Annotated in this window: 48 protein-coding genes and 1 other RNA gene; 21 read left to right on the top strand and 28 right to left on the bottom strand. The window is 44.3% G+C overall.

Annotated features, from left to right (window positions below):
* Positions 1–998 precede the first annotated feature (998 nt).
* Positions 999–1,357, bottom strand: a transfer-messenger RNA (tmRNA) gene (gene ssrA / locus VXQ92_RS09675).
* A 130-nt stretch (positions 1,358–1,487) separates the two neighbouring features.
* On the opposite strand from ssrA, the gene glpK reads away from it, so the two are divergent.
* The gene (glpK, locus tag VXQ92_RS09670) at positions 1,488–2,972 is read left to right on the top strand and encodes a glycerol kinase GlpK (protein ID WP_416681252.1); all 1,485 of its coding nucleotides are present in this window, start codon (positions 1,488–1,490) and stop codon (positions 2,970–2,972) included.
* 79 nt (positions 2,973–3,051) lie between these two features.
* Here the strand turns inward: glpK and VXQ92_RS09665 are convergent, their stop codons facing one another.
* Positions 3,052–3,549 carry a thioesterase family protein gene (locus tag VXQ92_RS09665; protein ID WP_004646146.1) on the bottom strand — a complete coding sequence of 166 codons (498 nt, stop codon included), beginning with the start codon at positions 3,547–3,549 and terminating at the stop codon, positions 3,052–3,054.
* 105 nt (positions 3,550–3,654) lie between these two features.
* On the opposite strand from VXQ92_RS09665, the gene hemB reads away from it, so the two are divergent.
* Both hemB and thiO read left to right on the top strand, forming a co-directional pair.
* Positions 3,655–4,668 (top strand): porphobilinogen synthase, encoded by a 1,014-nt coding sequence (gene hemB, locus VXQ92_RS09660; RefSeq protein ID WP_064095775.1) that lies wholly within the window; start codon positions 3,655–3,657, stop codon positions 4,666–4,668.
* A gap of 15 nt (positions 4,669–4,683) precedes the next feature.
* A complete protein-coding gene (gene thiO / locus VXQ92_RS09655; RefSeq protein WP_416681249.1) occupies positions 4,684–5,808 on the top strand; it encodes a glycine oxidase ThiO in 1,125 nt (374 codons plus the stop codon).
* Here the strand turns inward: thiO and VXQ92_RS09650 are convergent.
* Positions 5,797–6,702 carry a TIGR01777 family oxidoreductase gene (locus VXQ92_RS09650; protein ID WP_416681246.1) on the bottom strand — a complete coding sequence of 302 codons (906 nt, stop codon included), beginning with the start codon at positions 6,700–6,702 and terminating at the stop codon, positions 5,797–5,799. The two genes, thiO and VXQ92_RS09650, sit on opposite strands and share 12 nt — an antisense overlap.
* Before the next feature lie 156 nt (positions 6,703–6,858).
* Positions 6,859–7,317, bottom strand: a complete 459-nt coding sequence (locus VXQ92_RS09645) for an ABZJ_00895 family protein (RefSeq protein WP_064095778.1) — start codon at positions 7,315–7,317, stop codon at positions 6,859–6,861.
* A 471-nt stretch (positions 7,318–7,788) separates the two neighbouring features.
* On the opposite strand from VXQ92_RS09645, the gene VXQ92_RS09640 reads away from it, so the two are divergent.
* Genes VXQ92_RS09640 through VXQ92_RS09630 form a run of 3 tightly spaced genes read left to right on the top strand, consistent with a single transcriptional unit; the run spans position 7,789 to position 13,768 of the window.
* On the top strand, positions 7,789–9,042 hold the full coding sequence (locus tag VXQ92_RS09640) for an exonuclease SbcCD subunit D (RefSeq protein WP_416681244.1): 1,254 nt from the start codon (positions 7,789–7,791) through the stop codon (positions 9,040–9,042).
* An 8-nt stretch (positions 9,043–9,050) separates the two neighbouring features.
* The gene (locus tag VXQ92_RS09635) at positions 9,051–12,656 is read left to right on the top strand and encodes an AAA family ATPase (protein WP_416681241.1); all 3,606 of its coding nucleotides are present in this window, start codon (positions 9,051–9,053) and stop codon (positions 12,654–12,656) included.
* Between the two features lie 2 nt (positions 12,657–12,658).
* Complete coding sequence (locus VXQ92_RS09630; protein WP_064101629.1) at positions 12,659–13,768, top strand: acyltransferase family protein; 1,110 nt, start codon at positions 12,659–12,661, stop codon at positions 13,766–13,768.
* 31 nt (positions 13,769–13,799) lie between these two features.
* Here VXQ92_RS09630 and VXQ92_RS09625 read toward each other — a convergent pair whose 3' ends face one another.
* Positions 13,800–14,489, bottom strand: coding sequence for a YggS family pyridoxal phosphate-dependent enzyme (locus VXQ92_RS09625; protein WP_416681237.1), 690 nt, complete (start codon positions 14,487–14,489; stop codon positions 13,800–13,802).
* A gap of 123 nt (positions 14,490–14,612) precedes the next feature.
* Between VXQ92_RS09625 and VXQ92_RS09620 the strand changes: the two genes are divergently transcribed.
* Both VXQ92_RS09620 and VXQ92_RS09615 read left to right on the top strand, forming a co-directional pair.
* A complete protein-coding gene (locus VXQ92_RS09620) occupies positions 14,613–15,650 on the top strand; it encodes a type IV pilus twitching motility protein PilT (RefSeq protein ID WP_064095783.1) in 1,038 nt (345 codons plus the stop codon).
* A gap of 27 nt (positions 15,651–15,677) precedes the next feature.
* Positions 15,678–16,799 (top strand): PilT/PilU family type 4a pilus ATPase, encoded by a 1,122-nt coding sequence (locus VXQ92_RS09615; protein ID WP_064095784.1) that lies wholly within the window; start codon positions 15,678–15,680, stop codon positions 16,797–16,799.
* A gap of 68 nt (positions 16,800–16,867) precedes the next feature.
* Here the strand turns inward: VXQ92_RS09615 and fur are convergent, their stop codons facing one another.
* Positions 16,868–17,305 carry a ferric iron uptake transcriptional regulator gene (gene fur / locus VXQ92_RS09610; protein ID WP_005096051.1) on the bottom strand — a complete coding sequence of 146 codons (438 nt, stop codon included), beginning with the start codon at positions 17,303–17,305 and terminating at the stop codon, positions 16,868–16,870.
* A gap of 112 nt (positions 17,306–17,417) precedes the next feature.
* On the opposite strand from fur, the gene VXQ92_RS09605 reads away from it, so the two are divergent.
* Positions 17,418–17,816, top strand: a complete 399-nt coding sequence (locus VXQ92_RS09605) for an outer membrane protein assembly factor BamE (protein WP_064095785.1) — start codon at positions 17,418–17,420, stop codon at positions 17,814–17,816.
* A 100-nt stretch (positions 17,817–17,916) separates the two neighbouring features.
* Here the strand turns inward: VXQ92_RS09605 and VXQ92_RS09600 are convergent, their stop codons facing one another.
* From VXQ92_RS09600 to VXQ92_RS09560, 9 genes are all read right to left on the bottom strand, one after another.
* Positions 17,917–18,249, bottom strand: coding sequence for an RnfH family protein (locus VXQ92_RS09600; protein WP_416681234.1), 333 nt, complete (start codon positions 18,247–18,249; stop codon positions 17,917–17,919).
* Positions 18,249–19,328 (bottom strand): hypothetical protein, encoded by a 1,080-nt coding sequence (locus VXQ92_RS09595; protein WP_416681232.1) that lies wholly within the window; start codon positions 19,326–19,328, stop codon positions 18,249–18,251. Before VXQ92_RS09595 ends, VXQ92_RS09600 begins: the two co-directional genes overlap by 1 nt.
* Positions 19,329–19,471: 143 nt before the next feature.
* Positions 19,472–19,927 (bottom strand): bacteriohemerythrin, encoded by a 456-nt coding sequence (locus VXQ92_RS09590; protein WP_064095788.1) that lies wholly within the window; start codon positions 19,925–19,927, stop codon positions 19,472–19,474.
* A gap of 272 nt (positions 19,928–20,199) precedes the next feature.
* Entirely contained in the window at positions 20,200–21,048 is an 849-nt protein-coding gene (locus tag VXQ92_RS09585; protein WP_064095789.1) for a class II glutamine amidotransferase, read from the bottom strand.
* Between the two features lie 132 nt (positions 21,049–21,180).
* Positions 21,181–22,089 (bottom strand): acetylglutamate kinase, encoded by a 909-nt coding sequence (gene argB, locus VXQ92_RS09580; protein ID WP_064095790.1) that lies wholly within the window; start codon positions 22,087–22,089, stop codon positions 21,181–21,183.
* Between the two features lie 10 nt (positions 22,090–22,099).
* A complete protein-coding gene (locus tag VXQ92_RS09575; RefSeq protein ID WP_416681231.1) occupies positions 22,100–23,518 on the bottom strand; it encodes a phosphomannomutase/phosphoglucomutase in 1,419 nt (472 codons plus the stop codon).
* A gap of 383 nt (positions 23,519–23,901) precedes the next feature.
* On the bottom strand, positions 23,902–24,354 hold the full coding sequence (gene dut, locus VXQ92_RS09570; protein ID WP_416681229.1) for a dUTP diphosphatase: 453 nt from the start codon (positions 24,352–24,354) through the stop codon (positions 23,902–23,904).
* Between the two features lie 47 nt (positions 24,355–24,401).
* A complete protein-coding gene (locus VXQ92_RS09565) occupies positions 24,402–26,441 on the bottom strand; it encodes a UvrD-helicase domain-containing protein (RefSeq protein ID WP_416681228.1) in 2,040 nt (679 codons plus the stop codon).
* Positions 26,442–26,588: 147 nt separating this feature from the next.
* Positions 26,589–27,242 carry an OmpA family protein gene (locus VXQ92_RS09560; RefSeq protein WP_064095793.1) on the bottom strand — a complete coding sequence of 218 codons (654 nt, stop codon included), beginning with the start codon at positions 27,240–27,242 and terminating at the stop codon, positions 26,589–26,591.
* Between the two features lie 252 nt (positions 27,243–27,494).
* Here VXQ92_RS09560 and VXQ92_RS09555 point away from each other — a divergent pair, with 252 nt between their 5' ends.
* From VXQ92_RS09555 to VXQ92_RS09530, 6 genes are all read left to right on the top strand, one after another.
* On the top strand, positions 27,495–28,436 hold the full coding sequence (locus tag VXQ92_RS09555) for an acyltransferase (RefSeq protein WP_064101636.1): 942 nt from the start codon (positions 27,495–27,497) through the stop codon (positions 28,434–28,436).
* Between the two features lie 2 nt (positions 28,437–28,438).
* Positions 28,439–29,503 (top strand): preprotein translocase subunit SecA, encoded by a 1,065-nt coding sequence (locus VXQ92_RS09550; protein ID WP_416681226.1) that lies wholly within the window; start codon positions 28,439–28,441, stop codon positions 29,501–29,503.
* Positions 29,504–29,662: 159 nt separating this feature from the next.
* Complete coding sequence (gene minC / locus VXQ92_RS09545; RefSeq protein WP_064095796.1) at positions 29,663–30,376, top strand: septum site-determining protein MinC; 714 nt, start codon at positions 29,663–29,665, stop codon at positions 30,374–30,376.
* A 66-nt stretch (positions 30,377–30,442) separates the two neighbouring features.
* Positions 30,443–31,255: a septum site-determining protein MinD gene (gene minD, locus VXQ92_RS09540; protein ID WP_064095797.1), complete on the top strand. Its 813-nt coding sequence runs from the start codon at positions 30,443–30,445 to the stop codon at positions 31,253–31,255.
* 2 nt (positions 31,256–31,257) lie between these two features.
* A complete protein-coding gene (minE, locus tag VXQ92_RS09535; RefSeq protein WP_005096032.1) occupies positions 31,258–31,530 on the top strand; it encodes a cell division topological specificity factor MinE in 273 nt (90 codons plus the stop codon).
* 310 nt (positions 31,531–31,840) lie between these two features.
* A complete protein-coding gene (locus VXQ92_RS09530) occupies positions 31,841–32,128 on the top strand; it encodes a PA4642 family protein (protein ID WP_064095798.1) in 288 nt (95 codons plus the stop codon).
* A 59-nt stretch (positions 32,129–32,187) separates the two neighbouring features.
* Here the strand turns inward: VXQ92_RS09530 and VXQ92_RS09525 are convergent, their stop codons facing one another.
* Complete coding sequence (locus VXQ92_RS09525; protein ID WP_416681224.1) at positions 32,188–35,250, bottom strand: DNA translocase FtsK; 3,063 nt, start codon at positions 35,248–35,250, stop codon at positions 32,188–32,190.
* Between the two features lie 249 nt (positions 35,251–35,499).
* Here VXQ92_RS09525 and trxB point away from each other — a divergent pair, with 249 nt between their 5' ends.
* The 3 genes from trxB to VXQ92_RS09510 all read left to right on the top strand — a co-directional run bounded on the left by trxB (position 35,500) and on the right by VXQ92_RS09510 (position 38,113).
* Positions 35,500–36,462, top strand: coding sequence for a thioredoxin-disulfide reductase (gene trxB / locus VXQ92_RS09520; protein ID WP_416681222.1), 963 nt, complete (start codon positions 35,500–35,502; stop codon positions 36,460–36,462).
* Between the two features lie 82 nt (positions 36,463–36,544).
* Positions 36,545–37,276, top strand: a complete 732-nt coding sequence (gene aat / locus VXQ92_RS09515; protein WP_064095801.1) for a leucyl/phenylalanyl-tRNA--protein transferase — start codon at positions 36,545–36,547, stop codon at positions 37,274–37,276.
* A 21-nt stretch (positions 37,277–37,297) separates the two neighbouring features.
* Positions 37,298–38,113: an arginyltransferase gene (locus tag VXQ92_RS09510; RefSeq protein ID WP_064101641.1), complete on the top strand. Its 816-nt coding sequence runs from the start codon at positions 37,298–37,300 to the stop codon at positions 38,111–38,113.
* Between the two features lie 13 nt (positions 38,114–38,126).
* On the opposite strand, the gene rimI is transcribed toward VXQ92_RS09510, so the two are convergent.
* The 7 genes from rimI to VXQ92_RS09475 all read right to left on the bottom strand — a co-directional run bounded on the left by rimI (position 38,127) and on the right by VXQ92_RS09475 (position 46,012).
* The gene (rimI, locus tag VXQ92_RS09505) at positions 38,127–38,585 is read right to left on the bottom strand and encodes a ribosomal protein S18-alanine N-acetyltransferase (RefSeq protein WP_064101642.1); all 459 of its coding nucleotides are present in this window, start codon (positions 38,583–38,585) and stop codon (positions 38,127–38,129) included.
* 105 nt (positions 38,586–38,690) lie between these two features.
* Positions 38,691–39,572 carry a metal-dependent hydrolase gene (locus VXQ92_RS09500; protein WP_416681221.1) on the bottom strand — a complete coding sequence of 294 codons (882 nt, stop codon included), beginning with the start codon at positions 39,570–39,572 and terminating at the stop codon, positions 38,691–38,693.
* Positions 39,573–39,793: 221 nt separating this feature from the next.
* Positions 39,794–40,984, bottom strand: coding sequence for an elongation factor Tu (gene tuf, locus VXQ92_RS09495; protein ID WP_416681220.1), 1,191 nt, complete (start codon positions 40,982–40,984; stop codon positions 39,794–39,796).
* A 92-nt stretch (positions 40,985–41,076) separates the two neighbouring features.
* Positions 41,077–43,215 (bottom strand): elongation factor G, encoded by a 2,139-nt coding sequence (gene fusA, locus VXQ92_RS09490; RefSeq protein ID WP_416681218.1) that lies wholly within the window; start codon positions 43,213–43,215, stop codon positions 41,077–41,079.
* Positions 43,216–43,346: 131 nt separating this feature from the next.
* A complete protein-coding gene (rpsG, locus tag VXQ92_RS09485) occupies positions 43,347–43,817 on the bottom strand; it encodes a 30S ribosomal protein S7 (RefSeq protein WP_064096978.1) in 471 nt (156 codons plus the stop codon).
* Between the two features lie 179 nt (positions 43,818–43,996).
* A complete protein-coding gene (gene rpsL, locus VXQ92_RS09480; RefSeq protein ID WP_004783283.1) occupies positions 43,997–44,371 on the bottom strand; it encodes a 30S ribosomal protein S12 in 375 nt (124 codons plus the stop codon).
* 156 nt (positions 44,372–44,527) lie between these two features.
* Positions 44,528–46,012, bottom strand: a complete 1,485-nt coding sequence (locus VXQ92_RS09475; protein WP_416681217.1) for an EcsC family protein — start codon at positions 46,010–46,012, stop codon at positions 44,528–44,530.
* Positions 46,013–46,285: 273 nt separating this feature from the next.
* Between VXQ92_RS09475 and VXQ92_RS09470 the strand changes: the two genes are divergently transcribed.
* Positions 46,286–47,515 carry a beta-ketoacyl synthase N-terminal-like domain-containing protein gene (locus VXQ92_RS09470; RefSeq protein ID WP_004730606.1) on the top strand — a complete coding sequence of 410 codons (1,230 nt, stop codon included), beginning with the start codon at positions 46,286–46,288 and terminating at the stop codon, positions 47,513–47,515.
* A gap of 23 nt (positions 47,516–47,538) precedes the next feature.
* On the top strand, positions 47,539–47,991 hold the full coding sequence (locus VXQ92_RS09465) for a CopD family protein (protein ID WP_416681216.1): 453 nt from the start codon (positions 47,539–47,541) through the stop codon (positions 47,989–47,991).
* A 263-nt stretch (positions 47,992–48,254) separates the two neighbouring features.
* Here VXQ92_RS09465 and cfa read toward each other — a convergent pair whose 3' ends face one another.
* From cfa to VXQ92_RS09440, 5 genes are all read right to left on the bottom strand, one after another.
* Positions 48,255–49,394, bottom strand: coding sequence for a cyclopropane fatty acyl phospholipid synthase (cfa, locus tag VXQ92_RS09460; RefSeq protein ID WP_416681215.1), 1,140 nt, complete (start codon positions 49,392–49,394; stop codon positions 48,255–48,257).
* A gap of 408 nt (positions 49,395–49,802) precedes the next feature.
* Complete coding sequence (locus VXQ92_RS09455; protein WP_064096983.1) at positions 49,803–51,242, bottom strand: amino acid permease; 1,440 nt, start codon at positions 51,240–51,242, stop codon at positions 49,803–49,805.
* Between the two features lie 154 nt (positions 51,243–51,396).
* Positions 51,397–51,762, bottom strand: coding sequence for a RidA family protein (locus VXQ92_RS09450; RefSeq protein WP_416681213.1), 366 nt, complete (start codon positions 51,760–51,762; stop codon positions 51,397–51,399).
* Positions 51,763–51,810: 48 nt separating this feature from the next.
* Positions 51,811–52,923, bottom strand: a complete 1,113-nt coding sequence (alr, locus tag VXQ92_RS09445; protein WP_416681212.1) for an alanine racemase — start codon at positions 52,921–52,923, stop codon at positions 51,811–51,813.
* A gap of 35 nt (positions 52,924–52,958) precedes the next feature.
* On the bottom strand, positions 52,959–54,218 hold the full coding sequence (locus tag VXQ92_RS09440; protein ID WP_144724267.1) for a D-amino acid dehydrogenase: 1,260 nt from the start codon (positions 54,216–54,218) through the stop codon (positions 52,959–52,961).
* 140 nt (positions 54,219–54,358) lie between these two features.
* Between VXQ92_RS09440 and VXQ92_RS09435 the strand changes: the two genes are divergently transcribed.
* Positions 54,359–54,826: an Lrp/AsnC ligand binding domain-containing protein gene (locus tag VXQ92_RS09435; protein ID WP_004279232.1), complete on the top strand. Its 468-nt coding sequence runs from the start codon at positions 54,359–54,361 to the stop codon at positions 54,824–54,826.
* The last annotated feature ends 31 nt before the right edge of the window (positions 54,827–54,857 follow it).

Raw genomic sequence — 54,857 nt, 5'->3', positions numbered from 1 at the left:
TTTATGTTTTAATCATTATTCAAATTTTTTAAAGATAAAAAAACCTTTTAAGGATTTTTCTTGTTATAAATTATTTCGTTGCACACAAAAAATAACACATTAAAATTATAGCATAATATAGTTTTTCTGATGACAGCTGCTATAGCTGATTACTTAATGGATTATCATAATAAAAAATATTATAAAATAGCCTCTTACCCATAGGTATATCTGTACTCATGATTTTAAAATCATGCTAGATTTCTGCACAAGTGGAAACAATACCCGATAAAAAAACTTCTGCAGCCGCTTCTTTAACCTGTTGGGCAGATCTGGTTACTCGCTAAGGCTTATTAAAATCGTGGAACATTCGATACAAAGTATCGTCCTCAGTCACGATCTATCCTATCCCGATAGATCGTTATATCTACTTTATACTTAAATGTAGATCTACCATCCGATTTCGTTGATACACAGACATATAGATCAGCTTAAGCCTGGATATATAAACTTCAATAAATTTTTGGCAGAGAAACTTATAGAATAAATACAGAACCTTATCTTTATAAAGCAGGATCTCCAAATAACTACCCATAAAAAAGAGTCCATATAAGACTCTTTTTTAATTCAGAAACAGATTTTAAATATTGATATGAATTTCTACAGATCGTGTTGAATAAACTCCAATTCAAACGAATATTCAAAATTAAGACTTATGCATAACTCCAGAATTAAGAAATGGCTTATAGGGCATATCGAAGTCATTGCATCTGCTCAATAGTGCAGAAGTTATAAAGGTCAAAAAGAAAGTAGAGTCTAAGCAGCATCAGTTGAATCAACTGTATAACATACTAATTTTTAATATATTAAGAAAATTTTTACCTATTTTTACCTATACAAAGCAAAAATGGGGTCACACAGCGTAGGACAGAGTCGGACAATACAGCCAATAAAAAAGCCTTTAAACATTGAGTTTAAAGGCTTTTTTAGATTCCGATGGATTACTTCGGAAAGAATTTTGGTGGAGGTGGCGGGAGTTGAACCCGCGTCCGCCAGCATTACGCTCGAGAATACTACATGCTTAGATATCGTCTATTGTTTTAACTCTTTGTGACCCGACGAACAGGATACAAATCGCGATCCTCTTAATTTAGTACAAAGCCCCGAGGCTTGGCTTTATACGGACTTGTGTGCGTGCGCTTCAGTCGGACTCTCTAACCACAAGTATTCGGAGAGGCGGACAAGCTGCCCTTAGGCAGCTAGAGCGTATGATTCGTCGTTTGCGACTAAAAAATGCAAATTTGATTTACGAGAGAAAATGCGCTCTCGGCATGCATCTATGAGTTTCATCACCAGCGTCGAAGCCAGAAACACCCCCAAAGTACAAGGCAATCATAGCATAAATGTCAAGAATTACGATGCCTTTTCTGAACATTTACACAACTTGATGCGCTTAATTACATTATTGCGCTAATATTTTACTTTTCAAGCCGAATAACAGAAAAATTATGAGCTATTTACTGGCCCTGGATCAGGGAACCACTTCAAGTCGGGCCATTATTTTTAATGAACACGGGCAAGTCCAAGCCACAGCGCAGCATGAAACGCAGATCCACACCCCTCACTCTGGTTGGATAGAACAGGATGCCCAGGAAATCTGGAGTTCACAGATTGCTGTGGTACAGCAAGCTCTCGCTACCGCAGGTATTCTGGCGAAGGATATTAAAGCCATTGGCCTGACCAACCAAAGAGAAACCACGGTGGTCTGGGATCGTAGAAATGGCAAACCGCTTGCCCCGGCAATCGTCTGGCAGGATCGTCGTACTTCTGACTGGTGTAACCGGCTGATTGATCAAGGCTTAATGTCCAAAATTCAGCAAAAAACAGGCTTACGGATTGACCCTTATTTTAGTGCGGGAAAATTGGTCTGGTTTTTAGAGTATGTCGAGGGAGTACGGGCACTCGCTGAACAAGGCCATGTGGCATTTGGTACGATCGATAGCTGGCTGATCTGGAATCTGACCCAAGGCGCAGAGCACGTCATTGAAGCCAGTAACGCTTCTCGTACCATGTTAATGAATCTGCAGCAACAGTCGTGGGATGAAGAGCTGCTCGAGCTGTTTAATATCCCGGCTTCGGTCTTACCGAAAATTATCTCTTCTGATTGTTATGTCGCTGACACTGCTTCTGGCTTACTTGGGGCCAATATTCCCATTACCGGAATTTTGGGGGATCAGCAGTCTGCACTCTTTGGCCAGTCCTGTTTTGAGGTGGGCAGTGCTAAAAACACCTATGGTACTGGCTGCTTTATGCTGTTCAATACCGGGCATAACATTCAGCTTAGCCAGAACAAGCTGCTTTCTACTCTCGCCTGGCAAGCCCAGGGCCAAACTACCTATGCGCTCGAAGGCAGCGTATTTATGGCTGGTGCTGTAGTGCAATGGTTACGCGATGGCCTCGGAATTATTCAAAAAAGTAGTGATGTGGAAAAACTGGCACACCAGGTCGAGCATAGTGACGGCGTGGTTCTGGTTCCAGCCTTTACTGGACTAGGCGCGCCGCATTGGGATAGTGAAGCACGTGCCTTACTCTGTGGCATGTCACGCGGTACAACCAAAGCGCATATCGCTCGTGCAGCATTAGAATCAATCGCCTTTCAGGTATCGGATGTGCTCAGTGCGATGCAATCTGATATTGCACATCCACTTAAAGAACTGCGGGTTGATGGTGGTGCCAGCAGCAATGACATGCTGATGCAATTTCAGGCCGATATTCTGAATGTACCGGTACTGCGTCCGAAAATGCTGGAAGCTACTGCTTGGGGTGCGGCCGCCATGGCCGGATTAAAAGCTGGCGTATTTTCAAACCTGGATGAAATTTCCCAGTCCTGGCAGCTGGACCGTGCTTTTGAACCCAAAATGCAAAATGACGAAAGAGAAATGCATTTAGCCAAATGGAAAAATGCCTTGAAACGGGCTAAATCTGATCTCTAAATCCTCTAGGTTCATATTTGATCATCATAAAAAAGCACTGTTAAACAGTGCTTTTTAACTCCCTCAGTTCACGATTTCATTAATAGGCATAAGACGCAATCGCTGTTGCAATCGCCTTATCTTCATCATTGACCATGGTCATGCGCATGGTGCAGCCCTTACGCCCCAAACGTAAGGTTTCTGCACGCGCGATAAAATATTTGCCACGTCCAGGCGCCAGATAATCCACCCGCATATCGACCGTCGCCAGACGCGATACTTTTTTAATGGTATCTGCAATCGTTTCCGGTTCAGCTTTTTTATACAGTTCGCCCATGGCCACAATACCACCGACGCTATCCAGTACAGTTGCAGCCAGACCGCCATGCAGAATCTGGAAAGCCACATTACCAATCATGAAATCCTGCATTTCTACATAGGCTTCAATCTGGCCCTCAACCACCCGCATGGTCATGCCGTTATGCTTAAAAAAAGGAGAGCTATTAAAAGCATGTACCAGCTGGTTCAGGACTACATCAATATCCACTTTCGAGCCCAGATGTATATTACCCGTCCAGTTTCTCTCTGTCTTACTCATCACTCTGCCCGAATCCACCACAATAAAAAACCGCTAATTTATGCCCAAAAATTTGAGTTAGGGCTACAATAGAGGCCTAGTTTAATACTGATTACTGAGATTTTTATGACTTATACGTTCAATCGTCCCGCGTTTCCTGCAACTCGCATGCGTCGTATTCGTAAAAATGAACATTTACGTTCGATGGTTCGTGAAACCCATCTCGCGGCAGATCATCTCATTTATCCAGTATTTGTCCTGCCAGGACAAAACCAGACCCAAAATATTCCAAGCATGCCGAATATCCAGCGTCTGTCAGCGGACTTGCTGTTAAAAAAATCAGAACGTCTGCTGGAACTCGGTGTCAATAAACTGGCGCTATTTCCGGTCACCCCACAAGAAGATAAAAGCCTGACTGCAGAAGCCGCATGGCGTGAAGATGGTCTGGTGCAAAACACCTTACGTTTATTGAAAAAAGAACTGCCAGAAATGGTGCTGATTACTGACGGCGCATTAGACCCGTATACCACGCATGGTCAGGATGGCATTATTGATGAGAACGGTTATGTCTTAAATGATGAAACGGTTGAGTGCCTGATTAAACAGGGCTTGAGCCATGCCGAAGCCGGTGCAGATGTGTTTGCTCCAAGTGACATGATGGATGGCCGGATCGGTGCGATTCGTCAGGCCTTTGAGCAAAATGGTCATATCTATACTTCGATCATGGCCTATTCAGCCAAATATGCATCAAGTTTCTATGGCCCGTTCCGTGATGCAGTCGGTTCTGCCAGCAACTTAAAAGGCGGCAATAAATACAATTACCAGATGGATGTCGGTAACCGTGCTGAAGCCCTGCATGAAATTGCGCTGGATATTCAGGAAGGTGCGGACATGGTGATTGTCAAACCAGGCATGCCTTATCTGGATATTGTCCGCGAAGTCAAAGACACTTTTGGCGTACCGACCTTTGTTTATCAGGTCAGTGGCGAATACGCGATGCTGGCTGCGGCAATTCAAAATGGCTGGTTATCTGATAGCGTCATTTTAGAATCATTGATGAGCTGTCGTCGTGCCGGTGCAGATGGTATCTGGACCTATTTTGCTGAAGAAGCTGCGCTTAAACTGAAAGACATGAAGTAAAAGGATTTCGGCGCAATGCATATTGCCATTATTGGCGCTGGCATCACCGGTCTGATGTCGGCGCTGGAACTGCTTGAACAGGGATGTTCTGTTACCCTTTTTGATCAGCAGGCCGCCGGACAGGCTGCATCCTGGGCTGGAGGAGGCATCCTCTCCCCGATGTATCCCTGGCGTTATCCCGCTGCTGTAAATGCTTTGGCCCGACATGCCAAACCCATGTATCAGGACTGGAATCAAAAACTGCAACCTTTCACTGGCATCGATTTCCAGATTCATGAAACAGGTATGCTGATTTTTGATGAATCCGATTTTGAAATCGGTTTAAGTTATGCCGCAACACATCAAGAGCCGCAGCAACAGGCAAAATTACTTGATCAAGCTAAACTGCAACAGATCAATCCCAGAATTAATCAGAGCAAATTCAAACAGGCGATTTATTTCCCTGAACTGGCCAATATCCGTAATCCACGGTTATTACAGTCGATCATTCGCTATTTGAAGCAGCATACTCGTGTCACCTGGCAAGAAGACTGTAAAATCACTCGGCTCAATATTCAGCAAGGCCGTGTAAAAAGTATCTCAGATGAACATGGCCGGCTTTTTCAGGCAGATCAGTATGTGTTCACAACCGGAGCATGGTCACAATACTGGTCACAGCAACTTGGTTTGGAAATTCCGGTACAACCGGTGCAAGGTCAGATGCTGCTGTTTAAAACACCAGAAAACTGGCTGCCGACCATGTGCATGAATAAGGTGATGTACCTGATTCCACGACCAGACGGACATGTGTTATGTGGGTCCAGTATGCGTCAGGTCGGTTTTGACACCTCGCCTTCTAGCGAGATCCGGCAAGATATTTTGCAGGCGTGCATCGAGATGGTACCGGAACTGGCAGATTTTCCGCTGGTCAAACAATGGGCCGGATTAAGACCCAGCTCACCCGATGGTATTCCCTATATTGGAAAAATTCCCAAGCTACACAATGTTTGGGCTAATTTTGGACATTTCCGGAATGGTTTATGTATGGGGCCAGCATCAGGAAAACTACTCACTCAACTCATACTTGAACAAAGCCCGATCGTTGATCCAGATCCTTATGATCCAGTCCGTTTATTCGAGCCCAGTCGCTTAGTGCTTTAGGATATTATCCAGTGCTTCTTTTAGGGTTGGATAATGAAACTGGAATCCAGCCTCCTGCAAGGCTTTGGGCTGTACATACTGACCGTTCAATACCAGTTGTGACTGTTCTCCCAGCATCATTTTCAGACTGCATGCCGGCAGTGGCAGTAAGGATTTACGCTGCAGAATCTGGGCCGCGGTTCGCGCAAACTGGGCCTGACTGCTCTTTTCTGGCGCGACCACATTAAAGATCTGCTCGATTGTATCCTCAAGCATCAAGAATTCAATCGCTCGCAGTACATCCTCTAGATGCACCCAGGTCACTGGCTGATGTCCATGACCAATCCGCCCGAACAGATTCAATTTAATCGGCAATAGCATCTGCGGAAGAATCCCGCCACCTTTGCCAAACACCACCGCAAAGCGAACAATCTTGGTGTTCTGGTTAGTATAGGATAAGGCCAGCTGCTCCCACTTCGCACAGAGTTCAGACATAAAAATATCTTGTGGCGGACTTTGCTCCGTGCAGACCTGTTCCCAACGCTCTGTCGGATCAATGCCATAATAACCAACGGCCGATGTTGAAATAATTCGTTTCGGTTTAAGCTGATTTTTTTCTAAATAATCAAAAACCTGTTTGGTAGTGTCTAAACGGCTATCCAGCAATTTCTTTTTACGCGCTGCCGTCCAGCGGCTTTGACCGATGCTTTCGCCAGCCAGATTGACCACATAATCAAGCTGATGCTGTTTTAATTCATCCAACTGGTTAATCCAGTGAAAGTCCGGATGCGGTTCAAGTTTATTTTTCTGACGGGTCAGACCAGTCACCCGATAATCACGATCCAATAAAAACCGTACGAGATGACTGCCAATAAAACCACTCGCTCCCGTCACCAGCACTACAGGTTTATACATCAGTCATTCTTCGCCTTATTATTTTCTTGGTTTAAATTATACGCCACTCATCTTCAGCTTTTTTAAAGCAGGAATATTTTTGTAGTGGAGAATTTGTATCTTTCATCATTCAATCAATTTATGAAGATCGGCTGTCACACAATGATTCATCAATACTCACTGAGGCGAATGGCCAAACATTTTCTCTGCCATACGCTGGGCCTGCTTGCCATAAAACCAGTACGTCAGCAGATACAGCGGAATCGCAATCATCAAAAACATGATCAGCACTATGCTCATAAACTGTGGTTGCTGTAGATACAGCAGAAAGTCCTGCCAGGCATTCGGATTGGAACGGGTGGCGATCACAATACCGAGCAAGAGAAACAATAAATTATAGCCCCAATAAATCAGGCTAAAACCGAGCGTGAATTTTTTACGTTCTGCCTGGGTCGGCGCACGTTTTTGCTGTTTTAGAAATTTAAAAAGCACCCAAATCATGGCCACCAGATAGGGAACAATCGTCAAGATTGCGCCCATACCCATCGGTAATAGGGCTGCCACCACACCACAAATACAGGTAAAAATAAAACAGATAAAGAAAAACCAGGTAAAATAACGACTTAGTGGCAACATGTGCATGACTCGGTGATCTTCAACAGGTGAGTATAAAAAAAATTAAATTTTTTTTCATTTTATTGTCAACCATCCACTAGAGGGTGACGTTATATAGAGTACAAGGGGCAAAAATTTGGACTGGCATCCACGAATTTTTGCTGACCTTTAGAGCTAAAGCAATAAGTCTTAGTGTACAGGAAAATTTTGAATAGCAGCCAAAATCTTCCTGTAACACAAATTTGACCGACGATTTCATCATCACTCGAATCGTCGGTTTTTATTTTTTAAAATCCCTATTTTTAACATCTGAGGGCTTGCAGAGCCTTTAATATCTGATGATCCGGATACAACCGTCCATTAATATCCATACTGATCAAAATAAATTCAGCTTAAGCATCACCAACAATTCGCTGAAATATCGTTTTACAAGTAGATTTTTACCTGTGCTTTTTCCTATAGTAGCAAGGCAGATATCTTGGGGTTCATTACATGGCAGTTCATTTTCTTCACACTTCCGATTGGCATCTGGGACAATTTTTCCATAACCATGACCGTGAATTTGAACATGCACAGTTTTTGACTTGGCTACTTGAGCAAATCAAAGTAAAGCAACCGCATGCCCTGCTGATTGCCGGCGATATTTTTGATGTGATCAATCCTGCGTCCAGTGCGCAAAGACAGCTGTACCAGTTTCTGGCCGATGCGCATGACCTGGCGCCACATATGCAGACCCTGATGATTGCAGGCAATCATGATTCCGGTTACCGGATTGAGCAGGTTGAACCCTTGCTGGCCAAATTCAATGCCAAAGCAGTGGGAATAGTAGGCCGCACGGCAGAAAATACCTTGAACCTAGATCGTCTGCTTATTCCTATTTATGATCAGGATAAAAATATCATCGCCTGGTGTCTGACCCTGCCCTATTTACGCAGTGCCGAAATTACCGGATTGAATGAATATACCAGCAATAACCAAAACGCGATCAGTTATCTGCATCAACAACTGATTGCCGAAGCCAGAGCCCGCAAACAGCCACATCAGGCACTGATTTTAATGTCACATGCGCACATGCAAGGTGGTGAGACCTCGGACTCTGAACGTCCGATTATTGTCGGCAATGAAGAAGCCCTGTCGACGGCACTGTTTGATGACGTGATTGATTATGTCGCGCTGGGGCATTTGCATAAACCACAAAAGGTCGGTCAGCCGCATATTCGCTATAGTGGCTCCCCGATTCCGCTATCATTTAGTGAAATCCATTACCAGCATCAGGTGGTTGAAGTCCGGATTGATCCCGAACAAAACCCGGAAAACCGCTTTCAGTACGATGCCTTAAGCATTCCGCGTACTGTCGAGCTGTTCCGCATTCGTGAAAAGCTGGAAAATTTAATCACTACAATTCAGGCCTTGCCTGCCGGAGAAATCGGGCAGCTTTCTGCACGGCATTTTCTGGAAGTGGAATACACCACTGATGCGCCGCCTCCGGTAGACCTGCGTCAGCAAATAGAACAGGCCCTACCTGCTAACCGTTACCGACTGCTGCGCATCAGCCGGATTTACCAGCAACAGGTCGACCTTAGTTCAAGCCAGTCTAAAATTGATCTGGCACCCCCTACCCCGGAATCGCTATTTTTCAATATCTGGAAAAAAATGGGCTATGAGCAGGATCACTCGGTACAACAGGATTTTCAGGAATTACTGAATGAAGCCCAACACGAACTTGCACAAAAACAACAAGCCTAGGATCGGCCATGAAAATTTTACGTCTAAGTCTTAATAATCTGGCCTCCCTCACCGGCACCCATCATATTGATTTTGAATCGAGTCCTTTGGCTCATGCCGGCCTGATTGCCATCACCGGAAAAACTGGTGCCGGGAAATCCACCCTGCTCGATGCCATGTGCCTGGCGCTATATAATGAAATTCCCCGCCTAAAAGGTGCCACAGGCAGCCTGAAAGATACTGGCGGTCAGGATGTGTCCATCAAGGATTCCAAGAATATTCTGCGCCGTGGCTGCGTGCATGGTTTTGCCGAACTGGAATTTATTGCACTCGACAGCAAACGCTATATGGCACGCTGGGAAATTAAACGGGCACGCCAGAAAGTCGATGGCAATCTAAAAGTAGACCGCTACGTCAAATGTCTGGATGATGACACGACACTGACGCAAAAAATATCGGAAGTCACCCCCCTCATTGAAAAACTGGTAGGCTTAAGTTTTGAGCAGTTTACCCGCGCAGTTTTATTGCCACAGTCAGAAGTCGGTGCCTTTCTTAAAGCCAAAGACAATGAGCGTGCAGATTTGCTGGAATATCTGACTAATTCACAGATTTTCAGTCTGGTCAGTCAGAAAGCCGCAGAGAAATTCAGCGAAGTCAAAAACAAGCGCAACGATCTGGAAAAGCTGATCGGGCATATTGAAATTTTGTCTGAAGAAGACATCAGCGCTTTACAACAGCAGCAGAACTCTTTGTCTTTGCAACTTCAGAATTTGCAGCAATCTGAAAAACTGCTGGAAAATGAGAAACAATGGCATCTGGACCGACATAAACTTTATGCAGAAGTCCATGCCAAAAAAGAAGTCTACGAAGTACAGCAGGATGCAGTAAATAAGTCTGCAGGACAGCAACAGCTACTGGAGCAGCTGGATGAATTCCAGTCGATCCGGGATCAGTTTGTGAGTCGTACCCGTCTAGCCCCTCAAAAAGAGCAGATTCAGCACCAGCACACCCAATTTACACTGGAATTTGAAACGCTCAAACAGAGCTTTGTAGCAGAAGAAGCCAAATTTACAGCCTTACAACAAAAGCAGCAACAGTTTCAGCAACACTTGGCAGGCCTGAAACCGCATCTGGAAGCAGGTTTAAGACTGGATCATGCAATTGATACGGTATCAGAGCAGTACAAAAAACTGCATGCAGAACAAAGCCAGTTTCAAATCCTTCGTCTACAGCCTTTAGAAGAACAACTTCGACAGCAACAGCAGACTTTGAATCAGCTACAAGCTCGGCAAGAAAAGGTTGCACAACAATTGGCTGAATCTGGCTTTTTAAATGTGTTCGATCTGGAACCGCAAAGTACCTTGCAACGTATACAAGACTTTATGCGTCAGTATCAGCAACTGCAGCAACAGAATCCGGACAGCCTGAAGCAGCCTTTGCCTGAACTGGAAAAAACCGTTACAGCACTTTCAGAAAATCTGAACCAGTGGATACAACAGCATCATAGTCTGGAACGGCTGGAAGAGCAGCTCAAAACCATTCAGGAAGTGCGTCAGCAACGCCAAACTGAACAGCGTCAGCTCGACCTGCTGCAACAGCAGGTGCAACAAATCGTTCAACAATCACAAGAATTTGAACAACTGCAATCTGCTGTAAATAGCCAACAGCAACAACTAAAAATCCAGCAAGAGGCCGAACAGGCACTGTATCAGCAGATTCAGACTGAACAACAGGCATATGAACACCTGGAACAAATACTTGCCCAGCAACGTTTATTGCATGCGCAAAGTGTGCAGGATCTTCGTGCCCAGTTAAAACCGGATGAGCCATGCATGGTCTGTGGGAGTATGGCCCATCCTTTTGTCGATGCCGCCCATGAACGTCTGGAACAGAGCCTGAGCCAGTTACAGGAGCAACAGTTACGGCAGGCAAAACAGCAGCTCGATCAGCAACTGCAATCTCAGCAGCAGCAACGCATTGAAATATCCAAAGCACAAACAGTAATTGAGCAACAGCAACAGCGTTGCCAGGTCCTACAAAACCAGATTCAACAATCCTCTGCTGACTGTAAATCTCAACTACTCAAACTGGAAGTGGTTACCGAGCAGCACAATGATCTTCCTACATTCATCCAGTTACTGGCAAATCACACTCAAAGTCTGGTCCAGCAGCTAGAACTGTCACAACAGCAGGAACAACAGCTCCAGCAACCATTACAACAATGGCGTCAACAACAACAGCAATTGCACCAATTACAACTGGCTCTACAGCAACGTCAGCAACTCGACCAGCTGATACATCCAGTTTTAAGCGTACTGCCCGAGCAGTACCAGTCGCAGCCACCTATGCTCTGCTTACCTCAGTTGCAACGACAATTAGAGCAGCGCATGCAGCAGTTGGCAGTACAAAAGCAGCTGGAATCTGACCTGCATCAACAGCAGCAGATATTGGAAAAGAGCCAGTATCAACTACAATTGGAACAGCAAAATTTTGCTCAATTAAGCCAGTCTGTAGAGCAGTTAATTCAGCAAGGCAAAGACCTGCGTCAACAACTGGCTGAACTGACCAAAGAGCATGCAGGACAAGTCTACCGTATCGCTGCAGAATGGCGCGATGCACTAGATCTACAAGCCAAGACCTTAGAGCAGGCTTTAGAACAACAGCGTCAATGCACGGCGCAGGCCGAAAAACAGTGGCATCAAACCCACTTAAAACTGCAAGAATTTATCAGCCAACTTCAGCAGATCGATCGGCAATTGGCTCAATATCAGCAAGATATTCAGGCATGGCAAGCAACACATCCGCAAGTGACGGCAGCTCAAATTGAACAATGGCTCAGTATTGATCTGAGCACCCATCAACGCATTCGTCAGAATCTGGCCAACCAGAAACAGGCACTCGAAAATGCCAGGACAGCCTGGCAATTACTGGAAGAACAATATCAGGCCCATTTAAAACTACAGCCAGAACATGAATTTGAGGAAATTGAACAAAAGCTTGGCATGCTGCATCAGGAAAAAATAATGCAGCAGGAAGTGCTCAATGAAACTGATGCCAAACTGCGTATGAATGCCAATAATCAAAACACCTATGCCAAATATCAGCAGCAAATTGAGCAGATCAAAGCAGAAGAATACCGTTGGGGACGTATTTACGATCTGATCGGACATAAGGAAGGCACCAAATTCCAGAAAATTGCCCAGGAACATCATCTGGATATTCTGGTGGAATATGCAAATCAGCAGTTACAACCGTTGGCACCCCGCTATCAGTTACACCGTATTCCGGATAGCCTGAGTCTGGCGATTATTGATCTGGACATGAATAGTGAAGTCCGCCCTGTGCTGTCCCTATCGGGGGGTGAAACCTTCCTGGTTTCATTGGCTTTGGCTTTGGCGATTGCCAATATGGCCTCCGGCTCCATGAAACTGGAATCACTGTTTATTGATGAAGGTTTCGGGACGCTAGATCCAGCCTCCTTACATATGGTCATGAATGCGCTGGATCATTTGCAAAGCCAGGGCCGTAAAGTCGTTTTGATTTCACATATACAGGAAATGCATGAACGGATTCCGGTACAAATTCAGGTCAAGCCTGTCGGTGCAGGCGCCAGTACCATTCAGATTATAGGTTAACGATGAGTCACCCTGCCCCGAACACGCTCTCGCCCTATTTCAGCCTACAGCTTGAGAGCCTACGGGGGATCAGTGCCATTGTGGTGCTGTTCAGTCACTGCTTTCAGGCATTTATTGCGCCTTTCGATACCAGCATTTATTCATGGATACGCCTGCTTGGGCAGGCTGCAGTCATGATTTTCTTTGCCTTAAGTGGCTATCTGATTGGCTATTCGATTCAGCACAACATTCATCAGTATGGTCAGTTCAATCTGCACCGTTTTGCTCGACAGCGTTGCAGCAGAATTTTACCACCCTTTCTGTTTGCCATGGGGTTGACCCTGGTTCTATATCTACTCGCTCCACTATTGTTTGCCAGCCACACGCATGCTTTTCAACACAGTTTTAGCATGATGATCCGGACTGACTATAGTGTAGACATGATGGAATTTGTTGGTTCGCTGCTATTTTTAAATGGCTTTGTGACGCCAACGGTTTCAGCCAATGCTGCGCTCTGGAGCCTGAGCTATGAAGTGTGGTTTTATGTGCTGGCCGGATTCCTACCTTTTTTAAAAAATTCGGAAATAGCCAAAATCGGATTTTTTATGGTTCTGGCTATACTATCATTACTGAACATCCAGTTTTTTATTTATTTTCTGGTCTGGCTTAGTGCCTTTGCCTGTTCATTTCGATATATCCAGATACGTTTTTTAAACCGCTTACAATCGGTCAAATTAGCCCTATTCGGCTTAGCATTTCTAATCGCCTGTTTTGATGCTTACCAGTTTCAGGTGATTGATGAGGCCCAGCAATACCGTGCTGTGAATTTTGTCCCTTTTAATTTCTGTCTGGGTCTGGCATTTAGTTGCTGGCTGGTACAACTCCAACATCACCGCAGTCACTATCATCCGGTTTGGGTTCAGTCTGCAGACTTTTCCTATACCTTGTATGTCACCCATTTCCCCTTACTATTATTTATTTTGGGATGTATTCCGGCAACTTTGGCCTATGGTCTGGGCGGAGCAATTTTAGCCTTGCTTGCGAGCATGTGCAGCTTAATAGTTTTTGCCTGGCTGATGGCTAAATGGCTCGAACCAGCCAGAAAAAAAGCGTTATCCAATACCCTGCGATAACGCTTTGCTGCAAAAAACTGACATTAGTAGTTTATACATCTTTTTTAGGCCGTGCACCAAATAAGGCTGTGCCAACACGAACCATGGTAGAACCCGCAGTAATCGCTTCGGTCATATCCCCAGACATGCCCATACTTAAAGTATCCCAGTCTTCAGGATGAGCATGTTGTGTTTTTACTACATCAAATAAAGCTTTGGCATCAGCAAAAGCTTGAGGATTATTCGGTGCTGGAATCACCATCAAACCACGTAAACGTACATTCGGCAGTTGGCTGATTTGTGCCACCAGATCTGCAATTTCTGCCGGCTGACAACCATCTTTCGTATCCTGACCATCAATATTTACCTGAATACAGATATTCAGTGCGGACTGATTATCTCCACGCTGATTTGATAAACGCTCGGCAATAATAAGGCGATCGACTCCATGTACCCAGGCAAAATTTTCTGCCAGATGCTTGGTCTTGTTACGCTGCACATGTCCAATAAAATGCCACTCAATCTCTAGGTTTTTCAGTTCGGTGATTTTTTCCAGTGCTTCCTGCAAATAATTTTCACCAAAGGCCCGCTGGCCTGTCTGATACATCTCTGCCAGCACACTACTCGGCTGGGTTTTGGACACGGCCAATAGTTGTACCGAATCCGGCTCACGCCTGGCCTGAGTGCATGCGGCCTGGATCTGAGCTAAAACCTGATTTCGTGACTGTTGCAGCATATTCATTGATGGGGTTCTCATTTCGTCCGGATTTTTTTCCCTTGCTCGTGAACTAAGTGTTGGTTAAGCTGTGGGAAAGCCTTATTATTCTAGCAAAATAAATAACATTTTAATGAACTCGGGGACCTTATGGATATTACAGAACTGTTAGCCTTTTCTGCTAAAAATGGTGCGTCGGATTTACACTTATCAGCAGGTTTACCGCCAATGATCCGTGTAGACGGGGAAGTCCGTCGCATCAACCTGCCTGCACTGGAACATAAAGAAGTACACAAACTGGTGTACGACATTATGAACGACAAGCAACGCCGCGATTATGAAGAAAATCTGGAAACTGACTTTTCCTTTGAAGTTCCCGGCGTGGCCCGTTTCCGTGTCAACGCATTTAACCAGAACCGTGGTGCAGGTGCAGTCTTCCGTACCATTCCATCTAAAGTCTTGACCATTGAAGACCTTGGCATGGGCCAAATCTTTAAAGATCTTTGCGAATACCCACGTGGTCTGGTCCTCGTCACAGGGCCCACCGGTTCAGGTAAATCGACCACGCTTGCTGCAATGCTAGACTATATCAATGACAACCGCTATGACCATATTTTAACAGTCGAAGATCCAATCGAATTTGTACACCAATCCAAAAAATGCCTGATCAACCAGCGTGAAGTACATCGTGATACTCATGGATTTAATGAAGCATTACGTTCTGCATTACGTGAAGACCCGGATATTATTCTGGTCGGTGAGATGCGTGACCTTGAAACGATTCGTCTGGCATTAACTGCAGCAGAAACCGGTCACCTGGTGTTCGGGACCCTGCATACCACCTCAGCGGCAAAAACTATTGACCGTGTGATCGATGTATTCCCGGCCGAAGAAAAAGACATGGTTCGTGCCATGTTGTCTGAATCGCTGCAAGCGGTAATTTCACAAACCCTGCTCAAGAAAAATGGTGGCGGTCGTGTAGCTGCACATGAAATCATGATTGGTATTCCGGCGATCCGTAACCTGATCCGTGAAAACAAAGTGGCTCAAATGTATTCTGCGATCCAGACCGGTGCCAATTATGGTATGACTACCATGGATCAAAGCCTGAAAACACTCGTGTCTAAAGGTATTATCAGCCCGCAAGTCGCCCGTACTGCAGCAAAACAGCCTGAATCATTCTTATAAAAAAATTCATTTTATTGGGGTTTTATCATGGACTTTAACGGCTTACTCAACTACATGGTAGAGAAAAAGGCCTCGGATCTGTTCATCACAGCCGATGTCGAACCCTCTATCAAAATTAACGGTCAAATTCTACCCATTGGTTCGGTGAAATTGCCGGGGCCGGCTGTGGGGCAACTGCTGAACTCGATCATGAGCGAAAAGCAGCGTAAGGAATTTGCCGAAACACGTGAATGTAACTTCGCGATCAGCAATCCGGACAAGTCCGCACGTTTCCGTGTCAGTGCTTTCCAGCAGCGTGATGAACCGGGGATGGTGCTGCGCCGGATTGAAACTGTTATTCCCACGATGGATGAACTCAAGTTACCGCCAATTCTGAAAGAACTGGCAATGACCAAACGTGGCATCATTATTTTTGTCGGGGCAACCGGTACCGGTAAATCAACCTCGCTGGCATCTTTGGTCGGTTATCGCAATGAAAATTCCAAAGGTCATATCATTACCATTGAAGATCCGATCGAGTTTGTGCATCAGCATAAAGGCTGTATTATTACTCAGCGCGAAGTCGGTATTGATACGGATTCATTTGAAATTGCTCTGAAAAATACCTTGCGTCAGGCACCAGACGTGATTCTGATTGGTGAGATTCGTTCCCGCGAGACCATGGACTATGCCATTGCCTTTGCTGAAACCGGCCATCTGGTATTTGCCACGCTACACGCCAACAATGCCAACCAGGCGATTGACCGGATTATTCACTTCTTTGAAGCAGACCGGCATAACCAGCTGTTTATGGATCTGTCTTTGAATATGAAAGCCATTGTGGCGCAGCAACTGATCCCAACCATCGATGGCAATGGCCGCCGTGCTGCGATTGAGATTCTGATTAACTCACCACTGATTGCCGACCTGATCCGTAAAGGTGATGTGCATGAGATCAAGGACCTGATGAAGCGTTCCCGTGAACTGGGCATGCAGACTTTCGATCAGGCGCTGTATGATCTGTATAAAGCCAAACAGATCAGCTATAAAGATGCGCTGAAACATGCGGACTCACCCAACGACCTGCGTCTGCAAATCAAGCTCTCAGAAGAAGGTGGCAGCCACTTATTACGTGCGCATTCCAATATTACTTTTGATGGTCAGAGCTAATGATCGTAAAGGCATAAAAAAACAGGCTTCTCATGAAGCCTGTTTTTTTGTTTGAACCAGCGCTCAAATTATTTTTTACGGAAAACTTCCTGACAGGCAGGCGCATCGCAGTAGCCATACAGATTCAGTGAGTGACCAGTTAATTCAAATCCAAATTTCTCAGCAACGTCATGCTGCTCTTTTTCAATCGTATCATTAATAAATTCAACAACTTTGCTGCAATTTAAACATACCAGGTGATCGTGGTGATCTTCCTGCATAATTTCAAAAACTGAATGATTATTTTCAAAATTATGGCGTTCGATGATACCCGCGGCTTCAAACTGCGTTAACACACGATACACAGTTGCTAAACCTACATCTTCACCCTGATCGAGTAAAGTCTTGTAAATATCTTCCGCACTTAAATGATGTTGTCTTGAATTTTCTAGTAATTCTAATATTTTAATTCGTGGAAGGGTAACTTTCAGTCCAGCTTTTCGTAAATCTTGGTTTGAAATAGTCATGTAAAAAGGTCTCTCAACAAAATCAAAGTTGGAATATGCAACAAAGTTTAGATGCAGTATGATCTATCCTTGGATCAAATGCATCATAATTAATTTGGGATAGTTTAGCAAAATGCAAAAAATCATGCTGACGTTATTCGTCACTTCATTGCTCGTCGGCTGTTCGACATTAGGTGTTTATAAAGTAGATATTCCACAAGGAACTCCCTTAACCAAGGCACAAGCCGCTAAAATTCAGGTGGGAATGAGTCATCAACAGGTGCGTTTCTTACTGGGCAGTCCAACAGTAAGTGATCCCCTGAATCCTTTACGTTGGGACTACATCTATAACTATACCCCAGGGACCTATGCGAAAAAAGCCAAGATCCCGGCGGCCCAAGGCCAGCATTTGAAAATCTACTTTAACCAGTCTGGGATCGTGGAACGCATTGAAGGTCTGGAAACGATTCCGGAATCTCAACCCGGTTTACCAGGATCAAAAGAAGCAATTTTAAATGCTCCGCCACTATAACCGGTTCCTTATAAAAAAGCCCCTGAATCATCAGGGGCTTTTTTGATTAAGTTGATTGATTGAGCAGATCATGGAGTACACTGTTCTTTACAACAGCTTTTCACTCGGAAGACGGTTTCAGCTTTCTTAAAAGATTACCTCTGGCATAACGTCCTACCGGATTTCTCTCGGCACGTTTACGCCGGATATCTTTGGGATTAATGGTCAGTGGCCGGTATATTTCTACCCGATCCCCTGCTACCAGTGGTTGCTGATGAGCCTGCAAACGCACGCCAAAGATGCCTAAAGATAACGGTTCAGGCAAGTCGACCTGCTCACGGATTCCACTTTGCTCAATCGCATCCAGTGCCGTCATGCCGGGCTGAAATGGCACAGCCAGATGAAACTGCTGTTGCGGCGTCGCATACGCCACCCAGATCATCGCCTCACTCATTAGACGAATTGTCCTAGAACAGCGGCTATTGCCAGAATAATCCCAACTGGCAACACTACACGTACTGCAATACGCCAAATGTTATAAAACGCTTCAGAGCTGAAATTCATCGATTTGCGCAAATGACTGATCTTCATAATCCAGCCGGCAAACAGTGCATAAATCAGACAAATCACCAGCCCCCAGACGAGTAAGACCACATTGAAAATTGGGCTTAGATTTGGAATAACCCAGATCAGCGTGACTACAGCGACAATTGCCCATTGCACTACAGGATGAAGCTGACGTTGCTGTAGCTGTTCACGTGCCATTTGCAACATTAATGCAGCAGCCGCCACTATGGCGGTGACCAAAGTAAATGCAGGAATTTGCGCTTGTACTGCGAAGAAGGCAAATGCAATAACAGCAACTAACTGCGCAACCCAGATCGGCAATACCGTTTTGCTGGCGATATCCTGTTGTCGCACAGTGTTCAGGCTAGATTGCCAGTACAAGCCCATGCCCAGACCACTTGCAACCAGTGCCAATACCGTTGCATTTCCCCATTCAGAAAACTCAACTGGCGTAACTTGCCATGCAGGTAGCGCAGTTCCCATTACATTTGCCAAGATCAAAGATGCCAGCACTCCAATCGTGGTGATTACTAACAGAATTTGACGCGGTAGCAGTGACAGGGCTAGCGACACGATTGCCAATCCACTTAACAAAAGATTTGGTGCAAGATCAAGGGCCGCTACTGCCAGAACATTACTGGCATTATTCAGCATTGCACCTGCCAAAAACGGAATAAAAATCACACTTAACCAGCCGACAATACGCCATTTCTGTGACGCATCAGCTTCACGGGTCAGCGACGACAGCGCCTGTAATGGCGTCGTTTTGGAGCGCTTGGCCAAAGCAATTTCCAAGTAGCAGACTGGAAGCGCCAGAATCAGCATGGTGGCTAACCAGAGCATCCAGAAATCCAGCTGACGTTCAATCTGTATACCGGTTATCGGTGCGAGTGTCGCGATGATAATAAACGATAGACAGAAAGCCATCAGCGGCGATAACCATTTTGACATAGCATTGTCCTGCATGATGCATTCCTATAAAAATCTAGCGCTATTTTGCCTTGTGAAGCAGTGAAAATCAAAAACAAAAAGCAAACCACCATGAGGATGATTTGCTGCGCCAAATTTATAATTAAATTTTAATTCTTTTTATTTGCTGAAATTTTTTATTATGAGAAAAACCGGGCGAACCAGTTTTTACCTTTTTTCTGTTCTTTTTCTTTAATGATACCCATCATATTTTCTTTGACTGCACCCACATAATCGGCATCATCATGCTGAATATGGTTAATGAGCCATTTCGATAATACTTCATGCAGTTCATTTTCAATTGACTGCCCTAGTTCAAAACGGTCACGATAAGATTCAATTTTCTTAATAAACAGATCATGCACACGTTTATGCGGCACCCGGTATTTATACCCGGCTTCTTCCTGAAGAGATTCTTCAAAGGTAAAATGTGACTGGGTATAATCAATAATATTGTCAAGAATCTGTTTAATACGGGCACGTTCGGTATTTGCATCGATTCCATCAATTTCGTTGATATAATCGAGAATTCGTTTGTGCTGATCGTCAATCACATCGATACCAGTATTATAATCTGGGACCCATTTCATTTTCATACGACCACCTAGAAATATTAAGGACTTATAACGTGAAAATGAGCATATAGCTTATTGATTCAAATAAAAATGAAGCAAATTAGTCGGCTTTCAGCCCAAAGCCGGTATTTTCATTTTAAGTTTCTGTTATATATAGTTAAAAATAATTTATCTTGAGTAAAAAGCTAAGATATTAATTAACCAAAAATGAGTGTTAAACCATTATTTATTCTTAAATTTTTCTCTATTTTTTAATATAAAAACGGAGTTTAAACTCCGTCTTGATGCAATTTTTAATATTGGTCAGCGCGCGTGATGCGTTTTAGGGAAGGATCCAGCCGTTCACGTTCCAAACGTTCGACATGCGTCACTTGAGAACGCACTTTCGCCCCATGTTGAAACAGGATCATTTCACCGGGCTGAAAGGCTGTCCATTCTTCATTCTGGGTCAAAGGTTCAGTAGTAATGACTGCCACACGGTCTTCACGTGTGGTGACCTGACTAAAGTCTACTTCGACATCAATATCGATGAGCTGCGCCGGTCTAAACGGGTATTCACGTACCAGCCAGTGGAGTTTGGTAATCGCATAGCTAAATAGCGCCTGACCATTCGACAGGCAGAAATTAAAGGTACCATGTTCCGCGATTCCAGGTGAAATTTCGGCCAGCAGATCAAAAACCTGATCCAGTTTTGGTTCATGATAGCCAAAACGTTTCACTAACTGGTCCAGCAGATAGCAAAAAGCCCGCTCGCTATCCGTATTCCCTACTGGAGTGAAACGTCCACTTAGTGCGGGGAAATAATCATGCAAATCACCATTATGAGCAAAAATCCATTGCCGGCCCCAGAGTTCGCGGCTAAAAGGATGGGAATTTTCCAGATTGATTTTACCTTGCGTGGCTTTGCGGATATGCGCAATCACATTGCGGGATTTAATCGGATAATTACGTACCAGTTCAGCAATCGGAGATTCAACCGCCGACTGGTTATCAACAAACAGACGGCAGGCTTTATCTTCAAAGAAAGCTATCCCGAAACCATCGGCATGATCAGAGGTAATGCCTGCCCGCTGGGAAAACCCGCGAAAAGAAAAAGTAATATCTGTTGGCGTAGCACAATTCATTCCGAGCAGTTGGCACATGGTCTGATTTCAGCTCTTTATTTCACTTAGAAGCTTATTGTGCATGACTGTCCCTGCCATTTCAAATAGCTGGCTATAAGAAATCCAAATAAAAAAGAGCCTGCATAGAGACTCTTTTTCACAAAAAATCGATTATGAACGATGCGGATTTACACGGTTGGTAATAAGGGTACCAACACCATGATCAGTGAAAATTTCCAGCAAACTTGCATGCGGTACACGGCCATCGACGATATGTGCGCTCACCACCCCACCTTTTACGGCATCTAGGGCACAACCCACTTTCGGAATCATGCCGCCATAAATCACGCCGGTTTCAATCAGACGATCAACTTCCTGAGTGGTCAAGCCCGTCAGCAGATTTTTATTTTCATCCAGAACACCCGTGATATTGGTCAGCAGAATCAGTTTTTCTGCACCCAAAGCTTCAGCGACTTTACCAGCGACCAGATCGGCATTGATGTTATAAGTATTGCCTGCTTCGTCCACACCCAGCGGAGCAATGACAGGAATAAAATCACTACTGGTAAACATTTCCAGAACATCGGTCTTTACACCAACAACTTCACCGACCAGACCCAGATCAATTTGCTGAACCGAACCATCTTCAGCCACTTTTTCCATCAGCAGTTTTTGTGCACGGATCAGGTTACCATCTTTACCGGTAAGACCAATGGCGCGGCCACCATGCTGGTTGATCAGGTTCACGATAGATTTGTTGACGCTACCGCCAAGTACCATCTCGACCACTTCCATGGTCGCCGGATCTGTCACACGCATTCCGTCGATACGGTCAGATTCACGGCCCAGCTGTTTCAGCATGGAATCGACTTGCGGACCACCACCATGCACCACGATCGGATTAATACCGACTGTTTTCAATAATACGATATCACGTGCAAATGAACTTTCCAGCTCAGGATCGGTCATCGCATTACCGCCGTATTTTACCACCAGGGTTTTACCCGCAAAGCGTTGAATATACGGCAAAGCTTCTGTCAAAATCTGTGCTTTGTCGATGCCTGTTTGTTGATTTGGCATTCGCCTCTCCTTATTGAGCATCTAAAATGTCTTGAGCGATCTCTGGATAACGGTCACGCAACATGGCTACAAACAGATGACGAATCTCATTCAGAGCTTGGGCATTATTGGCATCAAAGCGCACCGTGAAATACTCACCTGTATTGGATGCTCGAATGATGCCAAAACCATCCTCAAAATCAAGACGTATGCCATCAATTTTACTGATTTGCGCATTAATTCTTTCAGATTGCTGCTCAACGAAGTTTAAAAGTTCAACAGGAGGCACGTGATGTGTGGAAATATAAAGATCTTCAGTACCATGACGTTTTGGATAAGCTGCCAAGGCCTGTGCCAGAGTTTGTCCCGTTTGGTCTAGATACTCCATGACTCTGAGCGCTGCATAGAGTCCATCATCATAGCCCCAGCCACGACCATCATTAAATACATAATGCCCGGCATATTCACCACCAAAAATCGCCTGCTGCTGAGATTGCGCCAGATAAGTCCGCAAGAAGGAACTACCTGTACGGATCATCACCGCTTCGCCACCCAGACGTTGCACCGTATCTCGAACCAGAGTCGAACATTTCACATCATAAACAAATTGGCGTGGCACCGAATCATTCAGGCAGATTTCGGCAAACAGGCATAACAACTGATCAGCTGTAATAATCTGACCCTGCTCATCGATCAGAACCAGGCGATCGCCATCACCATCCAAGGCAATACCGAGGTCAGCCTGCTGGTGCATGACAGTTTGGCGTAAGGTTTCAAGATGTTTGTCTTGTGAAGGATCCGGCGCATGATCCGGAAAATGTCCATTGGCTTCACAACGTAAAGCAATTACTTCACAGCCCATTTTTCTGAGTACCAGATTGGCACAACGCCCAGCTGAGCCATGCAAGCCATCCAGCACTACTTTAAACGGTCGCTTTAATTGAATATCTTGTAATATTACCTGCTGATACTGGAGACAAAACTCTGGAATAATCAGATGTGGCTGTTCCGGCAATGTCAGCAACTGCTGACTACAGTGAGGTTCTGCCAGCTGCGCCACCTGCTGAATCAGATCAGGACAGGGCGGCTCACCACAGATGATCCATTTAATTCCATTATCTTCTTTAGGATTATGACTGGCAGTGACCATAATGCCATTGCCATCGAACTGACGTGCAGTGAAATACAGCATTGGGCTGGAGCAACAGCCGATAATAGTAGCCTCAAGTGAATAATCTTTAAAAATACGCGCGATAATGTCTGCAAAAGCTGGACTGCTGAGCCGTGCATCATAACCAATGGCGACACGCACCTGTCCCGCAGCCCGATATTGCTGTGCCAAACCGTGGGCAATTGCATCAATAATTCCCGCACCCAACACACTGGCTTTACCGCGTATGTCATAAGCACGAAAAATATGTAAAGGGAGAGGATGTTTTAGGGATCCCATAAACTATTCTTTTCACAATTGGTTAGTATCAGGAGATATAAAATGATGGTTTCATCATAATGACTTTAAACATTTGTTTTTGTTTTAAGACTAGCCATTTTTAAACGATTTCAATGTAACAATCAATTATAAAAATATAATCAACAACTTTAGAAGTATAGGATTCTTGTAATCAAATAGCGATTATTTACTTATATTTATTTTAAATATCGCCTTATTCAAACGCTAATTTATATAAATTTAAATAAATCTATCTGACCATAAAATAGACTTGAATGTTTAAATGCATATTAATCAGTCCATTCATTAATATTTTCTCAACAACATAAAAATGACTTACATCATATTTAAAGAATGTAAGTCATTTAAGTCACTATTAAAACTTAGTTTTTACCAGTATGACCAAAACCGCCAGCACCACGTTCGGTTGCTTCAAATTCATTCACCAGGTCAAATTCAGCTTGTACTACCGGCACCAGCACGTACTGTGCCAAACGCTCACCCGGCTCTAAGCTAAAGGCAGTCTGGCTACGGTTCCAAACCGACACCATCAACTCACCCTGATAATCAGAATCAATTAAACCCACCAGGTTACCCAGCACGATCCCGTGTTTATGGCCCAAACCCGAACGAGGCAAAATCAAGCCAGCAAATGCAGGATCTTCAATATAGATGGCTAGACCAGTTTTTACCAAAATCGTTTGGCCTGGTTCAATGATCGTAGTTTCTGCAACACACGCACGTAAATCCAGCCCTGCTGAACCCGTCGTAGCATAAGTGGGTAATGGCCATTCCTGACCGAGACGCGAGTCAAGGACTTTCACCTGAACTTTCATTTATTCATTCCTGTTGTTTCATTTAAAATAAGTGACAGCGCTGCACCTTATCGTTTGATGAGGTTGCGCAAATTATCCAGATAATGCTGTGCCTGTAATTTTGGATCGATGTTGCCAGCCAGCTTTTTCTTGCGACCTAACCATTCCAGCTCATCTTCCGGCAATTCATCCAGGAAACGGCTTGGGGTCATCTGCTTCATCTGCCCGCCTGCCTTGCGCTGTTCTGCCAGAGTAATGGTCAGTCCCTGACGTGCACGGGTAATCCCCACATACATCAGACGGCGTTCCTCTTCGACCGTTTCAGCAGCAATCGAGTTTTTATGTGGCAGAATTTCTTCTTCCAGCCCGATTAAATAGACATAAGGAAATTCTAGACCTTTGGACGCATGCAAGGTCAGCAGGTTGACCTTATCGGTGTCCTCTTCTTCCTGTTGCTGCTCGAGCATATCCAGCAGCACCATTTTACGAATCACACTTTCAATATTTTTTTCATCAACATCTTCAGCGCGGTTAATCAGGCTCTGAATGCTACTGTAGAGCACCTCGATATTGTCGAGCTTGGTTTTTTCCTGTGCCGGCGTAGCTGCAGTTTCCTTGATGTAATCGATATAACCGGCTTCAATCATCATCTGGCGGATGATCGGTATCGGTTCATCATCATCCAGTAAATTGCGGGTAAAGCCCTCAATAAAATCGGCAAATTCGGCCAATTGAGTCGTGGCCTTTTTCGGAATCGCCATGGTCAGACGCTGATCCGCTGCTGCAGCCAGCAAGGACAGGTTGTTTTCCTGAGCAAATAATCCAAGTTTTTCCAGCGTTACCGGACCAATCGCCCGTTTTGGGGTATTGATAATTCGCAGGAATGCGCTGTCGTCTTCAGGGTTAATGATGAGGCGCAAATAACTCATCATGTCCTTGATTTCGGCACGTGCGAAGAAGGACTGTCCGCCAGATAATTTATACGGAATCTGCATCTGACGTAGATGGGTTTCCAAAATACGCGCCTGGAAATTACCGCGGTACAACACCGCATAATCTTTCCAGCTTTTACCGTTCATCAATTTATGCGTGATCAGGTCTTTGACCACGCGTTCTGCTTCGTCATCATCATTGCGGCAGGTAATCACACGGATCACTTCGCCATGGCCTTTGTCCGACCAGAGCTTTTTATCAAAAATATGCGGATTATTGCCAATGACCGTGTTGGCTGCTTTGAGAATACGACTGGTTGAACGATAGTTCTGTTCCAGCTTGATGACTTTCAGATTCGGGAAATCCTGCTGCAACAAAGCCATATTTTCCGGTTTAGCCCCACGCCAGGCATAAATCGACTGGTCATCATCACCTACGGCAGTGAACTGTCCCATCACGCCAACCAGTAATTTCACCAGAATATACTGTGCTGTGTTGGTATCCTGATATTCATCCACCAGCAGATAACGTACGCGGTTTTGCCATTTGTCACGGACTTCGGCATTTTCCTGTAGCAGGCGCGTTGGCATCACAATCAGGTCATCAAAATCTACTGCATTATAAGCACGCAAATTGCGCTCATAGAGCTGATATAGATGCGCAAACTGGACATCTTCGGCCGTTTCACAGGTGGTGTGCGCCTGCTCGGGTGGAATGAGATCATTTTTCCAGTCCGAGATCATTTTCATGGCTTTGGCAATCAGTTCTTTGCTTTCCGCACCGGACAAATTATCACGCTGCATCAAATCCATCAGAATGCGCTTGCAGTCATCTGCATCCAGAATCGAGAAATTATTTTTAAGTGGGGTATGTTTCAACTCCAGGCGCAGCATATTCAGGCCAAAGGTATGAAAGGTCGAAACTGAAACGCCTTTACTTTCTTCACGCGTCAACAATTTGCTGACCCGTTCTTTCATCTCACGCGCTGCCTTGTTGGTAAAGGTCATCGCAGTAATACGATGTGCGGGAATCCCACAATGCTTGACTAAATACGCGATTTTTCGCGTGATCACTGAAGTCTTGCCTGAACCCGCTCCTGCAAGTACTAACAAGGGTCCTTGAGTGTATTTCATGGCTTCAAGTTGCTTGTCATTTAACTGACTGGCGAGTGACATACGGCTTCCTCTTCTAGATTCGGCTCCGATTATAGTCATCTCTGTAGCACTTTGCCTAATGCAAATTACGTTTTTAATGGTCAAGGTTCTGGCACAAAAAAACCACCCGAAGGTGGTTTTTTAATTCGCCGTTCAATCCATAAAGAATTATTGGATTGCGTAAATGCTTAGCTCAACACGACGGTTTTGCTCACGGCCTTGTGGAGTCGCATTAGATGCGATTGGATCCGCTGAACCAAGTCCTTGCGCATTAATGCGTGTAGGTGAAATGCCCTGAGCAATCAGGTAGTTTGCAACAGCTTGTGCGCGTGCCTGAGACAACGGGATATTGATTGAGTCATTACCAGTGCTGTCTGTATAGCCAGTCACCAGGATACCGCTCTTGGTGTCTTCAGTCAGCGTTTGTGCAACCTTGTTTAAAGTTGAGTAGAAATTCGGTTTGATATTCGATTTATTGGTATCAAACGTAATATTACCTGGCATGATCAGGCCAACAGAGCCGTCTGGATTACGGTTAACTTCTACACCAGTACCCGCCATTTGCTGACGTAATTTTTTCTCTTTGTTATCTAGATAAACACCCGTTGCACCACCCAAGACTGCACCAATAGCAGCAGCACGGTTGTTTTGACGGCTAGTATTCGCATTGCCTTTAGAAATACCGTATCCTGCTGCTGCACCAATCAAGGTACCTAAAGCAGTTTTGTCATACTCAACACCACCCAGGTTATTCCCTGTTGATTGACAACCTGTAAGCGCTACTGCCCCTGCTACAGCTGCTGAAATTACTAGTGCACGCATTGCATGCCTCCTTTTGTATGCTTTGTTGTATAAGCGAGATAATGGATGAAATAGAATGGGATCACCATTGAATTTTTGTTAATAATAAATCGTTTAGTAATATTTTGTAATGTTTATATGTAACTATTTCAAGGTACTTCATCACAATATCTTCATAGTTTCCTATTCAGACTTTTTTATTTGCTCAACTGTCTCTATATTACTCAAAATATGAAAAAATTTAAGCGATTAATCTCGGGGGACTGATCTGATATGTCATCGAATAGCAACAAGCAACCGACGTTAAAAAAACTGGCACGTGGCCTGACGGTCACTTCAGTCATGACCGGCAGTACTTTTTTTCATGGTCCCCCGGTGCTGGCTTTGGGCTTAACTAAACTTTTTAAAAAATCCGCAAAAGTAGATGAAACCAATATCAAAATTACTAATAGCTGGTTAGGGGTCAACAACTGGCTGATTGAACATGTGCTGAAAAATACGCAATGGCAAATTAGCGTAGATGAATCACTGGATTTGAATATGCAGGGCCGCTATTTGATGACCTGTAATCATCAAAGCTGGGTGGATACGACCGTTAATCAATACTTTGGCGTATCCCGTATGCCCCTGACGCGTTTCTTTACCAAATGGGAACTTATTTTTATTCCTTTTGTTGGTCAGGCCTTTAAAATTTTGGGCTTCCCGATGATGAAACGACATAGCAAGGAACAGATTGCCAAAAATCCTGCGCTGAAATCCCGGGATATGGAAGAGGCACGTAAATCTTGTGAACAGCTGATCAGTCAGCCGTTTACCTTGTTAAATTATCTGGAAGGCACCCGCTTTACCCAGGAAAAGCATGATCAGCAGCAGTCTCCTTATACCTATTTACTGAAACCTAAGGCCGGTGGTCTGGCATTGGCACTCAGTATTCTTGGCGATAAAATTGATGCGCTGGTCGATATGACCATTGTTTATCCTGACGGCATTCCAGGTTATGGTGAATTCTGGTTAGGTGAAGTGCCACGTATTGCGGTAAATTTAAGAAAAATTGATATTCCTGACTGGGTGCTCGGTGGCAATTATGAAGATGATGCTGAATACCGTGCACGTTTCCAGAAATGGATAGATCAGATCTGGACTGAAAAAGATCAGCTCATCGCACAAATGCAGCAGAACTTTGCCCAAGCCCCGATCGGATCTGTAACTGAGTAATTATGAACAACGACAACCCGGACATTACCTCCAGCTCATTTAAATTTGTTCGTAAAGGAACTTGGGGCTGGAAAATTGCACTGATTTACGACATTTTCATGATGGTTTTAATTATCATCAACCTGTTCTGTCTCAGTGCCAATGCCATTTTAATGAGCGATTTTGGTCACTGGTTGTTTGACTTCATTCGTTTACCTGAAATATTACAGTTTTATAAAACTGAATTACGTCCTTGGGTCATCATTACCGAGGGCTGGTTTACCACTTTCTTGATCTGTGAATTACTGGCACGCTGGGTCATTGCGATTGTCCTGCGTCATCATCGACGCTGGTGGTTCTTCCCTTTTGTGCACTGGTATGAAATTTTAGCCATTCTCCCGCAGTTGCGTTTTCTGCGTCTGCTGCGTGCAGTGGCGATTGGCTACAACCTGCATAGCCATGGTTATAAAGTGATTCCCGCTCGCTGGTACCGCCAAGGCAATTTTTATTACAACATGCTGATGGAAGAGCTTTCCAGCCGGGTGGTCCTGACCGTACTGGACGGTATCAAGCGTGAACTGACCACAAGCACATCACATAAACAGTTGATTGATGATTTGGTGGAACATCACCGTAAATTACTGGCCATTGCCTTGGCAGATATCTTGCAGGAATCTTTAGGCAAGGAACTACAGGCTCAACGTTCCATGATCGCTAAAAATGTTGGACAAGTGGTTAATCAGGCGATTGAAGATACTCCAGAACTTACTCAGCTGCTGCGTCTGATTCCAATTGTGGGCAGCCGGATTGAACAGCAAATTCAAAGTATTGGTCAACGCCTAGGCGAAAATATTACTCAGGGCCTGATTGAGCCGTTTACCCATACAGGTACAAAAGAAAATCCGACTTTTACCCTAATTTCAGATAAAATCAGCCAAATACAGATTGAACATAATCCACATATTGATAAATTGGTTGAATCGGCTGTTTTTAAAACACTTGAAGCAATCCGAAAACAGGTAAAAGTCAAACAGTGGCAACAGATTCTAGAAGAACATGAGCAAAATCAGAGCTCAATAGATAAGTAAATTTTAAAGTACAGAATCGGATCAAACCGTCCGGTTCTGTTCGCATAAAAAAATAACTGAGATCGCTAGAGAATTACTGCAATTTGTTCTAGGATTTGCACTATTTACAACATTGCTTCGACACAAAACCAGCACGTCAGAAGTATTTAAGGAAGAATTATGGCTGATATACGGATAAAAGGCAGAATGGTCAATGCGATACGCATTAGCCTAGATACCAATGATCATGATGCAATCCGCCAGCAACTTAGCCCAAAATTACAAGCAGCATTTCCACCCGGCACTCTGGCAGTCATTGAAAGTTCAGTTGAACAGGAACTCATTGCATTAATCCAGCTGTTAATCAGTCTGGATGTACAGCCTATGGCCGTAACTGAAGGCTTACTTGGCGATCAGGCGCGTGCCATTCAGTTCCCGGTACTGCCACCTGACCGCCAGCTAGAAGAAATTAAAGCCACCAAAGAGCAGGTCGTGGAAGTTAAGCCAGAACCTGCTGCAGAGGATAATGAGCAAACATCTGCGCCTCCAATCGTTGCCCACATCACCTCATACCATGATGAAATTCTGCGTACCGGTCAATGTATTGTGCAACATAATGGCGACATTATTCTCAATGCCGGTCTTAACAGCGGTTCAGAAATCATTGCATCGGGTAACATTCATGTCTATGGCAGTGCCCGCGGTCGCCTGATTGCGGGTGCTGGCGGTAATACTGCAGCACGCATTTTCTGCCATAACCTCGAAGCAGAACTAATCTCGATTGCAGGAACCTATTGTGTGGCGGATGACATTCCACCTCATGTGGTTAAAAAATCAGTGCATATTTACTTGAATGATCAACTAGAGCTTGTATTTGAAGCTCTACAATTTTAATGTATAAATAAACACCAAAAACCCCATTTTAAACAGGGGATTTGAACCATAACAGGAGTGGATTCGGTGGCGAAAATTGTTGTCGTAACGTCAGGCAAAGGTGGTGTAGGTAAAACTACAACAAGTGCATCTTTTGCAACAGGTTTAGCCCTACGTGGTCACAAAACTGTTGTTATTGATTTTGATGTAGGTTTACGTAACCTTGATTTGATTATGGGCTGTGAACGCCGTGTAGTTTATGATTTTGTGAATGTTTTAAATAACGAAGCACGATTACAACAAGCACTGATTCGCGATAAAGATATTGAGAACTTATATATTTTACCTGCTTCCCAAACACGTGATAAAGATGCCTTAACCGATGAAGGTGTGGCACGCGTAATGGATGAGCTTTCGCAGGAATTTGACTATATTATTTGTGATTCACCTGCCGGTATCGAGCGTGGTGCTATTTTGGCCATGTACCATGCTGACGAAGCGATCATTGTGACCAACCCTGAAATTTCTTCAGTACGTGACTCTGACCGTATCATTGGCATGCTCGATAGCAAAACAAAAAAAGTAGAACAAAATGAAGGTCGCATTCGTAAGCACCTGTGTATTACCCGTTTCAATCCGGAACGTGCCGATAAACAGGAAATGCTGACCATTGATGATATTTCTAAGGATATTTTACGTGTACCAACCTTAGGCGTTATTCCTGAGTGTCCAAGCGTTTTACAGGCATCGAATGAAGGTAAGCCAGTGATTAATTTCACTGAAGCTGCAGCTGGTCAGGCCTATGATGACCTGGTTGCGCGCTTCCTTGGAGAAGAGCGTCCTTACCGTCATATCGAGGTGAAACCTAAGGGCTGGTTAGCACGACTATTTGGAGCGTAGACATGGCAGGATTCTGGAGTAAACTTTTTAGTGGCGAGGATAAACCATCAAGTGCACGGACTGCTAAAGACCGTTTGAAGGTCATCGTTGCATCCGAACAAGGCTTGGGTCGTCGTTTGAGCCAAGACAAAATTGACCAGATGAAGACTGAAATCATGCAGGTGGTCAATCGTTATGTCCGCGGTGTCGATGAGCAGCATATTCAAATGTCGGTACGTTCGGAAGCCAATATTGAAATGCTTGAAATGAATATCAATTTACCTGAAGAACGATAATCTGATTTTTGATTGGTCAAGCAAATTGATTCAAGGCAAAATATGAGCCTGAACAAAGCACTGCTTTGTTCAGGCTCAAGACGAGAAGCTTTGCTGCGAGTAAGCTAGATATACCAAGTATTATTTTACCCGGCCGCAAGGCGAGAAACTTGCTTCGAGTAGGCTGGTCATAAAGCTCTGCTTTACCCAGTCGCAAGACGAGTAACGAGACTTCGCCTAGACAACGTCGTTTTAAAGACATTGTCACTTGCGTACTCATATTTTGCCTTTTTTCATGCCGAAAAAACTACATTAGATCAAGGAAATTGCGATGGCATTATCTCAACCAGCAACTTTTAACGAAGAATGGTCAGATGAGCGTGTATTTGCCTACCTGAACCAGCTTCCTCCTGCAGGTGTTAATGCGGATTTTCATGTGCTGTATCATGCTTTCAAACATATGCGTCCATTCGATTATGAACGCCTGTTGACGAAATTTGTTGCTGATGGCCGCAATGTCAATGCAACCAATCCGGAAGGCCAACGCATTCATGACGTGATTGCCACCTACCCACGTCAAAGTGCCGAGTTTCTGGATGTCTTGGCAAAGTTTGCCTGAGTCAAAAATACATAAAAAAGCCTGCTTTCAAAGCAGGCTTTTTTATTGAAGCTAGACTACTAAACCAGAATCTCGCGTTTGCCATTAGCACCCATACCACTGACAATGCCGTTTTCTTCCATCTGGTCGATGATCCGTGCAGCACGGTTATAGCCCAGACTGAATTTACGTTGCAAGGATGAAGTAGAAGCCTTACGGGTTTCCAAAACAAAAGCAACACACTGGTCATACAGCGCATCGCGGTCTGATCCACCGTCGCCACCGTCTTCAAAACCACGGCTCGATGGCTCTTCATCAAATGGCGTCAGGATCTCGTCGACATAATTTGGTGAACCACGTTCACGCCATGCATCACAGATCCGGTTGACTTCGTCATCGGCAATAAAAGCGCCATGCACACGCTCAGGTTCGATTTTACCCGGACCCAAGAACAGCATGTCACCGTGACCGAGCAAGTCTTCTGCACCACCCGCATCCAGAATAGTACGCGAGTCGATCTTGGAGTTAACCCGCAATGCGACACGTGTTGGAATATTGGCTTTGATCAAACCGGTGATTACATCTACTGAGGGACGCTGGGTCGCAAGCAGCAAATGAATACCGGCCGCACGTGATTTTTGTGCCAGACGGGTAATCATTTCTTCGGCTTTTTTACCCACCTGCATGATCATATCCGCGAACTCATCCGCGACAATCACAATAGAAGGCAACGGCGTCAAACGCGGCGCACGCTCACCCACAACAGAATCGCTAGCTTTCCAGGTTGGATCGATCAGGTCTTCACCATTGGCAATCGCCTCTTCCACCTTGCGGTTATAGTCGCTCAGTTTACGGATTTTCAGGAAAGACATCAGCTTATAACGACGTTCCATCTCATTGACACACCAGTTCAATGCGCTGACCGCATCTTTCATATCGGTGACTACAGGCGTCAACAAATGTGGAATATCATTATAGTTTGCCAGTTCCAGCTGCTTTGGATCGATCAGAATGAGACGCAATTCATCTGGGGTATATTTCAGCAACATCGATAGAATCATCGAGTTGACCGCCACCGATTTACCGGAACCTGTGGTCCCTGCCACCAGCATATGCGGCGCTTTACCCAGATCAGCAATTACCGGATTACCGGAAATATCCTTACCCATTGCCATAGAGAGAATACTATTCGGATCAGTAAAGGCGGGAATGGTCAAAAGTTCGATTAAACGGACCATTTCACGGGTGCTGTTTGGTACTTCAATTCCGATATACGGCTTGCCTGGAATGACTTCAACCACACGCACCGATGCCATCGACATCGAACGTGCCAGATCACGCGAAATATTCGTCACTTTAGAGGCTTTTACCCCTGGCGCCAGATCCAGTTCAAAACGTGTCACGACTGGGCCTGGCTGTGCTTCTACCACCTTGGCTTTGACGTTGAATTCTTGCAACTTGATTTCAAGCAGCTCAGATAAACGTGCCAGCTGCTCTTCGGTAAAATTCACTTTTTTATTTGGATCGACTTCATCCAGTAAATCCAGACCTGGAAGCGGCGATAAATCTTTACGGCGCTCTGCCACCTGCATGGCACGTGACATCGGACGTCCTGATGCATCAGTTAAAGGCGCATCAAAATCAAACTCGTCTTCATCCTGTGGCTTGCCAGCAGTTTCATGCCAGGCTTCAATAAAATCTTCTTTGGACAATGCTTCCCGGACTGCAGCATTGCTGGCCGAAGTGGCAGATGTAGCCTGCTCTAAACCCTGATGCTGAATCGGGGCCTGTACAAAAGCAGAAGATTGCGCATAACTCGATGCACGTACCGGTTGCCTTGGTTCATCTTCCTCAATCAGCAAATCACCCAGGTCATCCAGATCGGCCTGTAATGCGCTATTTTTCACCCCATGTGCCGTTGCCATAGCAGCCATAGCCGGAGCAACATTTACCATATCTTCTACAATTCTTGAGGTCTTTTCAGCCGTTACCGGATTGAATGGGCTATGCACATCCGTCGCTGTCTTGCCCTGTGGAACCGCAGCCAGAAGCTCGTCAAAGATTTCATCATCATCCCAGTCCAGGCCTGTATGTGACGCAGATGTGGTTCTGGTTTGAGAAGGCGCCTGCGCTGAAACAGATTGTTCTGCAGCTAAAGGCGATACAGAAGAGTTAAGCTGTTCCTCTTCGGCTGCTTTGAGTAAGGCATCAATATCCTGTTTATGGCGCTGATCCTCAGTAGAATGTAAGGCACGCCATATCTGCCCTGTTGCTACCACACGATCAGACTGTGGTGGCTCTTGCTGTGCTTTTTTAAATGTTTCGACTGGCTCCTCAGCAACCTGCTGCACATTTTCAGGAATATCGTCATCGAACCGGGATTGCTGGGATTCTTTATCGGCAAAATCATCAAATAGACGTTCAGCCACCTGATCACGCACCACCGGATCTATTTCTACCAGTTGATGCTCAGGCGCAGGCGTGACTGCAACCGCTACTTTTTTCGTAGTATTGACTGGCTCTTTTTTCGCAACAGGTGCAGTACGGTCAAAATCAGACATGCCTTCAGGTACATTACGGTAGAACAGGTCTTGTAAATAAGCAGGCGTTGCTTTGAGGCTGCTCCAGGTCTTGTTCCACTTCACCCCAAACGCCAAGGTAAATAATACCACCCAAAGCACCAGTAGGAAGAATGCTGCACCATATACAGTCAGCAGTTGTTCCAGACTCTGACCTAATTCATAGCCAATAATACCGCCGGAAGAATTATCCAGCGTATCTGCAGGCACTTGCCAAAATAAAAACAGCAATGCTGAGGTGGTCAGTAACAGGAAGAATTGGGCAGCATAGCGAAATGGCCGGTTCAGGAAGCTGCGCGGCCACCAGACCTGAATTGCTTCCATAAACAGATAGACAGGAATCAGCAGACTTGCCCAACCGAGAAAGCCAAACAAAAGGTCTGCAATCCAGGCACCCGCAACCCCACTCGCATTCGAAACGGTTTGTGTATCACTGGAAATGTGCATCCATCCCGGATCAAATGGCGTATAGGTCACTGTTGCAAGAAACAGATAAATCCCAAATGAGACTAAAAATAATGTCATTATTAAGCGCTGTGCATAGGCACTCGACACCGCTGTCATATACTGTCCTGTAACCAATTCTTCATGAATATTCTTTTGCTTTAATACTTAAAAAAAGCGACGCAATAATCTATATATTATGCACCTGTTCTATAAAAAAAGATGCACTATTGTGCAAGCACAATGTTACTTATGCTATATAGCCCAAATCGATTTCAATGATCAATAATATCGACTTTAATCTCACACCACTGTTATACAGTTTCACGTATAATTCAATAAATTTCTAAATAAAAAAGGATACAGCTGATGAGCGCACGTCACTCACGACTGATTATTTTAGGTTCTGGCCCTGCAGGCTATAGTGCAGCAGTCTATGCAGCACGGGCAAACTTGAAACCTACCCTGATTGCAGGTTTGCAACTGGGCGGTCAGCTTACCACGACAACAGAAGTAGATAACTGGCCGGGTGATCCTGAAGGCCTAACCGGTCCAGCCCTGATGGAACGTATGCAGGCGCATGCAGAGCGCTTTGGCACCGAAATCGTATATGACCATATCAATGAAGTGGATCTTAGCCAGCGCCCGTTCGTGTTAAAAGGTGATATGGAAGAGTTTACTTGTGATGCCCTGATCATCTGTACAGGTGCCACTGCACAATACCTTGGCCTGGAATCTGAAGCTGCCTTTATGGGTCAAGGTGTCAGCGCTTGCGCGACCTGTGATGGTTTCTTCTATAAAAACCAGAAAGTGATGGTCGTAGGTGGTGGTAATACAGCTGTGGAGGAAGCGTTGTATTTATCTAATATTGCTTCTCACGTAACCCTGGTTCACCGCCGCGACTCATTACGTTCTGAAAAAATCTTGCAAGAGCATTTATTTGCTAAAGAAAAAGAAGGCAAGATCAGTATTATCTGGAATCATCAGGTCGATGAAGTCCTGGGCGATGCACAATCCGGCGTAACCTCAGTGCGTATTAAGTCAACCCTGGATGGCTCGACTCAAAATGTCGACGTGACCGGCATGTTTGTCGCAATTGGTCATAAGCCAAATAGCAGCATGTTTGAAGGCCAGTTAGAGCTTCGTGACGGTTATATCCAAGTGCAAAGCGGTACAGCAGGCAATGCAACACAAACTTCTGTACCAGGTGTATTTGCAGCTGGTGACATTGCTGACAGTATTTACCGTCAGGCCATTACTTCTGCAGGTTCAGGCTGTATGGCTGCGCTGGACGCAGATAAATATCTTGATGCGATGGGCAAACTGGACTAAGCAGCAACTATAAAAAGCCGTCCATCTTGGGCGGTTTTTTTATGTATGATAAAAATAGCCTATTTAAAGATCGGATTTTTGCATGCATCTCCTTCCTCCTTCACAGTATATATTTCCCAATCCGCTCGAGGTTGATCCTGAAGGTGAAGGCCTGATTTGTATTGGTGCAGACCTCTCCCCTTCCACACTTTTTGAAGCCTATACGCATGGTTTATTTCCATGGTTTTCAGAAGGTGATCCGATTTGCTGGTGGAGTCCGGAACCGCGTTGCATTATTCGCCCCGAAGATTACCATCCAAGCAAATCCCTGCTACGCAATATGAAAAAGCAGGATTATAAAATTACAGTCAACCATGCTTTTGAAAGGGTAATCCGTTGCTGCTCCCTGCCTCGTGCTTATGCTGAAGATACCTGGATCAGTGAAGATATCATCGCAGGCTATTGCGACATGTTTGAAGCAGGATACGGCTATAGCATTGAGGTCTGGGATGAAAATCGCATCGTAGGTGGACTTTATGGTGTGACCATCGGTCAGGGCTGTTTTGGTGAGTCCATGTTTAGTACACAAACTGATGTTTCTAAAATGGCTTTCTACACTTTAATGTTGATTGGGCAAGAAAATAAGCTGCCCTGGATTGACTGCCAACTGGTCAATGATCATCTGTTAAGTCTGGGTGCCTGTACACTTTCTCGCCAAGCCTATCTTAATTCGTTACAAGATATCGTAAAAAAGCCGGCGATTGATTGGAAAAAGTATCAGGAAGGTGTATTTTCAAGTAAAACAATAGCGCAAAACGCGCGATTAAGTGAATGAAAATAACAGAGGGTAGTTGTTATGAACTCTTATCAGCCCAAGGCCCTACTGAACGATTTACAGTATTATATTACGCCGCCGCATGATTGCAGCTATCTGCCCAATAAGTCGGCGCGCATGGTTTTTCTGGATCCTGCACATCGTATTGATGTGGTAACTTTATCCGAGCTGTCGCGTACCGGTTTCCGCCGCAGTGGTGATTTTGTCTATCGCCCTGAATGCCATCTTTGCCGTCAATGCCTGTCTTCGCGCGTACCTGTTACTGAATTTCGCATGAACAGTTCACAAAAAAAAGCCTGGAAACGTAATCAGGATCTGGTGATGAAAATTACCACTCCAGAGCAGGCGGGTGATTTACATTATGCATTGTATGAACGCTACATAAACGAACGTCACGCAGATGGCGACATGTTCCCTCCGACTCGCGATCAGTTTGAAAAATTTTTATTGCAAAGCTGTACTGATAGCTTCTTTCTGGAATTATGGCAGGATCAGCGTTTAATCAGCGTTTCCACCTGCGACCTGCTGGATGATGGCATTTCGGCCGTTTATACTTTCTTTGACCCAAATGAAAATCGCCGCTCACTGGGTGCATTTGCAATCTTGAAACAGATTGAACATGCACAAAAGCTTGGTTTGAAATTTGTTTATCTGGGCTACTGGGTTCCTCATTCAGCCAAGATGAACTACAAATCCCAATACCTGCCGCTTGAATTACTGATCGATGGACAATGGCGACGCTTAAATCATGCCTTGAGTGCCGCCGAGATTCAGCATTTGGGAAACTCATTAATGACAACCTTACCTAGCGGATGGAATCATCAGATTATTAAATAAGCGTCCGTCTCTCTTATTTAAACAGGCTGGCAAAATCATCCGTACATGCCTTGACCATAATGATGGCATGTTCACGACTGCCATTGGCATTTGGATAATAGTTCTTGCGCAGATCAATCTGATGAAAGCCTGATTTTTCATATAGCTTGATCGCAGCCTGATTACTCTCGCGTACTTCCAGGAAAATCTGCACCGGATTATTTTTCAGCATCGCCACTGAAGCCTCCAGCAACTGATAGCCCAGGCCTTGGCCCTGTTGTGCCGGATCAATCGCCATTAGCAATAAATTGGCTTCATCCAGCACCGGTTGTAAAATACAAAATCCGGCTACCTGCCCTTGCACTTCAATCACGGTACTTTGATAAGCAGTCACTGCATCCTGAAACTGCTTTAAGGTCCAAGGATGTGATTGGACCAATCTTTCAATTTTAACAACGGCCTCTACATCCGCTGCTTGCATCAAACGAATCATCTTCGTTCATCTTATATAGATTCAACCTCCGCATTATAGAAACTTCATAAAAAAAATCGAGTAAAAAAAAGAGCGATTCCAGTCGCTCTTCATTATTTAGCTTTATTAAATACCCAATTTTGTTTTCCAGCCCGCCAGCAGTTGATCTGTATCATGATCATTCGGATGGAATCCCGGTTTAAAATACATCAGCATTTCCTTAGCCATGCCGGTAATGATGCCTTTGGAAGGACTATAGGCATAGCTATAAATGGCCTTCAAGGATTCAAGATTGAACTGCTGATCCTGTTTGAGTAATCGTGCAAGGAAATAGCTTTGCACCACAAATAAGGTGGCCATTGCGATGACCAAGGAAGACGTACGCAGTGCATATGCTTTTAAGCCTTTGCCAAAAACCCCCTCAAAGACATCATAAGCGACTGCCTTATGTTCATTTTCTTCGACTGCATGCCATAGCCACATGGTTTTCATGGTCTCATCTGTCATCAGTTCCTGAATATGGCTATTGGTTAACAGCTGTGAAGCGATGGTTGCGGTAAAGTGTTCAAGTGCTGTTGTCGCGGTTAAATCTATCATTTCCTGGCTAATACCCACAGGTTTAGCCAACTTTGCCATGAACTTTCGCGTTGTTTGAATGACTTTATCGGTGTAATGATCAAGCGTATCGACATCATGACCATACCTTTGCGCAGAAGCATTAAAGCCGATATGCTCGTGAGTATGCATCGCTTCCTGACCAATGAAGGCGGAAATTTCTTTTTGTAAGGCTTCATTGTGGGCAATCGAAGGATGTTTACGCACCGCGCGGACTGAATCTATAAAAAACTTTTCACCTGCTGGAAACAGTGCAGATAATGCCGTCATAAAATGAGTAAGACCGGCTGAACCATTCATCCAGTATTCTGGTACAGCATCAAAATCGAAGTTCATGCGACGAACTGGAAAACTTGCACCCGCACGATTGGTAATATTTACTTTAGCGTTCATGTGACTACTCCCATCAAGCCCGTCCAGGCCTGAAAATGTAATATTCATATTCTTATCTGTATATTACGTGGGATTTTTTTTTACATAAGCGCTGTTTAGGTCAGGCCAATATCAGTTAAGGACAGCTTTAAATAAATTTGTCAGACAATTTATTTTTGGTTTTATAAAAATAAGAATTAAAAAAAGCGCCCCAAAGGAGCGCTTTTTTTTCAATCAAGTGATTATGCAGTTACTTTAGAAACTACACCAGCACCAACCGTACGGCCGCCTTCACGGATCGCAAAACGTAGACCTGGGTCCATTGCGATCGGGTGGATTAGCTCTACTGACATCTCAACGTTGTCACCAGGCATAACCATTTCCACGCCTTCTTTAAGCGAGATCGCACCAGTTACGTCCGTAGTACGGAAGTAGAACTGTGGACGGTAACCGTTAAGGAATGGAGTGTGACGACCACCTTCTTCTTTAGAAAGTACGTATACTTCCGCATCGAATTTAGTATGTGGCTTGATCGCACCTGGTTTAGTCAATACTTGACCACGTTGTACGTCTTCACGCTTAGTACCACGAAGAAGAACACCACAGTTCTCGCCCGCACGACCTTCGTCTAGAAGTTTACGGAACATTTCAACGCCAGTAACAGTCGTTGTTTGTGTATCACGGATACCAACGATTTCAACTGATTCACCTACTTTAACGATACCAGTCTCTACACGGCCAGTTACTACTGTACCACGACCAGAGATTGAGAATACATCTTCAATCGGCATAAGGAACGGAAGGTCAATTGCACGTTCTGGCTCTGGGATATAAGTATCAAGAGCTTCAACAAGCGCAACTACTGCTGGCTCGCCGTATTGGCTGTCATCACCGTTAAGTGCAAGAAGAGCAGAACCACGGATCACTGGAGTGTCATCACCCGGGAAGTCATAAGTAGAAAGAAGTTCACGAACTTCCATTTCAACCAGCTCAAGAAGCTCTTCGTCGTCTACAAGGTCGCATTTGTTCAAGAATACAACGATGTAAGGTACACCTACCTGACGAGAAAGCAGGATGTGTTCACGAGTTTGCGGCATTGGGCCATCAGTCGCAGCACATACAAGGATCGCGCCGTCCATCTGAGCAGCACCAGTAATCATGTTTTTAACATAATCGGCGTGGCCCGGGCAGTCTACGTGAGCGTAGTGACGAGTTGGAGAATCGTATTCTACGTGAGAAGTATTGATGGTAATACCACGTGCTTTTTCTTCTGGTGCAGAGTCAATTGCAGCGTAGTCTTTCGCTTCGCCACCGAATTTCTTCGCACATACAGTTGCAATCGCAGCTGTTAAAGTTGTTTTACCATGGTCAACGTGACCAATTGTGCCCACGTTAACGTGTGGCTTATTACGTTCGAACTTAGCCTTAGCCATGAGATCTTCCTTTTTGAACTGCTCATGCAGGATCACTGCATGAGCGCTTGGTTTTAACTATGAATTAGTTTGGGCTTATAGTAATCGAAAGATTACTCGTCGTCACCTTTTTTACCGCCAGACTGGAATTTAGAAATAATGCCTTCAGCCACGTTACGTGGAGTTTCAGCATATTTAGCAAATTCCATAGAGTAAGTCGCACGACCTTGAGACATAGAACGCATTTGAGTTGCGTAACCAAACATCTCAGCCAGTGGAACTTCAGCACGGATTGCTTTAGTACCACCAGGTAAATCGTCCATACCCTGAACCATACCACGACGACGGTTTAAGTCACCCATGATATCGCCCATGTAGTCTTCTGGAGTTTCTACTTCAACTTTCATGATTGGTTCAAGAAGGATAGGATCCGCTTTCATGAAACCATCACGGAAGGCATAAGAACCTGCCATTTTGAACGATAATTCGTCAGAGTCGACATCATGGTAAGAACCATCAAATAGTGTCGCTTTGATACCCACAACAGGGTAACCAGCCAATACACCATTCTTCATGCGTTCTTGAATACCTTTATCAACCGCACCGAAGAATTCTTTAGGTACAACACCACCTACAACTTCTTCAGCAAACTCGTAGTCTTTACCAGCTTCTTCAACGTCCATAGGTTCTAAACGAACATATACGTGACCGAATTTACCTTTACCACCAGTTTGACGTACGAATTTACCTTCTTGCTCAACAGTCTTTTTGATTGTTTCGCGGTAAGCAACCATTGGTTTACCAATGTTCGCTTCAACGTTAAATTCACGTTTCATACGGTCAACAAGGATATCAAGGTGAAGCTCACCCATACCCGCGATGATTGTTTGACCAGATTCTTCGTCAGTGCGTACACGGAACGATGGATCTTCTTTAGCCAAACGACCAAGTGCGATAGACATTTTCTCTTGGTCAGCTTTAGTCTTAGGCTCTACAGCTAAAGAAATTACTGGCTCAGGGAATTCCATACGCTCAAGAGTAATGATGTTTTTCTCATCACAAAGTGTATCACCAGTAGTTACGTCTTTAAGACCTACACATGCTGCGATATCACCCGCACGGATTTCTTCAACGTCTTGACGTTCGTTCGCGTGCATTTGCACGATACGGCCGATACGCTCACGTTTAGATTTCACCGGGTTATATACTGGGTCGCCTTGTTTAAGAACACCAGAATAAACACGTACGAAGGTTAAGTTACCTACGAATTTGTCGTTCATGATTTTGAACGCTAACGCAGAGAACGGTGCTTCGTCAGATGCTTCACGAGTCGCTTTAGTTTCAGCTTTGTCATCAAGGATACCCTCGATCGCTTTAACTTCAGTCGGTGATGGCAGGAAGTCAATCACAGCATCCAACATACGTTGAACACCTTTGTTCTTGAACGCCGAACCACAAAGCATTGGTTGAATTTCACAAGCCAAAGTTTGAGCACGAAGACCAGCAATGATTTGTTCTTTCGACAAGTCACCATTGTTTAAGTATTCGTCCATCAACTCTTCAGATGCTTCAGCCGCAGCCTCAACCATGTTAGTACGCCATTCATTAGCCGTATCAACAAGGTCAGCAGGGATGTCGCCATATTCGAACTTCATACCTTGAGATGCTTCATCCCAGATAATCGCTTTCATTTCAATTAGGTCAACAACACCCTGGAAGTTTTCTTCTGCACCAACTGGAATAACCACTGGTACAGGGTGTGCACCAAGACGTGTTTTCATTTGTTCAACAACACGGAAGAAGTTTGCACCAGTACGGTCCATCTTGTTCACGAATGCTAAACGAGGCACTTGGTATTTATTTGCTTGACGCCATACAGTTTCTGACTGAGGTTGAACACCACCTACAGCACAGTAAACCATACATGCACCATCAAGAACACGCATAGAACGTTCAACTTCGATTGTGAAGTCTACGTGTCCCGGGGTATCAATTACGTTGATACGGTGTTCTGGGAACTGTTTAGCCATACCAGACCAGAAACAAGTTGTAGCAGCTGAAGTGATTGTAATACCACGTTCTTGCTCTTGTTCCATCCAGTCCATTGTTGCTGCACCATCATGTACTTCACCAAGTTTGTGAGATACACCTGTGTAGAACAAAATACGTTCTGAAGTTGTGGTTTTACCAGCATCAATGTGAGCCGAGATACCAATGTTACGGTAACGAGAAATTGGGGTTTGACGAGCCATGATCTCTTGCATTCCTAAATTTTGTTGTTTAAAACAGGACGCTTTAAGCTGCTAGCAACTTAAAGCGTTTTGATGACAGTCTGGGTAAAACCCAAACCATCACTGTCCTGATAAGGGCCTGTTTTATTTGCTTAGAAACGGTAGTGAGAGAATGCTTTGTTGGCTTCAGCCATACGGTGCACATCTTCACGTTTTTTAACCGCTGCGCCTTTACCTTCAGATGCATCAAGCAACTCGCCAGCAAGACGTAAAGCCATAGTTTTTTCAGAACGCTTAGCAGCAGCATCTACTAACCAACGCATCGCTAGAGCAGTACGACGGGATGGGCGTACTTCCATAGGAACTTGGTATGTAGCACCACCAACACGGCGTGCTTTAACTTCGACCATAGGACGAACTTTTTCAAGCGTAGCTTCAAAGAATTCAACCGGGTCTACTTTAGATTTTTCTTGAACGCGGTCTAAAGCACCGTAAACGATACTTTCAGCAATAGATTTTTTACCATCTTGCATTACGTGGTTCATGAATTTAGCGATTGTTTGGCTGCTGAACTTAGGATCCGGAAGGATTTCACGAGCAGCGACTACGCGACGTCTTGGCATTTTAAAACTACCTATAAATATGACACTTCAGGTTTATCCAGCAGTAGCACAAAGTGTCATGTGCTTTCGCTGGCCTTACTACACGTCGCTTGAATTTCACAAAATTAAATGCAGAAATCAGACAAGCGAGACGATAAAGGATTACAGTTCTAGCGAACTAAGAATTTGATCTTGAAAGATTATTTCTTAGGACGTTTAGTACCGTATTTAGAACGAGCTTGGTTACGATCTTTAACACCAGCACAGTCTAAAGAACCACGAACGGTATGGTAACGTACACCTGGTAAATCTTTAACACGACCACCACGGATAAGAACAACACTGTGCTCTTGAAGGTTATGACCTTCACCACCGATGTAGCTAGAAACTTCGAAACCTGAAGTTAAGCGAACACGGCAAACTTTACGCATTGCTGAGTTAGGTTTTTTAGGTGTAGTTGTGTAAACACGTGTACAAACACCACGACGCTGTGGACAAGCCTTCAACGCAGGAACTTTAGATTTTTCAACTAAAGTCGTACGACCCTTGCGGATCAACTGATTTGTTGTTGCCATGTGGCAATTCTCCCGTTAATAAAAAGCCCCAAAAAACTACTACTTTTTGAGGGCATGCAATTGTAAGTCAAGATGCAAAATTGGTCAACCTAATCAAGTCAAGCAAATGCCGATTCTCACGACATTGCTTGCTTTTATAGCTTGATTAAAATCCGCTTATTTTTTCGAATTTTTTCCAGCTTTTTTTGTAACATTTTGGACTTCAGATTGAGGGTCTGATTTGTCCTGATTATCTGCCTCAAGCTCTGGAGTTTCTGCAGCAGATTCTGTCTCGGCAGCCGCATCTGGATGCAGTTCAGCTTCAATTTCCGGATTAAATGAAGTTTTAGTTAAAGCCGGTTGCTGTGACTGCTTGTCTGCGGCAGGTTCAACCAATTCATCGCTGAGCGCTTCCAGCCCTTCACTGACTTTTTCATCTTTCTTCACTTCAGCATCTTGAGCGCTTAAATCATTCTGTTCTTTTTTGACCAGTTTAACCTGACTGATTGTGCTATTACCCTCAAGTGGAATCTCTTTATCCATGATTGGCTTATCTTTTGGAGCTTCAACCGATGGAGAAGTACTTTCTAGCAGCTTGGGACTCGCCTGTTGCAACAAACTGACTGCTTTCTTATAGGCAGCATAAGGGGAAAGTTGTGAATCCTGGTGCTGAATCAGATATTGACGAGCATGGGAAAATGCTTCCTGAGCTTTCTGATTCACGTCCTCAACAAAGCGATGACTATATACAGCACCAATACCTGCACTTGCCAGAGGAGTCAGCCTGGCTAACTGCTCCAGTATCGAACTTTTCGGCAGATGATTCAGCCATTGCCATTTCGTTTCTCCCTCATGACGACTGAGCCATTGCTTGATAACACTGATATCGTTACCAGAACCTAGCATCGCCTGTAACTGGGAAATATCATGGCTTTTAAGGGTATTGCTTAACGCTTTTAAACCCAACAACAAAGTTTGCTTTTCTGCAATCAGACCGAGGTCGATCTGTTTAAAAATATGCTGGACGATTTCCTGGTCTTCTTCTTTACTCAAGTCAAAACCATAAGAACGGCCAACTTGATAGATGGTACGTAATGCCATAAGTAAAGAAGCCGGAATATCGATCGCAGTACCAATCACCCCTGAAGCACCACTGACCGCCCCCTGCACTGTTGCAATCCATTTATTTTGCTCACCCAAAGCTTGAGAAATCCGTTTGGAACGATCAACATCCTGAGTGAGTTCCTCTAAATCTTTCACTCCAGCCTCATCGAGAATGGCATCGACCGAACTGGTTTGATTACTGAATTGATTGAGACGCTCATAAAAATAATTCGATACTTTTTCGGTCAGGTCTGGCGCCACAAAGTGCGCAACATTATTTACGGTATTAAAACGGTTCCCGAGAAGTTGACGGGATACATTGGGAAGATGCTCACGGAGCATTTGCTGAGGATTGTCATATTTTTTTGAGGAAAAAACACTTTTCACCTTCGCTGAACCGTCAATCACCTGATCAGAGCCTGAAGGCTTCAGTGCTTTAGTCACTGAATCCGGCGCCACATGATTCAATAAATCCAATCCGGTTGAACTGAACTTTTTCGCCACTCCAAAGGCATTCGAAATCAGACCATTAGATTGTTTATTATTAGCATTTACCATTTTTTACCTCAGCATTCATGTGCTTGTATTTGGTATAAATACTAGGTGTAGTCAGCGTTTATCTCAACTTTATTCTGTTTCATTTAGTAAAACCCGTACACGCCGACTCACAAACTCAACCGACTGTCACACGGCATAACATTTGCCATAAGATTTCAAAAGTCTTTCTGCTATCATGTTCCCCATCATGAAATAAGGCTAAGCGCTGGATTGGGCGATTTTAAAACCCAGATATCTGCCGCTGAGCATAGAGCAAACTATAAGGATCTGTAGATGAAACGTGTTGTCATCACTGGCATGGGTATTAACTCATGTATTGGTAATACATTAGAGGATGTAAACCATTCTTTACAAAACGGGATTTCAGGAACACGTTTTAATCCGACTTATGCTGAACTCAATTTCAAAAGTCATGTCAGTGCTGCAGCCGAGCAGGATTTCGACGGGATCGACCGCAAACTGAAACGCTTTATGGGTGTATGTGCGATGTATGCATATAACTCAGCTCTTGCTGCGGTTGAACATGCAGGTTTAAAGGTTGAAGACCTAGCTGGCAACCCACGCTATGGTATCGCGGGTGGTTCAGGTGGCGGTTCAACTGCTTCCGTTATTGAAATGAACGAATTATTGCAAACCAAAGGTGCGCGTAAAGTCGGTCCTTTCTTTGTACCACGTAATATGACCAACACCATTACGGCTAACGTTGGCGTTGCATTCAAATTACAAGGCGTGGCACATACCATTACCAGCGCATGTGCAACCTCTGCGGATGCCATTGGTTATGCCTACAACCTGATTCAACTCGGTAAACAAGATTTAATGCTGGCAGGTGGCGGTGAAGAAGATCACTGGTCACAAAGTTTATTGTTTGATGCCATGGGTGCACTCTGCTCTAAATACAATGACAGCCCTGAAACAGCATCACGCCCTTATTCTGCAGACCGTGACGGTTTCGTGATTGCCGGTGGTGGCGGTTTTGTGATCCTTGAGTCTTTGGAACATGCTCAAGCGCGTGGTGCCAACATTCTTGCCGAAGTCGTAGGCTATGCAGCCAATTCGGATGGTGCCGACATGGTTGCACCATCTGGTGAAGGTGCAACGCGTTGCGTACTGATGGCTTTAGAAGAAGCAAAACAACACGGTGTCGATAAAATTGACTATGTAAATACACATGGTACTTCTACTCCAGCGGGCGACATTACAGAACTTAAAGCAATGGAACGTGCTTTCGGTGAAGGTCAGGTTCCTCCACTCAGCTCAACCAAGTCAATGACAGGTCACAGTCTTGGGGCTGCTGGTGTTCAGGAAGCGATTTATTCGGTTCTAATGATGCAAAATGACTTTATTGCGCCAAACATCAATGTGACCGAGCTGGATGAAGGTGCGAAACCATTTGATATCGTGCTTGAAAAACGTGACGCAAAATTGAATACTGTAATGAGTAACAGTTTCGGTTTCGGCGGCGTAAATGCTTGTCTCATTTTCAAAAAATGGGAAGGCTAAGCCGCCCAGTTTAGGGTGACTTGATGGATGCTCCTTCTGATGCTTTCTTGTGGGTAAAAGCATTACATATTATTGCGGTGGTATGCTGGTTTGCAGCTTTGTTCTACTTGCCACGGCTGTATGTCTACCATGCCATGAGTGAAGATGCCGTGAGTCATCAACGCTTTGAAATCATGGAACGTAAATTGTATCGTGGCATCATGTGGCCGGCCATGCTGGCCACTCTGATTACGGCGCACTTTCTGGTGGATTGGGGGGATGCAACGCAGCATTACCATGAAGCTTTATGGTTTTATCTGAAAGTAGGTCTGGTCGGTTTACTGGTGATTTACCATCTGGTATGTGGTTATTACCGCAAGAAACTGATTAATAATCCACATTACAAGTCGCACAAGTTCTGGCGTTATTTTAATGAGATGCCTACCCTGATCTTATTTGCCGTTGTCATTCTGGTGGTGGTGAAACCGCAGTTTTAATGTATTCAATTTAAAAAAAACCTCCTATTGGAGGTTTTTTTTAAATCTTTTTTTATTCAATACTTCAAAATCCTGCTTAAGCCGAATTTTCTATAAGCCCCAAGCAAGCATCTAATAAATCCTACTTTTTCTAACTGAGAAATACGGGAAGAATGTCTAAAAATCACTTTAAATTGCTCTTAAGCAGCGTAAAAAAAAGCAGAAATCTTCCGGATGACTTTAAAGAAAAATTCCAATCCGTAAATCACGGTTAATCTCATACTCTAACGTGCAATTCGAACTTCCCCTTCTAAACCATTTGGACTGAATACGATTTGCCATAATTGTAATTCTCGTGCTCGAAATGCACCCGCACAGGCATTTAAATAATAATTAAACATTCTTTTAAAGCGCGCACTATAATTGGCTTCAATTTCTGGCCACGCTTGAAGGAATCTTTCCGACCAAGCCCGAAGTGTTAAGTCATAATCGGTACCAAAATTATGCCAATCTTCCATAATAAATTTGCCACTACTAAAATGAGCAATTTTTTCAATTGAGGGTATATAACCATTCGGGAAGATATATTTCGTTATCCATGGATCAGCTCCCTTCCTTATGGTATTAGAACCAATGGTATGCAATAAAAACAATCCATCCGCATTTAAATTACGTTGTACGACTTGAAAATAGGTATCGTAATTTTTCAATCCTACATGCTCAAACATGCCTATAGATGCAATACGATCGAATCTCTCATTTAAGTTACGATAATCCATAAGCAAGATTTCAACATCAAGTCCTTTACATCGCTCAACGGCTAGTTTTTGTTGTTCTTTAGAAATAGTAATACCTACTACCGAAACTTGATAATTTTTGGCCGCATATTCAGCTAACCCTCCCCACCCGCAACCAATATCCAGCAATCGCATGCCTGGCTGCAAGTCAAGTTTGCGACAGATCAAATCGAGTTTTTGTTGCTGGGCTTGAAAAAGGTTATCGGCATTTTTCCAGTAGGCACAAGAATATTGCATATATGGATCAAGCATATGATTAAAAAGATCATTACCAAGATCATAATGTTCTTCACCCACCTGCCAGGCTCTTTTTTGAGTCTGTAAATTTTGAATTCGAGAAATTGCAATTCTAATAATATCTTTTAAATTATAGGGTATTTTTTTATCTAACTTGGCACGTAAAATTTTATAGAATAAAATATCCAGCCGATCACAGTCCCACCAGCCATCCATATAGCTTTCACCTAGACCTAATGAACCTTGCTGTAAGATACGGTTATAAAAATCATCATTATGTACCTGTATGTCATAAGGCTTGTCACCATTAATCTGAATGCCAGCTTCATCCAATAATTTTGCCAAGACCTCTCTTAGACCATCATTTTTATGCTCAACATAGATATTCATATCTACTCCTACATCTTCTATTTTTTTAGTTTTATTAAATAATTATATAATTCCAGATAACTCTACCTCTTATGGATTTCACTCCAAGCGCCAGATTATGCTTATTTTTTAGCAGTACTTCATCAGCTACTCGAGTCTTTGTCCTTTGAAGAGATTAGCTAATCATTGCAAAATTTTGGCTGTTAGACTGTTTTTCTAGTGTTAAGAGATGAACTCCTATTGTAGGCAGGTCATTTTAAAAAGACTTTTATTATGAGATTCAGCATCCGCTGAAACAGGCATTCATTTTTCAAATTATTTTTTATCCATGATTCATGGTTAACTCAAATTTCAATCACCATTTAAATAGACCCTCATAAAAAAGAGAGGGGTTTCTTCCCCTCTCTTTTTAATTATTTGAACCCATAGTTACCGTATATCTAAAGACTGGATGCGCTTCTTCATCCTTGGTTTATACAACATATGGTAGGTGGCAAACAGAATAATCAACCAGAGTGGACTAATCATCAATGCTTTCATGGTATCTGCTTCCAGACTCAAAATAACCAATGCAAAAAACAAAAAGATCAGTACAAGATATGACATCCAAATACCGCCTGGCATTTTGAAGGTAGAAGCTGCATGCTTTTCAGGCTGCTGTTTACGGTAACGGATATAGCACACCATAATCAGCCCCCAGATACTGATAAACAGGATCACACATAGCGAACTTGCCAGCGTAAAAGCTTCCATGGTATTGGGTACGAAATACTGAAAAGCTGCGCCTGCCATGATAAAGGCACAGGAAAACAGCAAGCCTTTGGCTGGAACCGCACGACTCGAAAGTTCAGCTAGCGCCTGGGGTGCCTGAGAGTCACGAGCCAAACCAAAGAGCATCCGGCTGGTCGAAAATACCCCACTGTTCATTGATGACATCACAGAAGACAGCACCACCAGATTCATGATAATGGCCGAAACCGGAATCCCTGCATGCAGGAAAAGTGTCACGAAAGGACTTTGATCTGCGGGAATTTCCACCCATGGTGTTACAGACATAATCACCAGCAGAGACAGCACATAGAACAGGATAATTCGGGTTGGAATCGCATTCACTGCTTTAGGTAGGTTTTTTTCAGGATCCTTGGTTTCAGCCGCCATGGTACCGAGCAGCTCTACCCCCACGAAGGCAAACATCGCAATCTGAAAGCCTGCGAGAAAGCCCATAGTTCCTTTAGGAAACATGCCATCATAAGCCCAGACATTGCTAAGACTGGCAGCAGATCCATCTGGCGTCTGGAAATTGCTGAAAATCATATATCCGCCAATTGCAATCAGGCCCAGAATGGCCAGAATTTTAATCAGGGCAAACCAGAACTCAATTTCACCGAACAGTTTGACGGTCAGCAGGTTAATTCCAAGTACCAGCAATACACAGCCAGCACTGATCATCGCCTGCCCCAATGGGGTAAAGGTCATATCCGGTGGCAACCAGAAATTCAGATAATTGATAATTGCCGCCAGATCCGCAATACCCACCAGAATCCAGCCCAGCCAATAGGACCAGCCAATATAATAGCCCGCACCCGGGCCAATCAGGTCATGCGCCATATCAATAAAAGATTTATAGTGCAGATTGGACAGCAAAATTTCGCCTAATGCACGCATCAGAAAAAAGAACATTGCGCCAATAATCATATAGATAAATAGGATTGATGGTCCTGCCAATGCAATGGTTTTACCGGAGCCCATAAACAGGCCTGTACCAATGGCGCCACCAATAGCTATCAGCTGCAAATGCCGGTTAGAGAGCTTACGCTGCAATTCATGGGGAGCAGACGCTGCGTCATCCTTAGAGGAGGCGGTATTCATAATCGGTTCCTTTTTTTAGCTCAGACTTTCGCTCATCTAATCGGATATCTTCCTGAAATCCTGATTGCAGATGCAGTTTCATTTAAATAACTAAATGATCAAGTCTGATGTCCTTATAAAATCAAAATAGGGAGATGTAAAAATATTCTTTAAATCAAGGTAATGCTGCTATCACTGCAATTTCAATCAGCCAGTCAGGGTTCACCAGATCCGCCTGAATCGTAGCACGTGCGGGCGTGCCATGACCTTGCAGCCATTCCACCCAAAGCTGATTCACGGTTTGAAAATCGTCCAGATTTTTCACGAATAGCTGTGCAGAAAGCAGACGGCTTTTATCAGTATTTGCCAGTACCAGCAATTCCTCAATCTTGGCGAACACTTCCAGTGTCTGTTTGCGTATGTCCAGATCGCTGCTGTCGGGTATTTGACCCGATAAATACACGGTTTGATGATGAATCGTTACAGCACTCATAATTCCATTGCTCTTGAGCCGCTGAATAGCTGTATTGTCCTGTGTCATGTTGATCTTCCTTGTTTGGGATATGAAATAAAAAATTAGATTAAAAATTTAAGCATCAATCTGAAAATTAACCCGGGCGGTTACCGCACACATGAGCTCATAGCCAATCGTGCCAGAACTGGCCGCCACCTCATCAATTGGCAAAAGCACACCTTCGGAAGATTGCCCCCAAAGTACCACTTCACTGCCTACATCCGCCTGCGGCAGTGCAGTAACATCCACAGCGAGCATATCCATACTGATCCGGCCCAATGTATGTGTTTTAACTGAATCCACCAGCACAGGCGTACCGGTCGCCGATAGCCGCTGATAGCCATCGGCATAGCCACAGGCCACCACTCCGATCCGCATCTGTTGCGTGGCAATAAATTTGGAGCCATAGCCAATACTATCGCCTGCCTGTACTGTCTGAATGGCGATAATCTCACTGCGCAGGCTCATCGTAGGACGTAAATTCCAGTCTTGAATACTATGTGCAGGATAATCCGGGGAACTGCCATACAGCATGATGCCGCTACGCACAATATCGCAATGAAGGGTTTGATGATGCCGCAAAATGGCCGCACTGTTACTCAGCGAGGTTTTACCCGCAAGTCCCTGAATCGTTTTATTAAAAATAAAATGTTGATGTTCAATTCCATCCAATCCAAAACGCTCGCCATCCGCATCGGAGAAATGGGTCATATGCGTGATTGAACGGACAGTATTCAGCTGATGCAGCTCCTGCCAGATTTCTGCATATTGCTGTGGCTCAAAACCCAGCCGGTTCATGCCACTGTTCATTTTTAAATACACATCAAACTGTACATCTGGTGCTATTGCAGCAAACTGTTTCAACCATTGCACTTGATGCAGGGAATGAATGGCAAAGCTCATTTCATGCTTCGCACATTCAAATAAATCCTCAAAAGCAAAAATACCTTCAAGCAACAGCAGCGGCTTCTTGCACCCAAGCGCACGTAGCCGCGTACCCTCCCCGATATCCAGAAAGGCAAATCCATCTGCGTCCTGAAGTGCCGTATAAACGCGCTCAATCCCGTGTCCATAGGCATTGGCCTTGACCACGGCAAATACCTGGCTGTCAGGCATACATTGGCGTGAAACGCTTAAATTATGCCTAAGCGCCTGCTGATGAATGATCGCAGTAATAGGACGTGGCATAAAACTCCTCCTTGAATACTGTGCCTCAGATGATCTTAGGCCGCCTGCTGATAACGCGACAATGAAAGACCTTCGGTACTGATTTCAGGATCACGAGCCAAGACCAGATCGCTGATTAACTTGCCCGAACCACACGCCATGGTCCAGCCTAACGTGCCATGTCCGGTATTCAGGAACAGGTTTTTAAAACGAGTTTTTCCAATAATTGGCGTACTGTCCGGGGTCATTGGCCGCAGGCCTGTCCAGAAGCTGGCCTGATTCATATCGCCCCCCGGGAATAAATCACGGGTCACCATTTCCAGCGTGCCGCGACGGTCTTCATTCAGACCCAAGTTAAAACCGCTCAGTTCAGCCATTCCCCCTACGCGGATGCGCTGGTCGAAACGGGTGATTGCAATTTTATAGGTTTCATCCAGCACGGTAGATTGTGGAGCGAAGGCTGGATCTACAATAGGAATCGTCAATGAATAACCTTTCACTGGATAGACCGGTAAATTCAGTTCAAGTGGTTTGAGGAAATCACGTGAATAACTACCAAAAGCCAGCACATATTTATCTGCTGTAAGCACCTGACCATTCACCAGAACTCCTTTGATCTGGTCGCCTTCTACAATCAGTTTTTCAACGTTTTGATTAAACTTGAACTCTACACCCATCCCTTTGGCATGTTCTGCCAAGGCATTGGTAAACAGATAGCAGTCGCCCGTTTCGTCATTGGGTAAATGCAGACCACCCACCAGTTTGTCTTTTGCCTGTGCCAATGCCGGTTCTACACGCGCCAGTCCATCACGATCCAGCAACTCAAACTCCACACCAGTTTCTTTTAGAACCTCGATATCGCGCTGCACCGCATCCAGCTGCGCATCTTTACGGAAAATCTGCAAAGTGCCTTTCGCACGGTTTTCATAAGAGATGCCAATATCACGACGCAAATTGCGTAAACAGTCACGGCTATATTCAGCCACACGCACCATCCGTTCTTTATTGACTGCATAATGCTGGGCATTACAGTTTTTCAGCATTTGTGCCATCCACTGCAATTGCCACAGGCTGCCATCGACATTAATCGCCAACGGAGCATGATGCTGGAACATCCATTTGACCGCCTTAAAAGGAATACCTGGTGCCGCCCAAGGAGTCGAGTAGCCCGGAGAAATCTGTCCAGCATTGCCAAAGCTGGTTTCCTGAGCCGGACCCGCCTGACGATCCAGCACAGTTACAGTTGCTCCCTGCTGCGCCAGATAGTAAGCGCTTGCCACACCAATCACACCACTACCTAAAACCAATACGCGCATTACCTTAATCCTCAAACATTTTTCCAGGTTATTTCACTAGTATATTTTTGCTTTAATAGTTAAATTCACTATATTCAGTGTATAAATTCAGTGGAATAAATATTTTTTCGGGCAGAATTAAAAAAAAGAGGGAAATATTAATGCGCAAATTAGACCGCATTGATCGCATGATTCTAGACATCCTGCAACGCGATGGCCGGATTGCCATTAGCGAGCTGGCAGCACGTGTCAATCTTTCAACCACACCCTGTTCAGAACGGGTAAAACGGCTGGAGCGTGAAGGTATTATCATGGGTTATTACGCCCGTTTAAATCCGGAAATGCTGGAACGTAGTTTGCTGGTATTTCTGGAAATCAAACTCTCAGCCAAATCAGGTGATGTATTTGATCAGGTGGCTCGTAATCTGACAGAAATTCCAGAAGTCCTGGAATGTCATTTAATTTCTGGTGATTTTGATTATCTGGTCAAAGCGCGTTTAAAGGAAATGAGTGCTTATCGCCGTTTACTGGGGGATTTACTGAAAAAACTGCCCGCTTCTGCCTCCTCGCACAGTTATGTCGTCATGGAAGAAGTCAAAGAAAGTTTATATCTGGACCTAGGGATTTAATACCTTAACTTTATTAATCTGCCTGCAAAAA

The organism is Acinetobacter sp. 228, assembly GCF_048147885.1.
The sequence above is the reverse complement of the archived record's forward strand: the minus strand, read 5'-3'. Positions and strand labels throughout refer to the sequence as shown.

What these genes read in the sequence shown, in the direction of transcription:
- VXQ92_RS09620 (WP_064095783.1), top strand. Translation starts at nt 14,613, where the DNA reads ATGGATATTACAGAACTGTTAGCCTTTTCTGCTAAAAATGGTGCGTCG.
- trxB (WP_416681222.1), top strand. Translation starts at nt 35,500, where the DNA reads ATGAGCGCACGTCACTCACGACTGATTATTTTAGGTTCTGGCCCTGCA.
- minE (WP_005096032.1), top strand. Translation starts at nt 31,258, where the DNA reads ATGGCAGGATTCTGGAGTAAACTTTTTAGTGGCGAGGATAAACCATCA.
- VXQ92_RS09530 (WP_064095798.1), top strand. Translation starts at nt 31,841, where the DNA reads ATGGCATTATCTCAACCAGCAACTTTTAACGAAGAATGGTCAGATGAG.
- glpK (WP_416681252.1), top strand. Translation starts at nt 1,488, where the DNA reads ATGAGCTATTTACTGGCCCTGGATCAGGGAACCACTTCAAGTCGGGCC.
- fur (WP_005096051.1), bottom strand. Translation starts at nt 17,305, where the DNA reads ATGACTATTTCAAACCAAGATTTACGAAAAGCTGGACTGAAAGTTACC.
- VXQ92_RS09645 (WP_064095778.1), bottom strand. Translation starts at nt 7,317, where the DNA reads ATGTTGCCACTAAGTCGTTATTTTACCTGGTTTTTCTTTATCTGTTTT.
- rpsL (WP_004783283.1), bottom strand. Translation starts at nt 44,371, where the DNA reads ATGGCAACAACAAATCAGTTGATCCGCAAGGGTCGTACGACTTTAGTT.
- minC (WP_064095796.1), top strand. Translation starts at nt 29,663, where the DNA reads ATGGCTGATATACGGATAAAAGGCAGAATGGTCAATGCGATACGCATT.
- VXQ92_RS09600 (WP_416681234.1), bottom strand. Translation starts at nt 18,249, where the DNA reads ATGAGTGAGGCGATGATCTGGGTGGCGTATGCGACGCCGCAACAGCAG.
- VXQ92_RS09500 (WP_416681221.1), bottom strand. Translation starts at nt 39,572, where the DNA reads ATGAACGCTAAAGTAAATATTACCAATCGTGCGGGTGCAAGTTTTCCA.
- VXQ92_RS09665 (WP_004646146.1), bottom strand. Translation starts at nt 3,549, where the DNA reads ATGAGTAAGACAGAGAGAAACTGGACGGGTAATATACATCTGGGCTCG.
- VXQ92_RS09440 (WP_144724267.1), bottom strand. Translation starts at nt 54,218, where the DNA reads ATGCGCGTATTGGTTTTAGGTAGTGGTGTGATTGGTGTGGCAAGCGCT.
- VXQ92_RS09575 (WP_416681231.1), bottom strand. Translation starts at nt 23,518, where the DNA reads ATGGGATCCCTAAAACATCCTCTCCCTTTACATATTTTTCGTGCTTAT.
- VXQ92_RS09525 (WP_416681224.1), bottom strand. Translation starts at nt 35,250, where the DNA reads ATGACAGCGGTGTCGAGTGCCTATGCACAGCGCTTAATAATGACATTA.
- rpsG (WP_064096978.1), bottom strand. Translation starts at nt 43,817, where the DNA reads ATGCCAAGACGTCGCGTAGTCGCTGCTCGTGAAATCCTTCCGGATCCT.
- VXQ92_RS09475 (WP_416681217.1), bottom strand. Translation starts at nt 46,012, where the DNA reads ATGGTAAATGCTAATAATAAACAATCTAATGGTCTGATTTCGAATGCC.
- argB (WP_064095790.1), bottom strand. Translation starts at nt 22,089, where the DNA reads ATGCCAAATCAACAAACAGGCATCGACAAAGCACAGATTTTGACAGAA.
- VXQ92_RS09630 (WP_064101629.1), top strand. Translation starts at nt 12,659, where the DNA reads ATGAGTCACCCTGCCCCGAACACGCTCTCGCCCTATTTCAGCCTACAG.
- VXQ92_RS09590 (WP_064095788.1), bottom strand. Translation starts at nt 19,927, where the DNA reads ATGAAAATGAAATGGGTCCCAGATTATAATACTGGTATCGATGTGATT.
- rimI (WP_064101642.1), bottom strand. Translation starts at nt 38,585, where the DNA reads ATGATTCGTTTGATGCAAGCAGCGGATGTAGAGGCCGTTGTTAAAATT.
- thiO (WP_416681249.1), top strand. Translation starts at nt 4,684, where the DNA reads ATGCATATTGCCATTATTGGCGCTGGCATCACCGGTCTGATGTCGGCG.
- VXQ92_RS09435 (WP_004279232.1), top strand. Translation starts at nt 54,359, where the DNA reads ATGCGCAAATTAGACCGCATTGATCGCATGATTCTAGACATCCTGCAA.
- VXQ92_RS09510 (WP_064101641.1), top strand. Translation starts at nt 37,298, where the DNA reads ATGAACTCTTATCAGCCCAAGGCCCTACTGAACGATTTACAGTATTAT.
- VXQ92_RS09585 (WP_064095789.1), bottom strand. Translation starts at nt 21,048, where the DNA reads ATGTGCCAACTGCTCGGAATGAATTGTGCTACGCCAACAGATATTACT.
- VXQ92_RS09455 (WP_064096983.1), bottom strand. Translation starts at nt 51,242, where the DNA reads ATGAATACCGCCTCCTCTAAGGATGACGCAGCGTCTGCTCCCCATGAA.
- hemB (WP_064095775.1), top strand. Translation starts at nt 3,655, where the DNA reads ATGACTTATACGTTCAATCGTCCCGCGTTTCCTGCAACTCGCATGCGT.
- VXQ92_RS09565 (WP_416681228.1), bottom strand. Translation starts at nt 26,441, where the DNA reads ATGTCACTCGCCAGTCAGTTAAATGACAAGCAACTTGAAGCCATGAAA.
- VXQ92_RS09465 (WP_416681216.1), top strand. Translation starts at nt 47,539, where the DNA reads ATGGATGCTCCTTCTGATGCTTTCTTGTGGGTAAAAGCATTACATATT.
- fusA (WP_416681218.1), bottom strand. Translation starts at nt 43,215, where the DNA reads ATGGCTCGTCAAACCCCAATTTCTCGTTACCGTAACATTGGTATCTCG.
- VXQ92_RS09560 (WP_064095793.1), bottom strand. Translation starts at nt 27,242, where the DNA reads ATGCGTGCACTAGTAATTTCAGCAGCTGTAGCAGGGGCAGTAGCGCTT.
- VXQ92_RS09640 (WP_416681244.1), top strand. Translation starts at nt 7,789, where the DNA reads ATGGCAGTTCATTTTCTTCACACTTCCGATTGGCATCTGGGACAATTT.
- VXQ92_RS09605 (WP_064095785.1), top strand. Translation starts at nt 17,418, where the DNA reads ATGCAAAAAATCATGCTGACGTTATTCGTCACTTCATTGCTCGTCGGC.
- aat (WP_064095801.1), top strand. Translation starts at nt 36,545, where the DNA reads ATGCATCTCCTTCCTCCTTCACAGTATATATTTCCCAATCCGCTCGAG.
- VXQ92_RS09450 (WP_416681213.1), bottom strand. Translation starts at nt 51,762, where the DNA reads ATGACACAGGACAATACAGCTATTCAGCGGCTCAAGAGCAATGGAATT.
- dut (WP_416681229.1), bottom strand. Translation starts at nt 24,354, where the DNA reads ATGAAAGTTCAGGTGAAAGTCCTTGACTCGCGTCTCGGTCAGGAATGG.
- alr (WP_416681212.1), bottom strand. Translation starts at nt 52,923, where the DNA reads ATGCCACGTCCTATTACTGCGATCATTCATCAGCAGGCGCTTAGGCAT.
- VXQ92_RS09470 (WP_004730606.1), top strand. Translation starts at nt 46,286, where the DNA reads ATGAAACGTGTTGTCATCACTGGCATGGGTATTAACTCATGTATTGGT.
- VXQ92_RS09555 (WP_064101636.1), top strand. Translation starts at nt 27,495, where the DNA reads ATGTCATCGAATAGCAACAAGCAACCGACGTTAAAAAAACTGGCACGT.
- VXQ92_RS09635 (WP_416681241.1), top strand. Translation starts at nt 9,051, where the DNA reads ATGAAAATTTTACGTCTAAGTCTTAATAATCTGGCCTCCCTCACCGGC.
- VXQ92_RS09550 (WP_416681226.1), top strand. Translation starts at nt 28,439, where the DNA reads ATGAACAACGACAACCCGGACATTACCTCCAGCTCATTTAAATTTGTT.
- tuf (WP_416681220.1), bottom strand. Translation starts at nt 40,984, where the DNA reads ATGGCTAAGGCTAAGTTCGAACGTAATAAGCCACACGTTAACGTGGGC.
- VXQ92_RS09625 (WP_416681237.1), bottom strand. Translation starts at nt 14,489, where the DNA reads ATGAATATGCTGCAACAGTCACGAAATCAGGTTTTAGCTCAGATCCAG.
- VXQ92_RS09650 (WP_416681246.1), bottom strand. Translation starts at nt 6,702, where the DNA reads ATGTATAAACCTGTAGTGCTGGTGACGGGAGCGAGTGGTTTTATTGGC.
- VXQ92_RS09595 (WP_416681232.1), bottom strand. Translation starts at nt 19,328, where the DNA reads ATGCAGGACAATGCTATGTCAAAATGGTTATCGCCGCTGATGGCTTTC.
- cfa (WP_416681215.1), bottom strand. Translation starts at nt 49,394, where the DNA reads ATGAATATCTATGTTGAGCATAAAAATGATGGTCTAAGAGAGGTCTTG.
- VXQ92_RS09615 (WP_064095784.1), top strand. Translation starts at nt 15,678, where the DNA reads ATGGACTTTAACGGCTTACTCAACTACATGGTAGAGAAAAAGGCCTCG.